The 57671-nt window shown below is 43.2% G+C and carries 49 protein-coding genes and 1 tRNA gene (1 of these 50 running past the window's edge); 26 read left to right on the forward strand and 24 right to left on the reverse strand.

Features of this window, described 5'->3' with window-relative positions; all coding sequences use genetic code 11:
* The first annotated feature begins 833 nt into the window (after positions 1-833).
* The 4 genes from thrS to rnr all read left to right on the forward strand — a co-directional run bounded on the left by thrS (position 834) and on the right by rnr (position 7356).
* On the forward strand, positions 834-2768 hold the full coding sequence (gene thrS, locus I3254_RS09370) for a threonine--tRNA ligase (protein ID WP_238052676.1): 1935 nt from the start codon (positions 834-836) through the stop codon (positions 2766-2768).
* Between the two features lie 23 nt (positions 2769-2791).
* Complete coding sequence (gene infC / locus I3254_RS09375; protein WP_057762155.1) at positions 2792-3295, forward strand: translation initiation factor IF-3; 504 nt, start codon at positions 2792-2794, stop codon at positions 3293-3295.
* A 400-nt stretch (positions 3296-3695) separates the two neighbouring features.
* Positions 3696-4940 carry a toxic anion resistance protein gene (locus I3254_RS09380; protein ID WP_238052677.1) on the forward strand — a complete coding sequence of 415 codons (1245 nt, stop codon included), beginning with the start codon at positions 3696-3698 and terminating at the stop codon, positions 4938-4940.
* A 139-nt stretch (positions 4941-5079) separates the two neighbouring features.
* A complete protein-coding gene (gene rnr, locus I3254_RS09385; protein ID WP_238052678.1) occupies positions 5080-7356 on the forward strand; it encodes a ribonuclease R in 2277 nt (758 codons plus the stop codon).
* A 117-nt stretch (positions 7357-7473) separates the two neighbouring features.
* On the opposite strand, the gene I3254_RS09390 is transcribed toward rnr, so the two are convergent.
* The 3 genes from I3254_RS09390 to hisA form a co-directional block, all read right to left on the reverse strand.
* Positions 7474-7755 (reverse strand): hypothetical protein, encoded by a 282-nt coding sequence (locus tag I3254_RS09390; RefSeq protein WP_238052679.1) that lies wholly within the window; start codon positions 7753-7755, stop codon positions 7474-7476.
* Positions 7756-7836: 81 nt separating this feature from the next.
* Entirely contained in the window at positions 7837-9510 is a 1674-nt protein-coding gene (locus I3254_RS09395) for a mechanosensitive ion channel domain-containing protein (RefSeq protein WP_238052680.1), read from the reverse strand.
* An 89-nt stretch (positions 9511-9599) separates the two neighbouring features.
* A complete protein-coding gene (hisA, locus tag I3254_RS09400; protein WP_102094878.1) occupies positions 9600-10337 on the reverse strand; it encodes a 1-(5-phosphoribosyl)-5-[(5-phosphoribosylamino)methylideneamino]imidazole-4-carboxamide isomerase in 738 nt (245 codons plus the stop codon).
* Positions 10338-11433: 1096 nt separating this feature from the next.
* Here hisA and I3254_RS09405 point away from each other — a divergent pair.
* The 14 genes from I3254_RS09405 to I3254_RS09470 all read left to right on the forward strand — a co-directional run bounded on the left by I3254_RS09405 (position 11434) and on the right by I3254_RS09470 (position 27876).
* The gene (locus tag I3254_RS09405) at positions 11434-12786 is read left to right on the forward strand and encodes a Na(+)-translocating NADH-quinone reductase subunit A (RefSeq protein WP_238052681.1); all 1353 of its coding nucleotides are present in this window, start codon (positions 11434-11436) and stop codon (positions 12784-12786) included.
* Positions 12787-12791: 5 nt separating this feature from the next.
* Positions 12792-14027 carry an NADH:ubiquinone reductase (Na(+)-transporting) subunit B gene (locus tag I3254_RS09410; RefSeq protein ID WP_057762164.1) on the forward strand — a complete coding sequence of 412 codons (1236 nt, stop codon included), beginning with the start codon at positions 12792-12794 and terminating at the stop codon, positions 14025-14027.
* Positions 14008-14910, forward strand: coding sequence for a Na(+)-translocating NADH-quinone reductase subunit C (locus tag I3254_RS09415; RefSeq protein ID WP_057762167.1), 903 nt, complete (start codon positions 14008-14010; stop codon positions 14908-14910). The genes I3254_RS09410 and I3254_RS09415 overlap by 20 nt, the downstream gene beginning before the upstream one ends.
* Position 14911: 1 nt before the next feature.
* The gene (locus I3254_RS09420) at positions 14912-15583 is read left to right on the forward strand and encodes an NADH:ubiquinone reductase (Na(+)-transporting) subunit D (RefSeq protein ID WP_057762168.1); all 672 of its coding nucleotides are present in this window, start codon (positions 14912-14914) and stop codon (positions 15581-15583) included.
* Positions 15583-16191, forward strand: a complete 609-nt coding sequence (gene nqrE, locus I3254_RS09425; protein ID WP_011281361.1) for an NADH:ubiquinone reductase (Na(+)-transporting) subunit E — start codon at positions 15583-15585, stop codon at positions 16189-16191. The genes I3254_RS09420 and nqrE overlap by 1 nt, the downstream gene beginning before the upstream one ends.
* Before the next feature lie 122 nt (positions 16192-16313).
* Positions 16314-17549, forward strand: coding sequence for an NADH:ubiquinone reductase (Na(+)-transporting) subunit F (gene nqrF, locus I3254_RS09430; protein ID WP_102078341.1), 1236 nt, complete (start codon positions 16314-16316; stop codon positions 17547-17549).
* Between the two features lie 177 nt (positions 17550-17726).
* Positions 17727-18527: an SDR family NAD(P)-dependent oxidoreductase gene (locus tag I3254_RS09435; RefSeq protein ID WP_238052682.1), complete on the forward strand. Its 801-nt coding sequence runs from the start codon at positions 17727-17729 to the stop codon at positions 18525-18527.
* 123 nt (positions 18528-18650) lie between these two features.
* Positions 18651-19805, forward strand: coding sequence for an FAD:protein FMN transferase (locus I3254_RS09440; RefSeq protein ID WP_238052683.1), 1155 nt, complete (start codon positions 18651-18653; stop codon positions 19803-19805).
* Positions 19806-20005: 200 nt separating this feature from the next.
* Positions 20006-20251: a (Na+)-NQR maturation NqrM gene (nqrM, locus tag I3254_RS09445; protein ID WP_102091068.1), complete on the forward strand. Its 246-nt coding sequence runs from the start codon at positions 20006-20008 to the stop codon at positions 20249-20251.
* A gap of 395 nt (positions 20252-20646) precedes the next feature.
* Positions 20647-21879, forward strand: coding sequence for an MFS transporter (locus I3254_RS09450; RefSeq protein ID WP_238052684.1), 1233 nt, complete (start codon positions 20647-20649; stop codon positions 21877-21879).
* A 311-nt stretch (positions 21880-22190) separates the two neighbouring features.
* Positions 22191-23045 (forward strand): arylesterase, encoded by an 855-nt coding sequence (locus I3254_RS09455; protein ID WP_238052685.1) that lies wholly within the window; start codon positions 22191-22193, stop codon positions 23043-23045.
* A 12-nt stretch (positions 23046-23057) separates the two neighbouring features.
* Complete coding sequence (locus I3254_RS09460; RefSeq protein WP_238052686.1) at positions 23058-23777, forward strand: ABC transporter ATP-binding protein; 720 nt, start codon at positions 23058-23060, stop codon at positions 23775-23777.
* 19 nt (positions 23778-23796) lie between these two features.
* On the forward strand, positions 23797-26439 hold the full coding sequence (locus tag I3254_RS09465; protein WP_238052687.1) for an FtsX-like permease family protein: 2643 nt from the start codon (positions 23797-23799) through the stop codon (positions 26437-26439).
* 114 nt (positions 26440-26553) lie between these two features.
* Positions 26554-27876, forward strand: coding sequence for a valine--pyruvate transaminase (locus I3254_RS09470; protein WP_238052688.1), 1323 nt, complete (start codon positions 26554-26556; stop codon positions 27874-27876).
* A gap of 52 nt (positions 27877-27928) precedes the next feature.
* Here I3254_RS09470 and I3254_RS09475 read toward each other — a convergent pair whose 3' ends face one another.
* The 3 genes from I3254_RS09475 to hisB form a co-directional block, all read right to left on the reverse strand.
* Positions 27929-28297 carry a hypothetical protein gene (locus I3254_RS09475; protein ID WP_218870062.1) on the reverse strand — a complete coding sequence of 123 codons (369 nt, stop codon included), beginning with the start codon at positions 28295-28297 and terminating at the stop codon, positions 27929-27931.
* A 204-nt stretch (positions 28298-28501) separates the two neighbouring features.
* On the reverse strand, positions 28502-29146 hold the full coding sequence (gene hisH, locus I3254_RS09480; protein WP_238052689.1) for an imidazole glycerol phosphate synthase subunit HisH: 645 nt from the start codon (positions 29144-29146) through the stop codon (positions 28502-28504).
* Entirely contained in the window at positions 29146-29811 is a 666-nt protein-coding gene (gene hisB, locus I3254_RS09485; protein ID WP_220455963.1) for an imidazoleglycerol-phosphate dehydratase HisB, read from the reverse strand. The genes hisH and hisB overlap by 1 nt, the downstream gene beginning before the upstream one ends.
* Positions 29812-30198: 387 nt before the next feature.
* Here hisB and I3254_RS09490 point away from each other — a divergent pair, with 387 nt between their 5' ends.
* Together I3254_RS09490 and I3254_RS09495 are read left to right on the forward strand one after the other, a co-directional pair.
* Positions 30199-30621 (forward strand): hypothetical protein, encoded by a 423-nt coding sequence (locus tag I3254_RS09490; RefSeq protein WP_102091078.1) that lies wholly within the window; start codon positions 30199-30201, stop codon positions 30619-30621.
* Between the two features lie 122 nt (positions 30622-30743).
* Positions 30744-30819: transfer RNA gene (locus tag I3254_RS09495), tRNA-Phe, on the forward strand.
* Between the two features lie 122 nt (positions 30820-30941).
* On the opposite strand, the gene I3254_RS09500 is transcribed toward I3254_RS09495, so the two are convergent.
* Complete coding sequence (locus tag I3254_RS09500; RefSeq protein ID WP_238052690.1) at positions 30942-31298, reverse strand: hypothetical protein; 357 nt, start codon at positions 31296-31298, stop codon at positions 30942-30944.
* A 206-nt stretch (positions 31299-31504) separates the two neighbouring features.
* On the opposite strand from I3254_RS09500, the gene I3254_RS09505 reads away from it, so the two are divergent.
* Together I3254_RS09505 and I3254_RS09510 are read left to right on the forward strand one after the other, a co-directional pair.
* A complete protein-coding gene (locus I3254_RS09505) occupies positions 31505-32005 on the forward strand; it encodes a DUF4385 domain-containing protein (RefSeq protein WP_238052691.1) in 501 nt (166 codons plus the stop codon).
* A 62-nt stretch (positions 32006-32067) separates the two neighbouring features.
* The gene (locus I3254_RS09510) at positions 32068-32751 is read left to right on the forward strand and encodes a phosphoglycolate phosphatase (RefSeq protein WP_238052692.1); all 684 of its coding nucleotides are present in this window, start codon (positions 32068-32070) and stop codon (positions 32749-32751) included.
* A gap of 49 nt (positions 32752-32800) precedes the next feature.
* Here the strand turns inward: I3254_RS09510 and I3254_RS09515 are convergent, their stop codons facing one another.
* Positions 32801-34390 (reverse strand): YifB family Mg chelatase-like AAA ATPase, encoded by a 1590-nt coding sequence (locus I3254_RS09515; protein WP_238052693.1) that lies wholly within the window; start codon positions 34388-34390, stop codon positions 32801-32803.
* Positions 34391-34743: 353 nt separating this feature from the next.
* Here I3254_RS09515 and hemN point away from each other — a divergent pair, with 353 nt between their 5' ends.
* Positions 34744-36300 carry an oxygen-independent coproporphyrinogen III oxidase gene (gene hemN, locus I3254_RS09520; RefSeq protein WP_238052694.1) on the forward strand — a complete coding sequence of 519 codons (1557 nt, stop codon included), beginning with the start codon at positions 34744-34746 and terminating at the stop codon, positions 36298-36300.
* A gap of 78 nt (positions 36301-36378) precedes the next feature.
* Here hemN and I3254_RS09525 read toward each other — a convergent pair whose 3' ends face one another.
* The 4 genes from I3254_RS09525 to I3254_RS09540 all read right to left on the reverse strand — a co-directional run bounded on the left by I3254_RS09525 (position 36379) and on the right by I3254_RS09540 (position 39259).
* Complete coding sequence (locus tag I3254_RS09525; RefSeq protein WP_057762202.1) at positions 36379-37239, reverse strand: SPFH domain-containing protein; 861 nt, start codon at positions 37237-37239, stop codon at positions 36379-36381.
* 16 nt (positions 37240-37255) lie between these two features.
* Positions 37256-37735 carry an NfeD family protein gene (locus tag I3254_RS09530; protein WP_057762204.1) on the reverse strand — a complete coding sequence of 160 codons (480 nt, stop codon included), beginning with the start codon at positions 37733-37735 and terminating at the stop codon, positions 37256-37258.
* 212 nt (positions 37736-37947) lie between these two features.
* Positions 37948-38499: a porin family protein gene (locus I3254_RS09535; RefSeq protein ID WP_102083169.1), complete on the reverse strand. Its 552-nt coding sequence runs from the start codon at positions 38497-38499 to the stop codon at positions 37948-37950.
* Between the two features lie 220 nt (positions 38500-38719).
* The gene (locus tag I3254_RS09540) at positions 38720-39259 is read right to left on the reverse strand and encodes a porin family protein (RefSeq protein WP_102078619.1); all 540 of its coding nucleotides are present in this window, start codon (positions 39257-39259) and stop codon (positions 38720-38722) included.
* Positions 39260-39563: 304 nt separating this feature from the next.
* Between I3254_RS09540 and I3254_RS09545 the strand changes: the two genes are divergently transcribed.
* Positions 39564-40796 carry an 8-amino-7-oxononanoate synthase gene (locus I3254_RS09545; protein ID WP_238052695.1) on the forward strand — a complete coding sequence of 411 codons (1233 nt, stop codon included), beginning with the start codon at positions 39564-39566 and terminating at the stop codon, positions 40794-40796.
* Between the two features lie 71 nt (positions 40797-40867).
* A complete protein-coding gene (locus I3254_RS09550; RefSeq protein ID WP_238052696.1) occupies positions 40868-41677 on the forward strand; it encodes a methyltransferase domain-containing protein in 810 nt (269 codons plus the stop codon).
* Between the two features lie 117 nt (positions 41678-41794).
* On the opposite strand, the gene dnaK is transcribed toward I3254_RS09550, so the two are convergent.
* Positions 41795-43735, reverse strand: coding sequence for a molecular chaperone DnaK (dnaK, locus tag I3254_RS09555; protein ID WP_238052697.1), 1941 nt, complete (start codon positions 43733-43735; stop codon positions 41795-41797).
* Between the two features lie 183 nt (positions 43736-43918).
* Positions 43919-44518, reverse strand: coding sequence for a nucleotide exchange factor GrpE (gene grpE, locus I3254_RS09560; protein WP_057762215.1), 600 nt, complete (start codon positions 44516-44518; stop codon positions 43919-43921).
* Positions 44519-44951: 433 nt separating this feature from the next.
* On the opposite strand from grpE, the gene I3254_RS09565 reads away from it, so the two are divergent.
* The gene (locus I3254_RS09565; protein ID WP_238052698.1) at positions 44952-46364 is read left to right on the forward strand and encodes an alpha/beta hydrolase; all 1413 of its coding nucleotides are present in this window, start codon (positions 44952-44954) and stop codon (positions 46362-46364) included.
* A 48-nt stretch (positions 46365-46412) separates the two neighbouring features.
* Here the strand turns inward: I3254_RS09565 and I3254_RS09570 are convergent, their stop codons facing one another.
* The 10 genes from I3254_RS09570 to fmt form a co-directional block, all read right to left on the reverse strand.
* Positions 46413-47546, reverse strand: coding sequence for a metallophosphoesterase (locus I3254_RS09570; protein ID WP_238052699.1), 1134 nt, complete (start codon positions 47544-47546; stop codon positions 46413-46415).
* 86 nt (positions 47547-47632) lie between these two features.
* Positions 47633-48643, reverse strand: coding sequence for a TIGR01777 family oxidoreductase (locus tag I3254_RS09575; protein WP_238052700.1), 1011 nt, complete (start codon positions 48641-48643; stop codon positions 47633-47635).
* A 259-nt stretch (positions 48644-48902) separates the two neighbouring features.
* Positions 48903-49208 (reverse strand): hypothetical protein, encoded by a 306-nt coding sequence (locus I3254_RS09580; RefSeq protein ID WP_238052701.1) that lies wholly within the window; start codon positions 49206-49208, stop codon positions 48903-48905.
* Between the two features lie 241 nt (positions 49209-49449).
* Positions 49450-49911, reverse strand: a complete 462-nt coding sequence (locus tag I3254_RS09585; protein ID WP_102091091.1) for a hypothetical protein — start codon at positions 49909-49911, stop codon at positions 49450-49452.
* A gap of 151 nt (positions 49912-50062) precedes the next feature.
* The gene (locus I3254_RS09590) at positions 50063-50692 is read right to left on the reverse strand and encodes an L-threonylcarbamoyladenylate synthase (protein WP_238052702.1); all 630 of its coding nucleotides are present in this window, start codon (positions 50690-50692) and stop codon (positions 50063-50065) included.
* A gap of 117 nt (positions 50693-50809) precedes the next feature.
* A complete protein-coding gene (gene dprA / locus I3254_RS09595) occupies positions 50810-52075 on the reverse strand; it encodes a DNA-processing protein DprA (protein WP_238052768.1) in 1266 nt (421 codons plus the stop codon).
* A gap of 75 nt (positions 52076-52150) precedes the next feature.
* Entirely contained in the window at positions 52151-53248 is a 1098-nt protein-coding gene (locus tag I3254_RS09600) for a LysM peptidoglycan-binding domain-containing protein (RefSeq protein WP_238052703.1), read from the reverse strand.
* Positions 53249-53573: 325 nt separating this feature from the next.
* Entirely contained in the window at positions 53574-54995 is a 1422-nt protein-coding gene (gene thrC / locus I3254_RS09605; RefSeq protein ID WP_238052704.1) for a threonine synthase, read from the reverse strand.
* Between the two features lie 46 nt (positions 54996-55041).
* On the reverse strand, positions 55042-56616 hold the full coding sequence (locus I3254_RS09610; protein WP_238052705.1) for a transcription antitermination factor NusB: 1575 nt from the start codon (positions 56614-56616) through the stop codon (positions 55042-55044).
* A 65-nt stretch (positions 56617-56681) separates the two neighbouring features.
* A protein-coding gene (gene fmt / locus I3254_RS09615; protein WP_238052706.1) for a methionyl-tRNA formyltransferase crosses the window boundary here: on the reverse strand, positions 56682-57671 show its 3' portion. 81 nt of this gene lie beyond the right edge of the window; the window shows 990 of its 1071 coding nt (coding positions 82-1071); the start codon falls outside the window, past its right edge; the stop codon is at positions 56682-56684.

A 57671-nucleotide genomic window follows, 5' to 3' on the forward strand; every position in this document is an offset into this window, starting at 1 on the left:
TTTAGCGAGCTGACCATCATATCATGTTTTAATAGTCTGTCAACTTCTTTTTTTAATTTGTTTCAACAAGTTAACTGGGTTATTAATGTGTAATCTACACACTAGCTACTTCCAGCTCGTCTTGATGAGGTGCGTATTATAGACGGTTTATCTTTTGTGTCAACCCGTTTTATTAATGTTTTTAATCTTATTTTAGCAGATGGATAAATCTGTATTTTTTTCAATGGGTTATAGAATTGAGGTTCTCTATTTTTTAAATACTAGTGTGCAATATGTTTTAATCCACCAATTTTCATTGAAAACAAGCTTTATCTAATATTCACAACTGGGCTTATTCGTCCTGATATTCTTACATATCTCTTCTAAGTAAATTGTCTCTCATATTTTTCAATGTTGATATTCATATAATCAGCACTATATATAAGCTAAGTTATTCAGGCTTATATGACGCTTTCAATATACTGTCCTATATAGTGCAGTATTTGATACTACCTTTATCATAAGATATGGCTCTCATATTAGTCGCCACGCAATCCCTTGATATCTAGTGTTGAGAGACGGTTTTTGCTATAATAGGTATTTTGCTGCATTACTTATATATGTTGGCTGTTATATTACTTCTATAGCGAAATGCATTTTGCTGCAATGCTATTGATTGACTGGCTTCGAGCCTTATATCAGTTCTAGCATATATAGTCATATTAAGACTCTAGGTAATGCGTCTCTCTCACAACATATCACAATGATTAGATATAATTGACGTGGTCTCACGGTTATATGATTGATGGTTGCAATCATCACTGCCAACGGACCCAATAATAGGCGAATAGATTATGGTAGCGATTACTTTACCCGATGGTAGTGTAAAAGACTTTGAAGGTCATACAACAGTCATGGAAGTGGCGCAAAGTATTGGGACAGGACTCGCTAAAGCGACAGTTGCTGGACGTGTAAATGGTCATCTGGTAGATGCACATGATCCTATCGTCGCTGATGCCAATGTTGAAATCGTAACGCCAAAAGACGACGACGGTGTTGATATTATTCGTCACTCATGCGCTCACCTGTTAGGTCATGCTGTTAAACAGCTCTACCCTGATGTGAAAATGGTCATTGGTCCTGTTATTGATGATGGTTTTTATTACGATATCTTTAGTGAAACGCCATTTACGCCTGAGCATATGGAAGCGATTGAAAAACGCATGATGGAGCTGATCAAGCAAGATTATGACGTTATCAAAAAAATGACGCCACGTGCTGAAGCGATTGAGATATTTGAATCACGTAACGAAGACTATAAGTTAAAGCTTATTAATGATATGCCAGGTGAAGAAGCCTTTGGTCTATATCATCATCAAGAATATGTCGATATGTGCCGTGGTCCGCATGTGCCAAACACGCGCTTTTTGAAAGTATTTAAACTGACTAAAATGTCAGGTGCTTACTGGCGCGGCGATGCGAAAAATGAGCAGTTACAACGTATCTATGGTACTGCGTGGGCTGATAAGAAACAGCTAAAAGCTTATATCCAGCGTATTGAAGAAGCAGAAAAACGTGACCATCGTAAAATCGGTAAAGCGCTGAACCTATTTCATATGCAAGAGCAAGCGCCAGGTATGGTGTTCTGGCATGCTAATGGTTGGACGATTTATCAAGTACTTGAGCAATATATGCGCAAAGTACAATACGATAACGGCTACGAAGAGATTAAAACCCCTCAAATCGTTGATCGCAGCTTGTGGGAGCGTTCAGGACATTGGGGCAACTATGCAACCAATATGTTCACGACTTCTAGCGAAAACCGTGATTATGCAGTAAAACCGATGAACTGCCCTTGTCATGTGCAAGTGTTTAATCAAGGTTTAAAGTCTTATCGTGACTTACCACTGCGTATGGCTGAATTTGGTTCTTGTCATCGTAATGAGCCATCAGGTTCATTGCATGGTTTGATGCGTGTACGTGGTTTTACTCAAGATGATGCGCATATCTTCTGTACGCAGGCACAGATTCAACAAGAAGTTGCTGACTTTATTAAGCTAACGCTTGCCGTCTATGAAGATTTTGGCTTTGATAATATTATCATGAAGCTCTCTACCCGCCCTGAAAAACGTGTTGGTAGTGATGAGTCTTGGGATTTTGCAGAAAAAGCGCTAGCAGATGCGCTTGATAGCTCAGGGCTAGACTGGGATTATCTACCTGGTGAAGGTGCATTCTACGGTCCAAAGATTGAGTTCAGTCTAAAGGATTCATTAGGACGTATTTGGCAGTGCGGTACTATTCAGGTTGATCCAAACATGCCTGAGCGCCTAGATGCTGAATTTGTTAATGAGCAAAACGATCGTGAAGTACCTATTATGTTGCACCGTGCAATCTTAGGTTCGTTTGAGCGTTTCATCGGTATTTTGATCGAAAACTATGCCGGTTGGATGCCAGTATGGCTAGCACCGCAGCAAGTTGTGGTCATGAACATCACTGATAAACAGGCTGATGCATGCAAAAACGTAGTTAGCGAGCTCAAAAATGCAGGTTTGCGCGCTATTAGCGACTTGCGTAACGAAAAGATTGGATTTAAGATACGAGAGAAAACATTAGAACGTATTCCCTATATGCTAGTATTAGGGGATAAAGAAGTCGAATCGGGCAGTGTCAACGTCCGAACTCGCGAAGGTGAGAACCTTGGCGTGATGAGTGTTTCTGAATTTATTACATTAGTACAGACCGCTGTCAGTAAAAAAGGCCGACAGACCCCAAAAACAGATGAGGAGTAATACCTATTAAACAGTCCAACCGTTTGAACATCAACGAAGATATCAATGTCAAAGAAGTCCGTCTCGTTAAAGAAGATGGCGAGCAAATGGGCGTGGTTGATATCGCAACCGCGATGAAAGCGGCACGTGATGAAAATCTAGATTTGGTCGAATTAGTTCCTGAAGCTAAGCCGCCAGTATGTAAGATCATGGATTATAAGCATTTCCTCTATGATCAAAAGCAAAAGGCTAAAGAAGCTAAGAAAAACCAAAAGCAGACTCAGCTTAAAGAGATGAAGCTACGTCCTAGTACCGAAGAGGCCGATTATCAGGTTAAACTGAGAAAAATCGTGAGCTTCTTGGAAGATCAAGACAAAGTTAAAATTAGCATCCGTTTCCGCGGACGTGAAATGGCGCACCAAGATATTGGTCGCAAACAACTTGATCGTATCATTGAAGATACTGCTGATATCTCAAACGTCGAACAGTACCCTAAGATGGAAGGTCGTCAGATGGGTATGCTGCTTGGACCCACTAAGAAAAAGTAATCTGTTTATTGGATTGCTTTGAGTGGTGGCTGTTAGTCTATATAGCTATTTATAACTCTAACCATCAATATGCTGCGGGATATTGATGGTTTTTTATTATTTGGACTCAAAAACGGCAGTAATGAACGCAGCTATATTGAACATAAATAGCCTAGCATCATTGATTGACGCTATTTTACAAAACCCACCTTCTCAACTTTCTGATTACACGGTAATCTAAAGGTCTAGTTATATTTACTAGTTAGTATTTAGCAGTAACTAATGATCATTTGATAAAAATTAGTACGAGCTAAAAACATTAATGTATAAAAGCTAAGTGTATAAATAAAAACAATGTATATCACGACTGTCAGAGTCGTTGAAAAAAACACTTCCCTTCTCCGATATCAGAGGATATTTCATGCAAGAATTGACGCCACCAGAAAACGCTACAACTCCCAGTATCTCTCTAACAGCACCTGAACCTGTCAAAGAAATACAGAAAAGTGAAGCAGATCAGATGGTCAAATTGGATGAAAGCCAAATTCCTGAGCTCGATGCCAAGGTTGATGCTTTTGTTGATCATGTGCTGACCAACTCTGTGCATAGCGATGAATTTCGACAGAACGTGCAGTCTATTCATAATTTAGGTACCAAAGAGATTCGTGAATCTGCACAAGTATCTAACCGAATGTTAGATTTGCCCGCAAAAAGTCTGAATGACAGTTTATTCGACAACTCTCCTATCGCCAAATCGCTAACGGAACTACGCGGGATTGTCGAAGACTTAGATCCAAGCAAAAAGGAGCTAACCAGCTCACGCAAGCTGTTCGGTCTGATACCATTCGGCAATAAGGTGCAAGATTATTTCCGTCAGTATGAATCAGCACAATCACATATCAATGCCGTTGTGACCAGTCTCTATAATGGTAAAGATGAATTGCTCAAAGACAATGCGATGATTGAGCAAGAAAAAGTCAATATGTGGGAGCTGATGCAGTCTATTCGCCAGTATGTCTATGTTGGCAAAAAGATTGATGAGCAGCTTGAGCATAAGGTCTATGCCATAGAAGCAACAGATCCAGAAAAAGCGCGCATCATTAAAGAAGAGATGTTGTTTTATGTCCGTCAAAAAAATACTGACTTTTTAACTCAGTTAGCAGTGAATGTACAAGGCTATTTAGCGCTTGATACCATTCGCCGTAATAACTTAGAGCTGATCAAAGGTGTCGATCGCGCAACCACGACCACGGTGTCTGCATTACGCACGGCTGTTGTTGTTGCCCAAGCAATGACCAATCAAAAATTGGTATTGGATCAAATCACTGCATTGAACAAAACCACCAGTAGTTTGATTGAATCAACTTCAGCGATGCTCAAACGTCAGTCAGGTGAAATCCATGAGCAGGCGACCAGCAGTAGCATTGAGCTTGATAAACTGCAAAACGCCTTCAATAATGTCTATGACACCATGGATATGATTAGCAATTACAAAATTGAAGCGCTAGAGAATATGAAGCAAACGGTCAATACACTGACCACGGAAGTAGATAAAGCACAAAAATACTTGGATAAATCAAATCAGACTACGGTACTAGAAGTCTCAAAAGAGTTGGATAGTAAAAAAATCACTAATCAATCGAGCAATGTCGATATCGATATTTGATTTATCCCTATAGCGGTCGCCAGAAAACTGACCGCTTCCTGCTACCGAATACACATAAGACAATTGACGCAAGATATTGCGACGTCGTTCGTGTTAAGATAGCCACTATTAATAATTTTAAAAATAGATACGGTAATTTATGAGTTGGAATGATCCAAACGCCTCAAGTGAGGCAAAAAAATATGACAACCCGATTCCTAGTCGTGAGCTGATACTCAGCACGATTAATGAACATGGGGAAGTCACGCATCAACAGTTGGCAAAAGCCTTTAACATTGATGATCCTGATCAGTTTGATGCTTTGGGCAATCGCCTAAAAGCAATGGCGCGTGACGGCCAAGTGAATCGTGATGGTCGTCCTTATCGCTATCGCACGGTGACTAAGCAAGATATCGTCTCAGGTACAGTTTCTGCACATCCAAAAGGTTTTGGATTTGTGGTGCTAAGTGATATGCCAGATTTGTTTTTGCATGAAAAACAAATGCGCTGGGTATTCAATGGCGACACGGTAGCAGCCGTCGGCACTTCGACAGACAATCGTGGACGTACCGAAGGGCGTATCGTTGATGTTGTCGAACGTCGTCAAAACAACTTTATCGGTACACTTGCTCGTGATGAAGACGGCTATTGTGTTGAGCTTGGTAGCCCAAACAATCATCAACCGATTACGGTTACTGATGACAATGTTCAGGCGCTAAATATTAAGCAAGGCGCTCCTGTCAAAGTCGATATCATTGACTGGCCAAACCAGCATGAATTTGCCACTGGTAAAATCACTGAAGTGCTGTCTGATGACAATGACCGTGAATTGATTATTGAGACTACCCTGCTCAACTATGATATTCCATCAGATTTTAGCGAAGCTGCGCTTAAGCAAGCTGATGACTATCAAGAGCCAACTGAGAAAGACATAAAAGGTCGTACAGATATACGTCATCTACCGCTTGTCACTATCGATGGTGAAGATGCTCGTGACTTTGATGATGCTGTATTTGCTGAAAAGCGTTCTGGTGGTAATTACCGTGTTGTGGTTGCGATTGCGGACGTCAGCTATTATGTGACACCGAATTCACCACTTGACCAAGATGCTTATGAGCGTGGTACTTCAGTATACTTCCCGCATCGTGTGATTCCGATGTTGCCTGAAGTATTATCTAACGGTCTATGTTCATTGAACCCTAATCTAGATCGCTTATGTATGGTTGCTGATATCAAGATATCGCGCGCCGGTAAAGTGACTGGATATGAGTTCTATCCGTCCGTGATGCACTCACAAGCCCGTCTAACTTATAATCAAGTAAATGATTATCTTGTGAACCCGAATGATAAGAGATTACCTAAATCATTAACGGGTAATAAAGACGTTAAAAAATCTGTTGATACCTTACATCAATTGTATGAGCTACTACTTAAAAAGCGTGAAGAACGTCATGCAATGGAATTCGAAACAGTTGAAACGTATATCAAGTTTAACGAGAAAGGCGGAATCGAAGCGATTTTACCGCGCACTCGTGGCGACTCTCAGAAGCTAATCGAAGAGTGTATGCTGCTTGCCAATACTTGTGCGGCAAACTTCGCACTTAAGCATGAGCTGCCAGTTTTATATCGTAACCATGATAAGCCTGATAATGAGAAGTCGATGCGTATTCATGAATATGCGAAAAACTTTGGCTTACCATTCCCCGAAGAGAATCCAACGCAAGCGGATTATCAGCGGATTATCGAAGCGACCAAAGACAGACCAGATGCCATCAGTATTCATAGCATGCTGCTGCGTTCAATGATGCAAGCAAATTATGCACCTGACAATATTGGTCACTTTGGCTTAGCATATGATGAATATAGCCACTTTACCTCGCCAATTCGCCGTTATCCAGATTTGATGCTGCATCGTGCGATTAAGGCAAAAGTTACCAACAGCCCACAGCCTGTTATGGACTTTTCTCTTGAAGGTGCTGGTACACAAACGTCAGATACAGAACGCCGTGCAGAAAAAGCATCACGTTATGTAGAATCTTGGCTCAAGTGTCACTATATGACCGATCATGTCGGTGAAGAGTTTGAAGGCGTTGTGACTACGGTTACTAGCTTTGGTCTATTCGTCACATTGACTGACTTATATATCGACGGTTTGGTTCATATCTCAAACGTTGGCGATGACTTCTTCGTCTATGATGAGCAGCAGCAGCAGCTTATCGGTAAAGATAAAGGTACGCTATTTGGACTGGGCGATTCAGTTAAAGTGAAGGTTGCGGGTGTCAATATGGATCTGCTACAGATTGATTTTGATTTGAAAGCTAAATTGCAATCTAGTGCAATGAACCAAAGCAAAAAAGGTCAACCGAAGAAAGAGCAGCCTAAGAAAGCTCCAGCAAAAAGAAGCAGCAACCGCAGAGGCGCTGCTAAAAAAAGCTAAGCTTAGGCTGATACTTAGATACTGATGTTGTAATACAATAAAAAAGGCTAACGTAATCGTTAGCCTTTTTTATGCTGTGTATTTTTCAATCATCAACGATATAGCTATTTATTGTGCCTATTGCGCATCGTCCAATTGGTCTACACGGTCTTGTTCGGCTTGCTGCGCTTGGTCAATTTTGCTAGTAGCATTATCTACGATCGCTTTCGGCTGTTGACTAAGTGGCTGGCTAGTAATATCTGTATCAGAGGTAGCTACTGTAGAATCAGGCTGTTCAGTCGCTACACTACTGGTCGCAATCTCTCTATTTTGTTCACGACTATTGCCATTTATAATGTTAAAGCCAAGCAATGCCACAATACCAATAACTGCAAAGATAATAACGTGTTTCATTTCCATAAAAAGCCCCGTATTTGAATAACCACCAAATATAGATTCTGTTGCATTTTTTATGCCTAAACCTTCTTTAACGTCTAACATCTATTCTTGCGGGCTATTATTATTCAATAAATCCGTCTCATCTGAGCTTTGAGCAATCTCTTGCTCAACCTTTTCCATCAGCTTGTCGTCAGGACGGGCGTCGAGAACCTCATTAGCACTGCGACCTTGCAAAATGGTTTTGGCTCGAGCCTTGGCTTGTTTTTTATCTTGGTCATCCGTATGACTCTCGCTGACCTGATTTGTTTCAGCAGGCTTAGGGATAGTCGGCGTAATCGTCATATCAGATTGAATATTATTAGCATTGCTGACACTGCTTTGCATGTGCTCAAAGGCTTTTTCTAACTTATTGTTGAAGCGCAGACGATAGATAGGCTCAGGTAAGCTAAAGCCTTTATCTTCTAGTGCATGCTTGGTCTCACGAATGGCGATACTGCGTGCTTTGGCAAAGTCAGTCTCTGATTGATCTACCCAAACCTGAAATTCCAAAACAATATTAGAATCACCCACATTGGTAATGACCGCAATTGCCTTAGGCTCATCCAAAACGAATGCCAGTGTATGTATCGCATCCAATCCGACTTTAATTGCTGCTAAAGGATCATCATTGGCATCAACGCCCAATTCAAAAGTAAATCGACGCTCAGGGTTTTTGGTGTAGTTTAGAATGGTACCTTTAAAGACTTCAGCATTAGGAATGCGCAACTGATTACCATCTAATGTCATCAGTATCGTCGCACGCGAGGTCAAACGAACCACGATGCCCTCTTGCCCATTAATTACGATATGGTCACGGGCACGAAAAGGTTGGCGAATGCTCAGCATTAGTGAAGCGATATAATTTTCAATGGTATCTTTGACTGCGAAACCAACCGCAATACCAATGACACCTGCTCCACCAAGCAATGTACCTAAAATAGTCTCTGCACCTATCAGACTTAGCCCTAGAATCAGACCAAAGATAATAAAGATGACTTTGACCGTTTGTGACAGCAGCTCAGCGACAAATGGATTGGGTGTTAGACGTTGCCACATCTTTTTGCGATTAGATAACCAACTGCCAAACCATGCTACCAAGGCAAATATAACGATGCCAACTAATAGTAGTGGTAGCGCCTTCACTAGATTGGTCACCTGTGCCTTTAGACCTTGATAGACCGTTGATACATTCTCTTGAACATCTAGTGTGCGGTTAATCCTGTCTTCTACAGTGACGACATCTGTTAGTCGGTTGGTTAAGTTAATCGCTTGCTGTGCTTTTTTTTCGTTGGCTGTCTCTCCCGTTAGGGTAACGACCCCTTGGGTGACACTAACATTGACGGCTTGTAAGCCTTCGATTTCAGAGAAAATACCGCTGATACGTTGACGAATATCGTTGTCTTTTTGCGGTGTGGGCGTGGTCTCGATTTGAGCATTGTTAGTGCTTTCGCCACTGATTACTGGCGGTGGATCAGGTGTTGGCAATGAGCTGGCGGGTTCTGTGGTATCACCTGTTGATGTCTCATTTTCTGATGTGGCAGAATTATCGTTAGATACGCTTTCCTCTATTATATCTACACCTTCAGTGGTCTCTATATCTAACGCCGTTGCGACACCAGAAATTTCTTCACTGGCAGCATGCGCTGAGAACGCAAAAAGGATGCTTAGTAGCAACACCATTTGACCCCACGCTTTTATAGAACTGCGTATTATTGGACGGTCAATGTAAGTGGCCATAAGCATCCTTTATTTTTTACGGATTTTTCTCGCTTAGCTGATTGCTAATAATTAGCTGCCTGATTTTAGCCGACTAATTTTGGCAGTCTTTAGCTATCTAAGTAAAGCTGTGCTTCGCTTAAGTTCAACGTGCCTTCATAGATAGCGCGACCGGTAATGATACCTTCGATACAATCACCATAAGGCTTCAACAGCTCGATATCTTTCATGTCAGTAACGCCGCCTGATGCAATCACAGGTAGTCCGCCTTCACGCGCCAAATTAACAGTTTGTTCGACGTTAACGCCTTGCATCATGCCATCGCGGGCAATATCAGTATAAACGATTGAAGACACGCCGACATCTGCAAAGCGCTTAGCAAGCTCGGTCGCTTTGGTATCTGTCACGTTTGCCCAGCCATGAGTGGCTACCATACCGTCTTTGGCATCGATACCGACGATGATATGTCCTGCAAATTCGCGGCAAGCTTCCGCGACGAAATTAGGATCCTCAACGGCTTTTGTACCGATGATGATATACGTCAAACCTGCGGTAATATACTGCTCGATGGTATTCATGTTGCGTACACCGCCACCCAATTGAATAGGCAGGTTCGGATAGGCTTTGGTGATATCATTGACCACTTGTCTATGTACTGGCACGCCATCAAAAGCACCATTCAAATCGACCAAATGTAAGCGACGCGCGCCTTCATCTACCCAACGCGCTGCCATGGCAACTGGGTCATCAGAGAACACCGTATCATCTTCCATACGGCCTTGTTTTAAACGTACACACTTACCATCTTTTAAATCAATAGCCGGGATAATGACAGGCACAGCACACATATAACATTCCTTATAAAGCACAAGATTGGCAATAAATTTAGTAAATTAAAATTTTGAGAATGAAACGTTATCGAAGCGTCAAATAACGAGAGAAAACGCTGCTTAAAAGTAGCATAAATTATGGACAGATCGAAAACTACGACATCGCTAAGTTAGCAATCTGTTTGAATACAAATAAGAAAGACAGAAACTAGACAATCATAACCATAAGTTTTAATACGTAGAATCACTACCAACAATCGTTAAATTCTATTACTGACTGGCAATTTTAGGTCAATTTAGCGTATAATCCTAGGTAAATTTTTATTTGTTTCTATGTGATAGTAACCATGTGTTACGCTTTTTGTTGAGTTGTTACAACTCACTAATACAGCATGGTGATCAGGATGGATCGAGCAATCATTCAATACGCCAATAAAATATTGGCTAAGAAATTGCTAAAAAGGACTATCTGAAAAAATCTCAACCAATAGTCTCTAAACCATCGATTCTGCGGTATTTAACCTTAATTAGATGTCTTGCAAGTCCCTATCACTAGCTAACTATATTAAAACCGTTACGATTAAAACTATAGCAGCTTATAATAAGTGAGGTTTGCTTATCAGTTGCTTAGCTAGTTTGTCTTTTAACCAGTATATCATCTACCTTAATAGATCGTTATTTGGCTACACTCTTATTCTATCGAATATCTTTAGACGATATTAGTGAACGAGAGATGGTCAAACATACTGGTGTTACAAGTTTTAAATTTCAATGAAACGTATGATAAAGCCATTTGTATTTAAATCAGTCTCTTTTAGCCATGCGCTGTAGCGATTGATTTCGATGAAACGGTTTTAGCATACACCTTGGTAGCCAGTCGCCACTTTGGTAATTCGAATAAGACATTAACGTGTTGTTAAGGAGTCTAAGGTCAGCGTTAATACTCTTACTAGTAGTTATGATCATGTATTGTCTTCACAGAGCTTTCATCCCTATTTCACTATAAAGGAAATAGACGATTGAAGGCTTTATTGAGTGATACAAATGTTCATGCTACCGATATACCAAACAGGACGTCTGGTATCGTTTTAGACTATGGACTAAGTTTTCGCTTATGATTACCATCAAAAAAGGTTTGGATTTGCCCATCACTGGTGAACCCTCCCGCGAGATATCTGAGCACCAACCGACACATGTAGCACTTGTTGGCTATGATTATGTGGGTATGAAGCCCACTATGAATGTCAAAGAAGGTGACATTGTAGCCAAAGGTCAGCCCGTTTATGAAGACAAAAAACGTGTTGGCGTGATCTACACTGCCCCTGCTGCCGGTAAGGTCGTCGCTGTTAAACGTGGCGAACGTCGAGTGTTTGAGAGTCTTGTGATTGCGGTCGACCCAAATGGTGAAGAAGTAGACTTTGAGCGCTATGACTCACAGCAGCTTGCTGACCTAGACTCTGAAGTCGTTGAAACCCAACTGATTGCCTCTGGCGAATGGACGGCGTTCCGTACGCGTCCTTATAGCCGCGCACCCGAAATCGGCGCTCGTCCACATGCTATCTTTGTCACAGCAATGGATACCAATCCACTTGCCTTTGACCCGATGCTTGTGATCAATGAGCAGCTACAAGCGTTCAATGATGGACTTGCTGTATTATCTACGCTTAGTCCAAAGACCTTTGTCTGCCATCGTGGCGATACCCAACTGACGCCAGTTACAAAAACTGCAGCAAATAACGTCACTGAGTATCATGGTTTTGCTGGTAAGCATCCAGCTGGTCTTGCTGGTACGCACATTCACTTTTTGCATCCTATCAGCCGCGGTGTGACCGTATGGACGATTGGTTATCAAGACGTGATTGCCATCGGTAAATTGTTCACGACAGGCCGTCTATATACGCGCCGCATGGTGAGTTTAGCAGGTCCTGCGGTCACTAACCCGCAGTTGGTTATGACTGAACGCGGTGCTGATATTACTGCATTGACCAAAGGTAAGCTGGCTGCTGGCGAGAACCGTATCATTTCAGGTTCAGTATTGTCTGGTCGCAAAGTGTTTGAAAACATCGCCTATCTGGGTCGTTTTCACAATCAGATCAGCGTATTGACTGAAGGCCGTGAGCGTCCTGCGTTCCATTTCTTTACTCCAGGTAAAAACCGCTTCTCAAAACTGCCTATCTATATTTCGCAGTTCTTTGGTGGCAAAAAGTACGACTTTACTACGACAAGTAACGGCTCACCACGAGCGATGGTACCAATCGGTGTCTACGAAGAAGTCATGCCACAAGATTACCTACCAACTCAGTTACTACGTGCATTGATTGTCGAAGACATCATTAGTGCCGTAGATTTGGGTGTACTTGAACTGGACGAAGAAGATTTGGCACTATGCACCTTTGTATCTCCTGGCAAATATGAATTCGGTGATATTTTGCGTGATAACTTAACGCGCATTGAGCTGGAGGGCTAACCACGATGAAATTTTTACACAATATGTTCGATCGTATGGAGCCATCTTTCACCAAAGGCGGCAAACACGAAAAGTACTACGCTATTTTTGAGATGTTTGATACGTTCTTACGTCAACCAAGCTCAACCACTTATGCATCATCACATGTACGTGACGGGATTGACCTAAAGCGTATTATGATTACCGTATGGCTATGCACCTTCCCAGCGATGTTTTGGGGTATGTACAACATTGGTCATCAAGCACTAACCGCTATCGCTCAGCTTGGCTTGCAGCCTGAAGGCTGGCGTACTGTGATCACTAGCATGGCAGGCTATAACCCAGATAGTATCTGGGCAAGCTTCGTCTATGGTGCGATGCAGTTTTTGCCTATTTATATCGTGACGTTTGCGGTAGGTATTCTCTGTGAGATTATCTTTGCTGTCGTCCGTGGACACGAAGTTAACGAAGGTTTCTTTGTGACTTCAGTTCTATTTGCATTATGTCTACCACCTGATATTCCTTTATGGCAAGTCGCCCTAGGTATTATCTTCGGTGTGGTTGTCGCAAAAGAAGTGTTCGGTGGTACTGGTAAAAACTTCCTTAACCCTGCCCTATCGGGTCGTGCATTCTTATACTTTGCTTATCCAGCCTATATGTCTGGTGACTCAGTATGGACAGCAGTAGATGGTTTCTCAGGTGCAACCCCTCTTGGCCTTGCAGCCCTTGGTGTGGTTCCTCAGGACTTCGTCGATGTCTATGGTAATGCCATCACGTGGAGTGATGCATTCTTAGGTAATATGCAAGGCAGTATCGGTGAAGTATCGACGCTGGCTATCCTGATGGGTGCTGCAGTGTTGCTATGGACGCGTATTGCTTCTTGGCGCATTATGGCAGGTTGTGTGGTCGGTCTGATTGCGACGTCTCTTGTGTTCAACATGATTGGCTCTGAAGACAACATGATGATGAGCTTACCGTTCTACTGGCACTTAGTTATCGGTGGCTTTGCTTTCGGTGCTGTATTTATGGCAACCGATCCAGTATCAGCTGCGCATACAAATAAAGGCCGCTGGGCTTACGGTATCTTGATTGGTTTTATGACCGTATTGATTCGCGTCATCAACCCTGCTTTCCCAGAAGGCATCATGCTGGCCATTCTATTCGCCAACTTATTTGCTCCATTGTTTGACTACTTTGTGACTCAAGCAAATATCAAACGCCAAACCGCTCGGAGGGTTCGCTATGTCCAAGCCCAAAAGTAATAACGCGAAAACCATCAGTGTGGCTTTGACGCTATGCTTGGTGTGTTCAGTGTTGGTCTCAGCAGTGGCTGTTGGTCTAAAGCCTGCGCAAGTCGAAAACGCACGTTTAGATCGCAACAAAAACATCTTAGTCGCGGCTGACATGTATGACGCTGAGTCTGATACAGCAGATGATGTTGCCGAACGTTTTAAAGATTTTGAAGTAAAAATCATTGATTTAAACGAAGGTACTTATCTCGATGATGATGCGCTAAAAACTGCTGGCATCCCTGATCGTAATGCTTATGACGCCAGTCAAGCGACAAAAAACCAAGCTTTAAGTGAAGACTTGGGTGACAACGATCCTGCTGGTATTGGTCGTAAGCCAAAATATGCCAAAGTCTATGTCAAAAATGATGACGCAGGTCAGCCAGAAACGGTTGTATTGCCAATTCAAGGCTACGGTCTATGGGGCACTATCTATGGTTTCTTAACGCTCGAAAGTGATATGAATACCATCAAAGGTATCAGTTTCTACGAGCATAAAGAAACCCCAGGCCTTGGCGCTCGTATCGAAGAGCCAGAGTGGCGTGCAAAGTGGAGCGGTATCGAGTCTTATGACGAGAATGGTAACGTTGCCACTGGTGTAACCAAAGCTGGTAACCCAAAAGAGAACTGGGTTGATGGCATCAGCGGTGCGACATTGACTAGCCGCGGCGTCAGCAACATGATTCAGTTTTGGTTAGGCGAGCAAGGTTATAAACCTTATCTAGATACGCTACGCGAAAAGAGCGGCCAAACGGTTGAAGGTGCAGACACGCAAGCAAATCAATCAAAGCCGGCAGCTCAACCTAAAACCGAATTGGCAGCCAAGCTACCAGTAGCAAACGGCAAGGAGGCATAACATGGCTGACACTAAAAGCATTTTAACCACGCCTATCTTTGATAATAACCCTATTGCCCTACAGATCCTTGGTATCTGTTCGGCATTGGCTGTCACCACCAGCATGGCTAACGCTATGGTCATGTGTGTGGCATTGACCTTGGTAACAGCATTTTCAAGCTTCTTTATCTCGATTATCCGTAAGCAGATTCCATCAAGCATTCGTATCATCGTACAGATGACGATTATTGCTTCGTTGGTTATCTTGGTTGATCAGGTACTAAAAGCGGTTGCTTATGACGTCAGTAAAGGTCTATCTGTCTTTGTTGGTTTGATTATCACTAACTGTATCGTTATGGGCCGTGCTGAAGCATTTGCTATGAGCAACCCACCAATCCCAAGCTTTTTAGATGGTATTGGTAACGGTCTTGGTTACTCAGCAGTACTACTATTTGTCGCAACTATCCGTGAGCTATTGGGTGCTGGTACTTGGTTCGGTATTACGATTCTACAGCCAGTTACTGATGGCGGTTGGTACATACCAAACGGTCTATTACTGTTACCACCATCAGCGTTCTTTATCATCGGTTTGTTCATCGCTGTGGTCCGTATCTGGAAACCAGAACAAGTTGAAGAAGCTGAGTTTGTAATGAAGCCGCAGTCTAAAGGCATGGCACATGGAGGCGGTCACTAATGGGACATTATGTTAGTTTATTTATAACCTCAGTCTTTATTGAGAACATGGCGCTTGCCTACTTCTTAGGCATGTGTACTTTTTTGGCCGTATCCAAAAAAGTCTCTACAGCGATTGGTCTAGGTGTTGCTGTTGTTGTCGTGATGGCAATTACCGTTCCACTAAACAATTTACTATTCCAGTTCATCCTAAAAGATGGTGCGCTGGCATGGGCAGGGTTCCCTGATATCGACTTGAGCTTCTTAGGATTGCTAAGTTATATCGGTTTGATTGCAGCTACCGTACAGATCCTAGAGATGTTCTTGGACAAGTTTGTACCGAGTCTATATAACGCACTTGGGGTATTCTTACCACTAATCACCGTAAACTGTGCCATCTTGGGTGGTGTACTATTTATGGTTGAGCGTGACTATAACTTTGGTGAATCTGTTGTCTATGGTGTGGGTGCAGGCTTCGGTTGGGCACTTGCTATTACAGCATTGGCGGGTATCCGTGAAAAGCTAAAATACTCAGATATTCCAGCACCGCTGCGTGGTCTTGGTATTACTTTTATCACGGTTGGTCTTATGTCGCTCGGCTTTATGTCGTTCGGTGGTATGTCCATCTAAACCGCTAAGCTCAAAGCTTTCATTAGCTATTTGACTTATTTAATTCATTTATTCGGTAGAGGTTTGGGTACAGCATAGATTATGCCCCCACACCCCTACCCCATAGATTAAGGATACCTACCATGGATTACGCTACGGCGATTGGTGGCGTTGCTATGTTTACCTTGATCATCATGGGCCTCGTCGCTATTATTTTGGCGGCACGCTCAAGACTGGTCAGTTCAGGCGATGTCACTATCCATATTAATGATAATCCCGATAATGATGTGGTGACACCAGCTGGCGGCAAACTACTACAAACGCTAGCGGGCGAAGGTATATTTTTATCTTCAGCTTGTGGTGGTGGTGGTACTTGTGCGCAGTGTCGTTGCCGCGTTATTGAAGGTGGTGGTTCTATTTTGCCCACCGAAGAAGGCTATTTTACTCAAGGTGAAATCCGCAATCACATGCGCTTAGCTTGTCAGGTAGCTGTTAAGCAAGACATGAAAATTGAGATTGATCCTGAGTTCTTTGATGTACAGAAATGGGAATGTGAAGTTATTTCTAACGATAACGTTGCCACTTTCATTAAAGAGCTGGTACTAAAAATTCCAGAAGGCGAAGAAGTAAACTTCCGCGCTGGTGGTTATGTACAGTTGGAAGCGCCACCGCATGAAGTGCACTACAAAGACTTTGTGGTTGATGAAGAATATAGAGAAGACTGGGAAAAATTCGGTATCTTCAACTATGTCTCAAAAGTTGATGAGCCTGTTATCCGTGCTTACTCGATGGCTAACTATCCTGAAGAGAAAGGCCTCATCAAATTTAATATCCGTATCGCAAGTCCACCGCCACGTGGTCCTGACGGTATTCCACCAGGCAAAATGTCTTCGTGGGTATTTAGCTTAGTACCTGGTGACAAAGTGACGGTTTCAGGTCCTTATGGTGAGTTCTTTGCCAAGAAGACCGAAGCTGAAATGATCTTTGTTGGTGGTGGTGCTGGTATGGCCCCAATGCGCTCACATATCTTTGATCAGCTTAAACGTTTGAATACTGATCGTAAGATTAGCTTCTGGTACGGAGCTCGTTCTATTCGTGAGATGTTCTACGTTGAAGACTATGATCAGCTAGAAGAAGAGTTCGATAACTTTGAGTGGCATGTTGCACTGTCTGACCCATTACCAGAAGATAACTGGGAAGGTCCAACAGGCTTTATCCATAACGTATTGCTCGAAAACTATCTGAAAGATCATCCAAACCCAGAAGACTGTGAATACTACATGTGTGGGCCACCGATGATGAACGCTGCCGTAATCGACATGCTACACAGCATGGGCGTGGAAGACGAAAACATCATGCTTGATGATTTCGGTGGTTAAGTTAGATAATTAATCTAGCAAAGTAAGGTTTAAGAATATAAAAAGAGTCTCAATTGAGGCTCTTTTTTTTGCGCGATTTTTACACATAGTAATGCCGTTGCAGACTACAAATCTAGCTAGTAGAGTCGCTTTATTATCCTATATTATGGACTATCTAAACATTGAGAAAGGACTCTTATGAAAACGAAATACAAAGATTTGACCATTTGGATTACCGGTGCTTCTAGCGGTATTGGGCAAGCATTAGCCGTTGCCTTCGCCAAACGCGGAGCTAGGATTATTCTAAGTGGACGTGACAGTGATAAGCTAGAGGTGGTCAAAAGCAGCTGCAAACGTGCTAACAAACATATTGTCGTTCCTTTTGATATCAGTGATGCCAACCAAACCAAAAAAGCTTATGCTACTGCTAAAGCTCAGGCGGGAAAAATCGACTGGCTCATCAATAACGCTGGTATCAGTCAGCGTTCGCTCATCATGGACACGGCTGAAGAAGTTGAACGCCAAATCATGGAAATAGATTACTTTGCTCAGACGCGTCTTACCAGACTTGCGTTGCCGGACATGATTGCACAAGGCGGCGGCAAAGTAGTAATGGTCTCGAGTGTGGCAGGTTTGCTGGGTACACAATATCGCGGCGCTTATGGAGCAGCCAAAGCAGCGCTGCATATGTGGGCAAACAGTTTGCGTGCTGAGCTACATGACCAAGGCATAGAAGTAGCCACGATATTCCCAGGGTTTATCCAGACCAATATCTCTATCAATGCGTTGACTGGCGACGGTAGCGCACAAGGTACGATGGATGAAGCAACTAATAACGGTCTAACTGCGCCTGAGTTTGCTAAACAAGTTGTGAAAGCGCTCACCAAGGGAGAGGAATATATCATCGTCGCTGGTCGTAAAGAAAAACTGGCCACACGGGTCAACCGCGTTTCTCCGCCAAAACTCTATAAGCTCATACGTGAGTCACAAGTAAAATAATTCGATCAACCGAACGAATTGTCGCTGAATGGTGCCTTCATTAGTATTTTTGGGTTCAAGGGGTGTAAAATAAGCGTGGCTTGTTTTACACCCTACTCATTTCTACGCCATACCGAAAATATTATGAAAAATACTATATCCAGCTTATCTTCCAAAAAATCTCTGCACCTTACCTTAGTAAGCGTCGTCAGCCTTGCTAGTACTTTAGGTCTCAGTGCTTGCCAGCAAACCCCAGACTATAACTATCTGATCGGTGAGACGATGGGAACGAGCTATCATATTAGCTATCAGTTGCCTGATGATGCGGACGAAGCTGCCATACAAGCTGCGGTAGACGAGCGCCTAAAACAAATTAACGATAGTATGTCTACTTATCAAAATAACTCAACGATATCTACATTCAATCGTTTGGGTAAAGACAAACCTATCACCATCGATGCTGATTTTAGTCGTGTGCTAGATGTCTCGCAAATTGTCTATCAGCAGTCTGGCGGTGCTTTTGACCCTACTGTTATGCCACTCGTAAACACGTGGGGCTTTGGAAGTACCATGACGGTCGAGCGCCTACAAAGTCCGCCAACCGCCATTGAGATTGCTCAAGCAAAAGCATTGGTCGATTTTGAGAGTATCATAAAAAAAGACGACACCATCTATAAGACCAAAGACGGCGTTGGTTTAGACTTTTCTGCCGTTGCTAAAGGTTATGGCGTCGATGTCATCGCTGATGTGTTGAGAGAGGATTATCAAATTCGTAATTACATGGTTGAGATTGGCGGTGAAATAGCCACCTCTGGTGTGAATAACCAGCAGCAGCCATGGCAAATTGCGATTGACGCCCCTATTGAAGGTAGTACTGTCAGCGAACGTCAGACCATATCTGCTATTCGCCAACCAAAAAATACGGCTAGCCAAATGCATCTAGCGACCTCTGGTAACTATCGTAACTCTGTCATATTCGATGGCAAACGCTATAGCCATACTATCGATCCGACAACGGGTAACCCTATTGCAGGCGGCGCACCTTCAGTCACTGTCGCAGCTGATTCGGTTGCACTGGCGGATGCGTGGGCAACTGCCCTTACCGCGATGCCTTATCACAAGGCACTAGATGTCGCTAAAACACAAAATCTGGCGGCCATGTTTGTGGTGCTAGCTGATGATGTAAAAGCAAAAGGTTCTGACGATATGTCTAACGAAGCTGCTGACGATGACATTGACGACTGGCAGGTGGTACAGACCCCAGAGATGAAAGCGTTACGTGCTGATAAAAAGCTCTAAACGTTCTCTAAGCTCTAGACGGTATACTCTACAAGCCACTGGTAAGTGATAGATGTGAAACAAGAGAATACGTTAACGCACAACGAGCTGCACTAAAATTTGCTATACTATTATACAGTTGTTATTAACGGTGCTTAGCTGTCATGAACTTAGACAGCACTACTAATAACTGCCCTATTTTTTAAAATGAGGTTTCCTCTATGCTTAGCCAACTGCTTCCTATGCTTGCCATTACTTTCACCGTATTTGTCCTATTCTTCATTTTTATGGGCATCGGTTATATGGTCAAAAAAAAGCCGCTTAGAGGATCTTGTGGCGGTGTTGCTAAATTGATGGGCGACGAAAATTGCTCGTTTTGTGGTAATGATCCCAATAAGTGCGATTCATTAATCGCTGAACAGCAAGAGAATGCATTAAGAGCTGCTCAATTGGGTAAATCGGTTTAATAGCCTATTGGTTACCATACGCTGGTAGCGTTTACCTGACATATGTTCTTATAATAGCGTCAAGTCATTCAAAAGTGACTTGACGCTATTTTTATTGTGCGATAAGACTATTTATTTAAGATTACTTATTATCGCCATCTCTTATTATCACTGTTCTATAGCCGTAACTCGAAGTAACCACACATATATTTTGACTAAGCTGCCTGCCAATTTAGCAAAGTCAGTTAAGCGAATGTATGTCTTACGCGCTACATATATTTTTCGGTCGCATTTAAGATATCGATTACCGTTTAGGTACGTGTCTGGGTAAATGCTCTCTGGTGTTATTTTATAAGCGGCGATTTCTTGGCGCTGTCTAATAACGTGTTCTTTTTCGCTGTCATCGTTGTGCTGCTATGTCTACCTCGTCCAATCTATCTGCTTCATCTAGCCTGCCATCCTCGCGCTTTACCTTTTGGTTGGTGCTGTGTGCCATGGTTCTGCTAGCCACCAATATGCGTGCGCCTATCGTCGCACTAGGTTCTATCGCCCCAGTGGTAAAAGACGCGCTTGATATCTCTGAGTTTCAGATAGGCTGGCTAGGGGCAGTACCTATGCTGAGCTTTGCCGTTGGTGCGCTGATTTCCCCAACCATTGGCAAGCGATTCGGACTAGAAAACACACTGATTGCTATGATTGGGCTATTGACGGTAGGAATGGTTATCCGTACTGCTATCCCGACGTGGAGTGGGTTTTTAATTGGTACTTTACTACTTACCCTCGCCATCGGCTTCGCTAATACTTTGGCAGCACCTGTCATTAAGCAGCGTACCCCGCAACATATTCCGCTAATTACTGGTCTGTTTAGTCTAACGATGACCACAGCAGCAGGTATCGTCGCAGGCGTCGTACTACCGTTATCGGAGCAAGTTGGTTGGCAGTGGGCATTAGGTGGTTGGACGATACTGGGTGTTTTTGCTTTCGTGGTTTGGTTGTTCTTACGTGTGCGTTTGGGTTCATCCAACCATCAAGCGGTTATTCCTGCGGCGTTAGGTTCTTCTGATATCTCCATGTGGCGAACCACCTTTGCGTGGCAGATTGCTATTTTTATGGGTTTGCAGTCATTATTGTTTTATACCGTCGCCAGTTTTTTACCATCGATTTGGGTGAGTAAGGGACTATCTGCCGTCAGTGCTGGACAGATGGGCTCCGTATTTCAGTTTATGGCACCAGTCTCTATCTTAAGCCTAACTTGGCTAGTCAATCGTGGCCGCCCTATTCAAGCGTTGGCGGTATTTGCTGCTGTGCTAAATGTTATGGGTATATTGGGTGTCAGTTACCTATCGACTGATTTGGCATGGCTATGGTCAGGCATGATGGGCATGGGCTGTTCGGCGATCTTTACCTTGAGCATGATGCTGTTCTCTATGCGTACTTATACGACCAATCAGGCAAGTGAGCTGTCTGGTATGGCTCAAGCAGTTGGTTATGTCATTGCGTTTTTTGGCCCATTGGGTACAGGTTGGTTGCATGAAATGACTGGTAGTTGGAGTATGCCGCTTTTTATTATGCTGATACTGATGATTGTCAACGTCGTGATTGCTTGGCTTGTTAGTCGTCCAGTGATGGTCGATGGCAAATATATTTGATTACTATCAGCTTTCATTTCTATCAGTTTTTGTGGTCTACAAGGCCATGATTGCTAACGCGCAATAAAGCGGCCTTAAATTAACCTTAGGCCAATATAGGTCACTGTCTTATTTTGCTATAGTCAGTTCAATATAACTTGGATACTTAATATAATCTGGATACTCAATATAATCCGGATACAAGGAAGGTGAGTGAAAGTACTACCAATAGTAGACTGAACGATCCTGACGATTTATCCGACTGATACTGTATCTGGTTTAGATAGGATTTGACTAGACACTGGTTTGATTGCATATAGGACATAACACCCATGATGAAACTTCCCTCTCGTTTTGCTCAGCGTTTGCCTGCTATCGCTATGCTCGCAGCTGTAATGGCTATCAGTGGCTGTCAGAAAGATGCTGAAACGACATCTGCTACTGACACGCAGAGTACCAGTACTGAAGCGACCAACAGTCAAGCCAGCACTACTCCAGTAGCAACTGAAAACGCAGCATCAACTGATCAACAGGTCAAATCCTCATCACTGACTATTTTAGCGCTTGGTGACTCACTGACAGAAGGTTTGGGAGTGGACAAAGATGACAACTACCCTGCTCAGTTAGAAGATCGTCTACAAGAGATGGGCTATGCTAACGCCAAAGTTATCAACTCAGGTCTAAGCGGTGAAACCAGTACGGGATTGGTCAATCGATTGGACTGGGTGTCGCAAACCAAACCCGACATCACCATATTGACTATCGGTGCTAACGATGCGATACGTGGTATCGATGTAGCAACCATTGAAGCCAATATTCGCACTGCGGTTAAGCACCTGCAAGACAATGGTAGTGTCGTTATCTTAGGCGGTATGTCGATCTATGACAATCTAGGCAGTGAATACGTCGCGGCATTCTCAGACATTTATCCTCGTATTGCGAAAGACATGAACCTGACGCTTATTCCGTTCTTCTTAGAAGGCGTCGGCGGTGACCGAGAGCTTAACCAAGCGGATGCGATTCACCCGACTAAAGAAGGCTACGAGATTATCGTTAATAACAATATCTTGCCTATTCTAGAGCCTAAATTAAATGAACTAGAAGAGCTAAAAACAACCGATACCGATAACACAGCTGCAACGGCTCAAGACAATACGACAAAAAATAAGACAAACGAGACTATTTAACGAGATACTGTAATGACATTATCACCTTCGACTGTCACAGCAACGCCACAAGCAGATGCTAAGACACAAGCACTACTGACCGCTTCACAATTAAACAAAACCGTGCAAGTCGGTGAGCAAAAGTTGTCCATCATCAAAGACGTGGATATCTATGTCAACGCTGGCGAGTTTGTGGTCATCATGGGCAAATCAGGCTCAGGCAAATCTACTTTGTTAGGTTTACTCGCAGCATTAGACTATCCCGATAGCGGTACGGTATCGCTGGCAGGTCAAATGCTTAGCAGTCTTGACGAAGATGCGCTAGCCGTCATTCGTCAGCAAGATATGGGCTTTGTCTTTCAGTCATTTCATCTACTGCCCACACTGACCGTCGCTGAAAATATCGCCTTTCCACTTGATATTGCCAGACGTCCAAGCCTAGCACGCGTAGACGAGCTGATAGATGCGGTCGACTTAGGGCATAGACGTAACAGCTTACCCAATCAGTTGTCAGGTGGTGAGCAGCAGCGTACAGCAGTAGCACGAGCACTGGTATCGCATCCAAAGATTGTTTTTGCGGATGAGCCAACGGGCAACTTAGACGAGCAAAATGCCGATCAAGTCATGCAGCTGCTATTGGATTTACGCCAACAGGTTGGCTCGGCACTGGTGGTCGTGACTCATGACCCTGCACTTGCCGAGATGGCAGATCGCGTCATCACCATGCATGACGGCCGCATTGTACCTACATGAATAACTGGATTGTATCTTAATGAATAGTAAACCCACAGACAACAAATCGCCTGATACAGAAAAGACTGTTACCAGTATGCATCAAGAGTCCAGTTATCCTAGCGGCATTCTTAGTCAACTATTTACCCGTACCCTAGGTTTTCAAACACTAGGCTCGCAAGCACTCAGCCGTAGCTGGTGGCAGCGTTGGGTATATCCCGTGTTGTTCCTACTGACGTTGACCTTGTCGCTTGCAACCTATCTGACCCTCGACTCTGTGCAGCAGTCTGTCGATAGCTATATCAATGACAATCAGCGCGCGCTCATTGGTGGGGATCTAATCCTAAACAGTAAACAAGACTGGCCAAGCGAAGTATTGTCACAGGTAGAAACTATCCCTAATACACAGACGGTGTATGACTATCAATTTAGCGCCATGCTGGTCAATGATGAGCAAACCTTGCTTGCCAGCGTCAAAGCCGTCTCTCCGTCTTATCCCTTATATGGCACAGCGGAGCTTGCCTCGGGGCAGCCGCTGTGGGATCAGCTAACATCTGACAGTGTGATCGTCGCACCAGAAGTGCTTAGTAGTCTACAGGCCGATGTCGGCGACCGTATCACCATTGGCGATGCGCAATTTACGATCAGTGATGTACTGACCAAAGAGCCTGACCGTCCACTGACCACGTTTGGTTTTGGTGGACGTGTGTTGATGAAACAAGATGCACTTCCATCAACCAACCTGTTGGGGCAACGTAGCCGCATAAACTATCGTATCGAGATGGCAGGCGATCCAGAGCTGATAACCACGCAGCGTGAACAGCTTACAGATATCCTGACCAATTATCCTGATATCGAGCTCTCTGATGCCGAGTCCGCAGACACTTCTGTCTCGCGCATCTCTGATAATGTGCTGATGTTCTTAAAGCTACTAGTCATCGCGGTGTTGCTACTATCTGCGGTCGCCATGTACGGCGTCATTAGCGCCTTTGTCAGTAAGCAGCAGTCCAATAATGCTATTCGATTGGCGCTCGGCGAACCGCTTGGCTCACTCAAACGCAGCTATTATCAGCTGCTTATCGTTACGACTATCATTGCTTGTATCGCAGCGGTTGCCCTTAGTCTGGGCTTGCTCAAAATCGGTCAGCCGTATCTGGTCGCTATCTTGCCTGCCGACGTTGGTCTAGCCATCAACCCAATCAGTGCTATTAAAACCATTGTGATTGCCTTAGCCCTGACGCTACTGATTGCGCAGCGTGGTCTAAGCGCACTTAACACGACTAAACCCGCTACCCTACTCAATCAAGGGGCGAGTACGCAAACACAAAACCTGCCGTGGTATCGACGCACGCCATTACTGTGGTATGGCATCGTGCTGGCAGGGTTGTATACTTTCTTTGCTTATGAAGTTGGCTCACTGTCCTTAGGTGCGCAGCTATTGGGCGGTTTGATTGGCTTTGTGGCGATATTTTGGTTATTGGCGCGTGGGTGGCTATGGCTACTTAACAAGTTGGCAAGCAATACCAAGGTCAGCTGGATGCAGCGTATCGCCATTCATAACCTTGCGCGTAAAGGCAACCAATCAGCGTTGTTCTTTGTCACCTTATCACTATCGGTGGCGGTGCTGACGCTCATTACCACACTCAATCACAGTATCAATGCGCAGTTTATCAATGCCTATCCTGAAGACGCACCCAATCTGTTTTTGCTCGATGTGCAGAGCGATCAACATGACGATATTGATGCGATCATTGAGGCGCCTGTCACTTATTATCCCGTCATTCGTGCGCGTGTAGAGACGGCTAATGATGTGGCGGCAAAAGATATCGAGCCTGCTGATGGGTTTGATGATCCCACACGTGTCTTTAACTTGAGCTACGCAGATACGGTCATGGAGACCGAATACATCACTGAATCACTCACAGACGACGCGCTATACTCCTCTATCGATGCGACAAATGAACAAATCAAACCTTTGTCTATCTTGGACACTGCCGCAGGTATGCTCAATGTCGGTATGGGCGATCAGGTACGTTTTAACATTCAAGGTATCGAAATCATCGGGCAGATTACCAGTATTCGTACGCGCTATGAGCGTGGCCCAAGCCCGTATTTTTACTTCTTGTTTGAACCGTCCGTACTGTCCGCTGCCCCGCAGATTCAGTTTGCTACTGCCCACGTATCAGAAGACGCCATTCCAGAATTACAAGGCAAACTGGTACGTGAGTTCCCTGCTGTCACTACCATTGATGGGACTGCGATTGCGAAACAAATTCAAGAGCTGGTGGTACAAATGAGCCGCTTGGTCTATGTGTTTACCTTGCTTGCTCTACTCACTGGCGTTATGGTGCTGATCAGCTCGCTGCTGTCTACTTCGCAAGATCGCATGAAAGACAGCGCGTCATTTAGACTGCTCGGTATGCAAAAGCGCGATCTGTATATGCTAAATATCCTAGAGTTGGGCGTGCTTGGGATTAGCGCGGCGATATTTGCCGTTGTGATCGCCAGCGTTGGCGCATGGGCAGCAATCACGCAATGGTTTAATCTACAATTTAGTGTGCCGTGGACGAGCTTGGCTATTGGCGGTGCGGCGTTAATCGTCTTACTGTTTGCCATTGCCATTATTTATGTGAGATTGGTGATTGGCCGTGGAATTATGGCTAGGGTAAGAGCGATGATTTAGCAATAGTTTATTTTACGATTCCAACTCGTTTAAAACTGACTATTTGCTATACTAGCCCAACTTTATCGGTTAAATACCAACTTATAACACCTTCCCAAACAGCATGGTAGCCTTATGAAATTCTCAAAGTTCGGTCAAAAATTTACCCAACCCACTGGCATCTCACAATTGATGGATGATCTGGGCGATGCGCTAAAAAGCGATCAACCTGTCAACATGTTGGGCGGTGGTAACCCTGCCAAAATTGATGCCGTTAATGAGTTGTTCTTGGAGACCTATAAGGCGCTGGGTGTTGATAATGATGCAGGCGTGCCCAATAGTAGCGCGATTATCAGCATGGCGAACTACTCTAATCCGCAAGGGGATGCCGCTTTTATCGACGCCTTAGTTGGCTTCTTTAACCGTCATTACGATTGGAACCTCACTTCAGAAAACATCGCCTTGACCAATGGCTCACAGAATGCGTTTTTCTATCTGTTTAATCTGTTTGGCGGCGCGTTCACAGATGAGAAGAACGAATCTATCGACAAGTCCATTCTACTGCCATTGACCCCTGAGTATATTGGCTATAGTGATGTGCATGTCGAAGGTCAGCATTTCACCGCCGTATTACCGCATATCGATGAAGTGACGCATGATGGTGAGGAAGGCTTCTTTAAATATCGTGTTGATTTTGACGCGTTAGAGAACTTACCAGCGTTAAAGGAAGGTCGTATTGGAGCGATTTGCTGCTCACGTCCGACCAATCCGACTGGCAACGTGCTGACCGATGATGAAATGGCGCATTTGGCCGAGATTGCCAAACGCTATGACATACCGCTGATTATCGATAACGCCTACGGTATGCCCTTCCCCAATATCATCTACTCTGACGCGCATCTGAATTGGGATAACAATACGATTCTGTGCTTTAGCCTGTCGAAGATTGGTTTGCCTGGTATGCGTACGGGTATTATCGTGGCTGATGCCAAAGTAATCGAAGCGGTCAGCGCGATGAATGCAGTGGTCAATCTAGCGCCGACACGCTTTGGTGCAGCGATTGCCACGCCGTTGGTAGAGAATGACCGTATCAAGCAGTTAGCCGATAATGAGATTAAGCCGTTTTATCAAAAGCAGGCGACCCTTGCCGTGAAGCTGTTAAAAGAAGCCTTGGGCGATTATCCTTTGGTCATTCATAAGCCTGAAGGCGCGATATTTTTATGGTTATGGTTTAAAGATTTGCCGATTAGCACGCTGGATCTATACGAGCGCCTAAAAGAAAAAGGCACGCTTATTGTGCCAAGTGAGTACTTCTTCCCCGGTGTCGATGTCAGCGATTATCAGCATGCGCATGAGTGTATTCGTATGAGTATCGCGGCTGACGAGCAGACACTGACTGATGGTATTCAAGCCATTGGTGAAGTCGTACGTGAGCTGTATGATGAAGCCAAAAAATAAGATGAGCTGCTAGAATTATAAATTCAAATAGCAAAATGAAAAAACGGACTAATTAATAGTCCGTTTTTTTATGGCGTTTGGTCAGTGAAGTCGATTTATTGGTTGGTCGAAAGATAGTCGTCCACTTATTCAGCGCAAAGAGTACATACGGCAGCATACAAGTATTAATCAAATCACGGATACTCGCGAGTATCTGATCACGGCTCAAGCCAGTTAAGCCAAGCGATTCAATTGTATCTCGATTGTCCAGATACTCACCCAACAGCGCAATGCAAGTTACGACGATCAGAGCGATAAATGATCGAATACCTTGGCTTTTGATAATAGGTCGCAGCGCAACCAGACACAGCAGATAAACACCGACACCGACATAGATATGTAAGGCATCTTTGGCAAGGCCCGTTGTTTCCACAACATTCATTTTAAAGGCAGTAAAATCCACTGAGATATTCCAAATATAAGCGCGTAGAAAATAACTGAGCGTATCACTAAACCATGATGGCTAAACTATAATAGCTAAAGAATATCAGCTACAAAGTGATGGCTGAGCATAAAAAAGGTAGATTATACAATTGATAATCTACCTTCTACTAAATTAAATATTCACTTCACGTTTATCAACTACTTACACATTCCACTCTACAAAGTTCTTGAGCAATTGCAAGCCAGCAGTATGGCTCTTTTCTGGATGGAACTGGGTAGCAAATAGATTGTCTTGGATCACACTGGCACAGAACGGTTGACCATAATCACATACCGCCGCCACTTGTGAGCTATCAGCAGGATCACAGTAGTAACTATGCACAAAGTAAAAATGCGCGTTGTCTTCGATACCGTGCCAAAGCGGATGGTCAAAATCCATACCGTTAATGGTATTCCAGCCCATATGCGGTACTTTTATCGTCGCACCCTGCTTGTCTTTCCACGTAGGGTCAAACGCTTCTACAGTGCCGTTTAAGATGCCTAGGCAGTCCGTACCACCATTTTCAGCTGACTGCTCGAACAATGCCTGCATGCCCACACAGATGGCCATAACAGGCTTGTTAAACACTGCATGGCGTATGACGTCATCAATGCCTGCATCACACATGCCAGCGATACAGTCGCGCATCGCACCCACACCAGGGAAGACGATCTTGTCTGCCGCCGCGACGACTTTTGGATCATTGGTGATAGAGACTTCTGCTCCGACTACCGATAAGGCTTTGCTAGCAGAGTGCAGGTTGCCCATACCATAATCTAATAGTGCTACTTTAGTGACTTTAGCCATTAAAAAGCCTCTTTGGTAGATGGCAAGGTGTTTAGCGCACGCTCATCATATTCACAAGCCATACGTAACGCACGAGCAAAGGCTTTAAAGGTTGATTCGATTTGGTGATGGCTGTTTTTGCCTTTGAGGTTATCCAAATGCACCGTCATCCACGAGTGATTGACGAATCCGTAAAAGAACTCACTGAATAAATCCACATCGAAACGGCCGACGTGCGAACGTGTAAAAGGAATGTCCATATGCAAACCAGGACGCCCTGACAGATCGACGACAGCACGGGTCAATGACTCATCTAGCGGCGCATAGAAATGCCCATAACGACGAATGCCTTTCTTGTCACCCAATGCTTTATTGAACGCTTGGCCAAGGGTAATACCAGTGTCTTCAACGCTATGATGGTCATCAATAAACGTATCACCGGTACATTTGATATCTAAGTCAAACAAACCGTGACGCTTAATTTGATCAATCATATGATCCAAAAATGGCACACCAGTGTCTACCGTGCCTTTACCTGTACCATCTAAATTAACGGTACAGGTGATTTGCGTTTCGGCAGTGATACGCTCAACGGTCGCGATACGTTCAGGGCGACCATATAGATTTACGTTTTTTGACTCAGTTTGCTCAGGTGTGGCAGCAGTCGTCGTTGCATTGGCTGTCATGGCTACTCTCTATCAGTTTTTTATCAGTGAAAAGCGGTCAATAAATAAGGCAAAAACCTGCCCAAAATATTTTACTAGTGTCTGGGTCAGACCTTAGCAGAAAATGTATTAGAAAATGATATATACAAAAGATATCAACATATTAGGGTTTATACATACTAAATATTATATAGCCTCATCATAGCAAACCCTAACATTTACTGCCACGACCAAGCGGTAAACCACGCACAAAATCACGTCATTCTGCTAAAATAGTGTGTTCAGTATTATCAATCATGACTCGCGCTGACTTTGCAGACCCTTACTTACGGCACTACACGCTATGACATCGTGCTGTCTCATATTGCTAATTTATACTATAGAAACCCTCTATTTATAGGAACTGCTATGCCTTTAGAAGCGATCGCCATTAATAGTTTGGATGCGCCACTTATCAAAAAACCTGCTCGCGACAACGAGCTAGCAGAGCGCTTGCAAGCGTTGTACGATAGTGATGATGCACAGCCTGACGGTCTTGAGGTATTGAATATCGTTGAGCAAGGGTTTAAACGTGGACAGTACCTGTATGTTGGGATGTTCAATGATAAGCCTATCGCCGCTGTCGCCTGCTTTGATGACGGGCAAACCAATGCTAAGCGCCTGCAATATCTCACTGTCCATCCGGAGAATCGTAAACGTGCTATCGATGCCAAGTTTATTAAACTGGTCTATGATTGCGAAGTTAGAAAAGGCGTACGTGAATTTGTCCCCGCGGACGCCGATATTCACCGTATCATGAGCGAGTACGAACTATTGCGTGTGAAAGACTAAACTGAGCGCTAAAACGGTGAATTTTACCAATATCTAATTATTTATCGTCTTTTATTCGATAAAGTGCAAAAATTGCTTGACAGCTGAGCCTATATTTAGTTTAATAGCGCCTCAACGAAGACGGCTCGATAGCTCAGTAGGTAGAGCAACGGATTGAAAATCCGTGTGTCGGCAGTTCGATCCTGCCTCGAGCCACCATTCGTTAATAGAATTCTAAAAACCCTGAACAGCAATGTTCGGGGCTTTTTTATGTTTAAATTTTACCGTACTCTTTAGCGTTCGTTCTATTCATATGTTGCTCTTATTCGTATAGCCGACTACTATTCGTAAAAACGACCACGTAATAGTAAATTACAGCGCTCACGCGAATCCAAGTCGTATATAGTTGCGCGGTAATCAATACCGTGACGCCCCTCAAAGAATATCACTCGGTCGCCTACTGCCAAAAAACAAGACGTGCGCGCATCATAGATAAAGCCATCTATCACGAATGCTAAATCGCGATCTATCTCGCGTACCGTATACGTCTCACCTTGCGGAATCAAACGTTCAAACCACGCGCTGTGGGCAGCCGTAGTAGCTAGTATGCTTGTCGTTAGCAATAGCCACGCTACCAGTATGTTTTTTGGTAATCGCAAACGGCTGAGCTCATTTACACTTATTTTATTTCTCAACATAGTATCTCTTGTGGCATTGCATTCATCATATTTGTAGCCTTCATACGTCTCACAGTTGACTTTACCATAACCATTTTAACTCACCGCTTTTGATGCTAAATACCTACTGTCACGGTTGCATAACATTTTTGTGCTTTTTTCTAAACAGCTTGGCTAAGTATACTCAATAACCATATACGAGTAGATAAAAATAATAGGTCATAGATATGAGAGAGTTTGATTACGACTTGGATTATAAGAGTTTGGATTTGCGCGCTCAGCCTGAGTTGTACCGTGTTGGTCGCGGTGAACAAGGCGTATTACTGGTAGAACCTTATAAGTCTGAGATTTTACCTCATTGGCGTTTTGCGACTCCCGATATCGCCCGCGAAAGCAGTGAGGCTATCTATCAGATGTTTTTAGATTACTTGGCTGACGATGACTTCGTCGGCGCAGATATGGCGCGCAAGTTTATCCAAATGGGCTATACCCGTGCTCGTCGCTATGCCAATCACAAAGGTGGCAAAAAATATAAAGGTGCAGTACCTGATGATAAAAAAGGTCAAAGCGGCGCTCATGGTCGCGAAGAATTGCCACGACAAGAGGAAGACCCAGTCAAGGCGGAGTCCGCACGGATCTTTAAAGTTAAATGGGATGAATGCCGTGAGAACGAAGAGTATTTAAGAATGAAGAAAGAGCATCGTGAACGCTATAAAGATGTCGAATAGTTGCTACTGTGCTAAGGTATGGCCAATATAATAAATATAACGATTTCCAATAGTGAGGAACAATGAATAAGCAGCTTTTAATTTTTGATTTTGATGGAACACTCATTGATAGCGTACCCGATTTGGCCGACGCAACCAACGCCATGCTAACCACATTAGGCAAAGACACCTACCCTATCGAGACGATACGCAATTGGATAGGAAATGGCTCACGCCTGCTCGTAGAGCGCGCTTTGGTTGGTAAAGTGGAAGTAGCAGATGGCGAGCTAACGGTCGGAGAAGCTGATCACGCAGAGCAAATATTTTTTGAGGCTTATAGGAATCTTAGTGGTAGTAAAACCGTTGCCTATCCAGATGTCGATGACGGACTCAAAAAACTGCACGCAGCTGGCTATACACTTGCTTTAGTCACCAACAAGCCCATTCGATTTGTACCGAAAATACTACAGTCGTTTGGCTGGCAAGACTTATTTAGTGAAGTGATGGGCGGTGACAGTTTACCTGTCAAAAAACCAGACCCAACGCCCCTACTGCATGTCTGTGAGACTCTCAATTTTAGTGTCGAGCAAGCAGTGATGATTGGTGACTCTAGAAACGATATGTTGGCTGGACAGAACGCCAATATGGACACGCTCGGCCTGTCTTATGGCTACAACTATGGGCAAGATATTCGCGAATTAAATCCAACCGAAGCCTTTGATCACTTTGCTGACTTGGTTGCTTGGATTATGAAAGATAAAGCCTAGTGTATATGGAATCTAACAATTATCACGGTGTAACTTTCTCAAACAGAGATTACGCTTTATTGCGATAGCTCAGCGCCTCAGATACGTGGGCGCTGTTAATATCGGTACTGTTAGCCAGATCAGCGATTGTACGCGCCACCCGTAATACTCGGTGGTAGCCACGCGCTGATAGATTCAAGCGCTGCTGAGCAAGTTGCAATAACTGCTTTTCATTGTCGCCTAGCTGGATGTATTCATCGATTTCGCTAGGGCTAAGCTCATTATTAACCTTTTGCTGGCGCTGCATTTGATGCTGATGCGCTATTACTACGCGAGCCCGTACTTGCTTAGAGGTTTCACCTACCTGACTATTTTGCAAATCGGCAATCGGTAACGCAGGCACGGTGATATGCAAATCAATACGATCTAAGAGAGGCCCAGATAATTTGTCTTGATAGCGTTTTATCTGCTCAGGTCGACAGCGACAACGTCCTGATGTATCGCCATCATAGCCACATGGGCAAGGGTTCATCGCAGCGACCAGTTGAAAATTCGCCGGAAAAGTCATTTGAGAGTTAGCGCGACTAATAGTGATTTGTTTGGCTTCTAGCGGCTGACGCAATACTTCCAGCACACTCCGATCAAACTCTGGTAACTCATCTAGGAATAAAACGCCTTTATTAGCTAGCGTAATCTCACCTGGTTTGGGACGTGAGCCACCACCGACTAGTGCTACTGCTGATATCGTATGGTGTACTTGTCTAAATGGCCGCGTCCCATAGTCATAGTCGCTGTCTGCCACCGAATACGTACTAGCCACTTCTAGCGCATCCTCATCACTCAAGTCTGGCAATATCGTTGGCAATCGTGATGCCATGAGCGTCTTGCCAGAACCTGGTGGCCCTGTAAATAACAATGAATGACCGCCCGCAGCGGCAATCTCTAACGCGCGCCGAGCATGGTGCTGTCCTTTGACATCAGCTAAATCCACTTGATAGCCAACATGCTGCTGAGCAGGACTAGGCTGTACCACTGCTAAACTCTCATAGTTTGCACTTGGGTCAACGAGCGACTGTAGATGGTCGCAAACTGCTTTTAGACTCTGAGCAGCTAGTATCGTTACGCCATCAACGCGGCTGGCCTCACGACCATTATCAATCGGTACGATCAGTTGCGGTGTCATCGGCGGCGAGTTATTTGAGATCTCTGAATTATTTTGCTCTTGCTCATTCGCTACTACTTGCGACAATGCTAATGCTAACTTCTCAGCTTTAATCGCCCGTGCGACTGCCAAACTACCAGTTACTTGTCGCAATTGACCATTGAGCGCTAACTCGCCGATAAACTCAAATCCTGATAGCACCTCTGGCTCAAGCTGTCCGCTTGCTGCCAGTATACCAATAGCAATTGGTAAGTCTAAACGCGCGCCATCTTTAGGTAGATCAGCAGGGGCTAAATTGATTGTGAGACGGCGATTAGGAAACTGGAAACCTGAATTGAGAATGGCGGAGCGCACCCTGTCTTTACTCTCACGCACGGCGGCCTCAGGTAGCCCAACGATGGTCAATGCAGGCAGTCCTTGCGATAGATGCACCTCAATGATGACCTTGGGAGCATGCAGACCAACCACCGAACGGGTATAGACTTGGGCAAACGACATCAGCATCTTCCTAATACAGAGTGTCATTGATAATAAAGTATTATTTATCAACGCGCAAACGTCGTGTTTTATTGCTGGTGTAGAGAGAACCACCAAAACCTCAGCGTCGTTCTGAGGTTTTTTATGTGTAAATGATAGCTCTATTCTAATATTTAAGAATACTCTCCGACCACCCCACTGCTAACAAGGATTTGTTATACTACCTACTATACATTTAGCGATACATACTGCTGCCGATGACGTATTCAAAATTTATTATCAATCAGTCATAAAACTGAAAAATAAATACCAAATCCGAAAACCTTGATAATATAAAAACCAGCAGTATCTAGAGTAAAAACGAGGAATATCGCATGACAGACTATTTAGAACAGAACACTCAGCAGCCCTACAACCGTGCGGACGAGCCGCCCACGACTGTGCGCCCTGTTATGCAACCTGACAACCCTTATGCCAGTACACGCGGCAGCATTACTAGCAAGCAGCTACCAGCATTTGATGAGGCAATCATCAATAAGTACAATCGCTCAGGGCCACGTTATACCTCTTATCCGACTGCTTTAGAATTTACTCCAATACCGGATAGCTTTGAGGCTATCGGTCTTGAGACAAAAATCCTGCAGAGTCGCGAAGCGCGTGCTCCTTTATCGCTATATTTTCATATACCGTTCTGTCGCCACCTTTGCTACTACTGTGCTTGCAATAAGATTATTACCAAAAAAAATAGCGACTCTGGCGATTACTTGCAGTATTTAATCGCTGAAATTACGCATAAGTGCCGCCTGTTATCTACGCCAGAAGGCAGCGACAAACCATTGGTCAAACAGCTACATTTAGGCGGTGGTACGCCAACGTTTTTACGTGACGAAGAGATGGTGCAATTATGGGAGTTTTTACAGACTCAGTTTGAGTTTTTGCCAGAAGACGAAGGTGACTACTCTATCGAAATTGATCCTCGTGAGCTGAGTGAAAACACTCTGAAAATATTGCGTAATCTCGGTTTCAACCGTATCAGCTTAGGTGTGCAAGATTTAGATGAAACTGTGCAAATTGCCGTTAATCGTGTGCATTCCGCAGAGCTTATTGAAAGCGTGCTAACAGAAGCACGTGAGCTTGGTTTTCGCTCTATCAATATTGATTTGATTTATGGTTTACCGCATCAAACGCCTGATACTTTGGACAAAACCGTAAATCGTATCATCGAGATGTCGCCAGATCGCCTGTCGGTCTTTAACTATGCGCATTTGCCTGAGCGATTTAAAGCTCAGCGTCAGATAAAAGATGAAGACTTGCCAAGCCCAGCTACCAAACTGACGATGCTCGGCAGTACTGTCAATACATTGACCGAAGCCGGCTATCAATATATCGGTATCGATCATTTTGCCAAACCTGATGACGAGTTGGCTATCGCCCAGCGCGAAGGTAAATTACATCGTAACTTTCAGGGTTACACCATCATGGGTGATTGTGACTTATTAGGCTTTGGTGTCTCATCAATCAGTCAGATTTCTAATGCCAATACGCGCTATATTTTGCAGAACGATACTGATCTACAGAACTATCAAGCCAAGATTGATATGACGAAAATCAATCCGACTGTCATGCCTGCGGTCAAGTATATAAAAACCTCTATCAAAGACCGCTTGCGTGAATATGTCATCATGAACTTACTATGTCATGACTATCTCGATTTTAAAGATGTGAATCAAAAATTTGGTATCGATGCCATCACCTATTTTATTAGTGAGATTCAGCAGTTGGGCGCTATGCAAGACGACAGATTGATAGATATGGATGCAGCAGGTATTCGCGTCTTACCCAGAGGTCGCTTGCTTGGCCGTAACGTCGCTATGGTATTTGATGAATACTTGGACAAGAAACATCAAAACCGCTTTTCGAAAGTTATCTAAGTTAGCGAGTCATTAGTCCAATTATTAAACATAAAAAAGACCTCAAACGAGGTCTTTTTTTAATAGTGCTATGATTTCTTACACTTTTAATTTATCACCGACCATACCTTTTACAGTGCTTAAGATATCTGCTGGTAATACCACCATTTTGGAGTTATCAGATTCAGCCAACTCTCGTATCGCTTTGATATACTGTTCACCCAGCAAGTATACGATCGGCATCTCTTCCTCGCCCATCGCACTAGTAATCAAACGAATCGACTCTTCAGAACCTCTGGCTAGTACCACCTGCGCTTCAGCATCACGGCGTGAAGCCTCCAAGCGACCATCCGCTTCTAAAATAGCAGCTTGCTTTTGACCATCAGCACGGGTCACGGTTGCACGGCGCAAACGCTCTGCCGCTGCTTGCTCTTCCATAGACGCTTGCATGGTCTGCGAAGGATTAATATCTTGAATTTCCACTGTCTTAAGGGTAATACCCCAATCGGCGATATCTTCTGAAATCGCATGTTTTAGCTTGGTTTTAATCTCGTCACGACTAGACAATGCACTATCAAGATCCATCTCACCAATGATCGAACGTAGCGATGTTTGCACCAGATTACGGATACCGTATTCATAATCTTCAATACCATAGACCGCCTTGTCAGGACGCACGATATTAATATAAGCGACAGCGTTTGCAATAATAACGACGTTGTCACGAGTAATGACTTCTTGTGACGGAATATCAAGTACGATGTCCTTGGTCGTTACTTTATAAGCCACATCATCTACATAAGGGATGATGAGGTTGAGTCCAGGCTCTAGCGTTTGGCTATATTTGCCCAGTCGCTGTACTACCCATTTATAACCTTGCGGTACAATACGTACGCCTTTAAACACGGTGAATACCACCAGTGCAATCAATACCACCATGACAATACTAAAGCTTTCCATAACTCATCCCTTATTATTATACCTGCATACTTTTATGCATCGCTGCCTGCGCTTTTGTACTGCTCACAATCAGCTCATTACCCACGATATCCGTCACTACCACTCTATCGCCGATTGCCACCTGCTCCCCTCTCGTACGGCACATCCATTCAGCCGCACCAACGATAGGAACACTAAATCTAACCGTGCCAGCTTTATCTAGCTGCGGTGACACGATAATCATTCCGACTTCACCAACTATGACACTACCGCCTAGCCCAGCTTTGGTACGATCTACTGACAACGGTTTGATAAACTTAAACCAAGCCAGCAAAAACACAGCAGAGAGCACTAACCAGACGATAATCTGAACAGAGACAGAAATAGGCAACAGCCATGATAGCGCTGCAACGATGATGGCAGCGGCACCAAACCACAGACTGGCAAACGTCGGTACAAACATCTCAACGATTAGTAATAAGAAGCCTAATACTAACCAATGCCAAGGTTCAATCATCCAAAGTATCTCCATTCTTGCCACCATTCCTATCTTTATCATTCCAGTTTTTAATGTAGCACATTTTTAAGGATAACAACGCTTTAACGGTAATGATATATTACTTATTAGGTGCTTATATCTTGCTAACTTAAAGGCCACAATATAAATTTTAAGCAAAAAAAACGACCACTTAAAGTGATCGTTTTTTAGTCATCCACACAAATTAAAGCTTAGAATTTGTAATGTGCACCAAGAGTTAATAGCGTAAGGTCTTCAGCAACATAGTCATATTCAGCTTCAACACTCATATTAGGATTGAAGTTATAACCCAAGCCAATACCGCCAGCTACACCACTGTCGCTATCGCTGTCACTTCCAGAGTTTCCAAGAAAGTCCTCAGCAGAAACTTCAATCTCAGCTTTAGCAAAGCCTAGTTTACCTTTTGCATATAAGCCAGTATTTGGGAATGCATAACGGTAAGTACCATAAGCACCATAAGTTTTTAGATCAAATTCAGCGTCAATGCCACTGTTACCTGTATCAACATCAGCGTCATTAGAACCTATATACTCAATCTCAGCACCAAAGTTAGGATCGAAGTTATAACCAGCATAAACGCCATATGCGGTTGGATCATCTAAATCATCAGCATCTACCATGAATTGACCAGCTTTAATACCAACGTATGATTGGCCAGCACCATAAGAGATGGCTGCTTGTGCGCTCATGGTCATTACTGAGCCAGCGATTACTGCGATTAAAGCTTTTTGTAGATTTTTCATATACTTTTCTCAACTTTGGATTCAATAAACAAATAGTTTGTTTAATATCAAATGATACTCAACTATTTTCTACTTGTTATTAGTAGTGGAGGTATCATACCAACTTATTTACCAAAGTAAACATGTGTTGCAAAAGTATTTTACAGGCATAAAAAAACGACCACTTAAAGTGATCGTTTCTTTATTATAGCTGTTTGCTAAAAGCTTGTTTTCTAAATAATTAGAACTTTAAGTTAGCACCAACAGTAAGCAGCTTAGTATCTGCATCACTATCCATCATGGCATATTCTGTTTCAACATTGAAGTTAGGATTCACCGCATAGCCAAGACCGATGCCACCAGCAATACCAGTATCACTCACTGAATCACTGCTACCGTCGTTAAAATCAGCTTCTAGCTCTGTTTTAGCGATACCAAGCTTACCTTTGGCATACAGTGCAGTATTTGGGAACGTGTAACGATAAGTACCGTACGCACCATAAGTTTTCGTATCATAATCGCCAGCATTATTGTCTAGATCAGCATCATCTGAACCAACATATTCAACTTCCATACCAAAATTAGGATCGAAGTTATAACCAGCATACACACCATACGCAGTTGGATCGTCGCCGCTTACATCATTATCGAACTGACCAATCTTAGCACCAACATACGGTTGACCTGTATAGCCGTTACCATAATTAACGGCAGCTTGTGCACCTACAGTAAGTAAAGAACCAGTTGCTAGTGCAAGTATAGTTTTTTGTAGAGTTTTCATTATTAGCTCCTTCAAGTAAATTTGGACAAACAAGTTATTTAGTTGTATTGACCATTTGGCCGTATCGCCTTGTTTGCTAACGATGGGTACATAGTAACAAACTATTTCAGACACTCTGTCAGTGTTTAATGGTATGAGAGTTAAGATTTGAAAGCATTTGTCAGTGCTCGGGTTACAAAGGCCTAGATATGAAACCTTTTGTTACATCCATCCAGTTTATGCAATAATCCGTACTCATTTCACAGTTTTCTTGCTGGACAAATCGGCTAAACATGGCTGATATAACAATAATTAGAGAGAAGAAATGCAAAATTCTATCACTGAGCGTTTGCAAAGCGCACTTGCAGACTTAAAAGCAAAGCAGCAGTACCGTCAATTGCCAAACCTACAGCACGATGGCCGATACGTCGTTAGTGCAGGTAAAGCTTTACTTAATATCGCGAGTAATGATTATCTTGGCTTGGGCGGTGATATCGAGCTACAAACTGAGTTTCTCAATCAAATAGAACAGCTATCTACTACGCACACTCCTAAAATGAGTGCCACTTCCTCACGCCTACTGACAGGCAACGATATACAGTTAGAAGCATTAGAGTCTGAATTGCAAAGCTGGTATCAAAGCGCAATGGAAAAACAAGACCTGTCCAATACAAAGTCGGTGCTGGTATTGAATAGTGGCTATCACGCCAATCTAGGTATCTTGCCAGCATTAACAACTTTGCCCGTCAAGACGCTCATTTTGGCTGACAAGCTAGTACATGCCAGCATTATCGATGGGATGCGCCTGAGCCAAAGTAAACTTGTCACCTATCGTCGTTACCGTCATAACGATTACGAACATTTAGCCAAGTTTATTGAACAAGCAGACGAGACAGTTGAACGTATCATTATTGTCACCGAGAGTATATTTAGTATGGATGGTGACCGTGCTGACTTGCCTGAATTAGTACAATTAAAATCCAGAGATGCTCGTATTGAGCTGTATGTCGATGAAGCACATGCTATCGGGATATTAGGCGATACAGGTTTAGGATTGGCAGAGGAGACGCATACGTTGGCTGATATTGACTATTTGGTGGGTACATTTGGCAAAGCGTTTGCTTCAGTTGGTGCTTATATAATGTGTGATGATATTTTCAAACAATGGCTGATTAACGCTATGCGCCCACTAATTTTTAGCACCGCCTTACCCCCTATCAATCATGCGTGGACACGATTTATTTTAGCAAGAATGCCAAAACTCACTGACCAACGTGCGCATCTAGCACAGTTGTCTACCACGCTTAGCCAAGCCATTGACCCACGGCACCGTGTATCGCCAACTGTAGAAGATATGGATTATCAATCTCCTATCGTTCCTTATATATTAGGCGATAACGCAAGCACCCTTGCCAAAGCACAACAGCTACAAACCGCTGGATTTTACGCGTTGCCTATCAGGCCACCTACTGTGCCTACAAACACTGCTCGCATTCGTTTAGTTATGAATGCCAAACTGACTAACGAAGACTGCGAGCGACTGATACAGCAGTTGTAACCTTATCGTTTGACACAGGATTTACTCCTACTATTGATAGATAACTGGCGCATTTGGACATAATAAAGCCTATGACAACATTCGACACAGCTGACGACCTCAGTGTTAGAAAACAAACCATCGCTCGCCACTTTGCTAATGCAAGCGATTATGACCAGCATGCCAGTATCCAGCAAACCGTTTGTCATTATTTATTAGACAGTATTGCTCATACCAAACAAAGTAGTGTGTTGGAAGTGGGTGCAGGCACAGGTCAGATGACGCGCCTACTCGCTAATCATATACAAAGCGAGCACTGGCTCATTAATGAGTTATGTACTGAGCAGAGTGCTACATTGCAATCAATACTACCTGCTGCTGACGTAATGATTGGTGATGCTGAAACGATAGATTTAGCAGAAAATCATAGCTTGATAGTCAGTGCCAATGCCGTGCAATGGTTTGATAGTCCGTTGAGTTTCATCACACAATCAGCGCAGCGGTTAAAATCAGGAGGTCAGCTGCTCTTTAGCACATTTACGCCAAATAACTTTTTGCAAATTAAAACTCTTACTGGCCAAGGACTTCACTACCCAGATATTGACGAATGGCAATTGGCATTAGATAGTGATGGCTTTGAGAATATCAAACTCTCAACTCAGCGCTTTGATTTACCATTTCCAACCCCCTACGCTATCCTAAAGCATATGAAACTCACTGGTGTATCGACCAATCAAACGCAAGCTAAATCAGAAGATACTCAAACCTTTATATGGACAAAATCCCGTCTACAGCAATTTGAGTCAGACTATTGGCAGCAATTCTCAAAAAAGAATGACATAGGACAGCTCGTGGTTAATTTAACCTATGAAGTGCTCATAGTGAGCGCGTTTAAACTATAAGAACACGTCTTATTCATAAAAAAATAGCTAGCAGAAATAGTAAACGATAGAAAAAACAGCCATAAAAAAACGCACCCCGAAGGATGCGTTTTTTAATTTAACTAGTTAATAGCCGTATTATTTTTTGTCTTCGTCTACTTCAGTGAACTCAGCATCAACGACGTCGTCATCAGCTTTGTTGCTACCAGCATCGTCTGCACCTTGTTGGAACTGGCTAGGATCCATACCTTCTGCACCAGCGCCGCTATCAGCATAGATTTTTTGGCTGATTGGCAAGAATGCATTGTCTAATGCTTCAAGCTTAGCTTTGATTTCGTCATGATCGTCTTCTTTCGCCGCCGCTTCAAGCTCAGTGATGGCAGATTCTACTGTTGATTTTTCTTCATCAGTCACTTTATCTTCTGCTTCTTTCAGCGCTTTTTGTACCGCATGGATACGACCATCTGCTTCGTTACGAACTTGCGCTAGGTTAGCGAACTTCTCATCTTCAGCAGCATTAGCTTCTGCATCACGAACCATTTGTTCGACTTCTTCGTCCGACAAGCCAGAATCCGCTTTGATCTGGATGCTTTGTGCTTTACCAGTACCTTTATCGGTTGCTGAGATATTCATGATACCATCAGCATTGATGTCAAAAGACACTTCGATTTGTGGTAAGCCACGTGGTGCTGGTGGAATATCCGTCAAGTCAAAACGACCAAGCATTTTGTTTTGGTTAGCAATTTTACGCTCACCTTGATATACCTGAATCGTTACAGCTGGCTGATTGTCTTCAGCCGTTGAGAATACCTGTGATTTCTTAGTAGGAATCATGGTGTTTTTCTCGATAACTGGCGTCATGACACCGCCCATCGTTTCGATACCTAGAGTCAATGGCGTTACATCAAGTAGCAATACGTCAGTTTTGTCACCAGACAATACGGCACCTTGAATCGCTGCACCAGCTGCAACTGCTTCATCAGGGTTCACGTCTTTACGTGGCTCTTGACCGAAGAAGTCTTGTACTTTTTGCTGTACTAGTGGCATACGAGTCTGACCACCGACCAAGATTACATCGTTGATGTCGCCAATTTTTAGGCCAGCATCTTCAAGTGCAGTCTTACAAGGACCCATTGTACGTTGTACCAATTCTTCAGTTAGGCTCTCTAGTTTCGAGCGACTGATAGTAACGACTAAATGCTTAGGACCACTGCTATCAGCAGTGATGTATGGCAAGTTTACTTCAGTACTTTGGGCACTTGATAGCTCAATTTTTGCTTTTTCTGCGGCTTCTTTTAGACGCTGCATCGCAAGAGAGTCACCTTTTAGGTTCACGTCTTGCTCTTTTTTGAATTCAGCAACTAAGAAATCAATCAATGCTGAGTCAAAGTCTTCACCACCTAGGAAAGTATCACCGTTGGTCGCTAGTACTTCGAACTGTTGCTCGCCGTCTACGTCTGCAATTTCGATGATTGAGATATCGAAAGTACCACCACCTAAGTCATATACAGCAACGGTGCTATCGCCTTGCTTTTTATCCATACCATAAGCAAGCGCTGCAGCGGTTGGCTCGTTGATGATACGTTTTACATCTAGACCAGCGATTTTACCCGCATCTTTAGTTGCTTGACGCTGTGAGTCATTGAAGTAAGCAGGTACAGTTACAACTGCTTCAGTCACGCTCTCGCCAAGATAGTCTTCTGCTGTTTTTTTCATTTTTTTCAAGATTTCAGCAGAAACCTGTGGTGGCGCTAGTTTTTTACCGTTGATTTCTACCCATGCGTCACCGTTATCTGCTTTGGCGATTTTATAAGGCACCATACCGATGTCTTTTTGCACGACTTTGTCATCAAAACGACGACCAATCAAACGCTTGATTGCAAACAATGTGTTGTTTGGGTTGGTGACTGCCTGACGCTTGGCTGACTGACCAACAAGCGTTTCGTCATCTTTATAAGCGACGATCGATGGTGTTGTACGAGTACCTTCAGCATTTTCGATGACTTTAACTTTGTCACCTTCCATTACTGCTACACACGAGTTAGTAGTACCTAAATCAATACCAATTACTTTACCCATAATCAATTGCTCCTAATTTGTTTTTAACTATAAATACTTATTTATCCAGACCGTAGTCGGTCACTTGTTGCTATATATCGGTTTACCCGTCGTATTTTTCAAGGCGATAATCACGCAAAAACTGTGTTTCATGTCATTTTTTGTGAAAAACCTTCATATTAGTAGGGTTTAGCCCTAAAAATATTACTGACCAACACGAACCATGGCCGGACGCAATAGACGACCGTTTAGGCTATAGCCTTTTTGTAAGACCGTACCCACTGTATCTGCCGCTGCTTCTGGGTCAATACCCACTGCTTCATGGAAGTCAGCGTTGAATTTTTCGCCTTGTGGATCGACCACTTCTACGCCGTTTTTGGTCAATACCGCAACCAATGCTTTGTGCGTTAATTGCACACCCTCAGCGACTGGATCATTGGCATCGGCATTTTCGATAGCGCGCTCTAAATTGTCAACGATGTCTAACAATTCTTTAGCAAATTTCTGTAGTGCGAACTTTTTGCTTTTATCCGCTTCTTGCTCCATGCGTTTTTGCGCATTGTAAGCTTCAGCATTAGCGCGTGCAGTACCTTCTTTGGCTTGTTTTACTTCGCCTTCTAGCTCAGCAATACGCGCTTTGAAAGTATCAAGGTTGATTTCGTTTTCGATAGTCGTTTCTTCACCTGAATTATTCTGTGGATCAAACTCTTTCATGGTTTCTTCTAAGATACTGTCATTGTGATCAATATTCTCATGTGCCACATTTTGGTCAAGATTTTCGTGGTTCGGGTTTTGCTCGCTCATGATAGCTCCTTGGAATTTCAATAATGAAGATTAAGAGACAGCACAGTAGACCGAATAATTATTGATCCTACTATGCCATTATTAAATACTCGATGTTTCTAACTCATTGTTTTTTTAATACGCTTCAATAGCTGCTTGATAAAGGTGATAAGGACAAATTTCAAGCCTAGAGCAAAGGAATTTTTACCATTTATGACAAATATTCAAGAAGTCTGATTAAAGAGATGCATCTAACGTTTTTACTCCATGTCAATAAATCTCAATATTTGCTCACAAAAAGAACAAAAAACCACTATTTATTCCCATTGCTTTACGCTTATTAATCAAGCTATTACCAAACGATACGCTATTATTCTGCTAGCTATTTTATCATTGCTATAAATATTATCGCCCACACTCAAATGCACGCTAAAAATCATTTATGAGAGCTGTTATGTCTAATTCAAAAAATTTATCTATCAATACTTTGCTCAATAAAGCATTGATGACATTGCACTTAGCGTCAAAAGAACATCTAGCGTCAAAAGAATCATCAAATCAAGATGCACAAACGTATGACTCTTTAGAAAAACGTCAAAGCGTTAAAGAAAAAATACTTGCTTATAACCCTGTAGCAAACTACCAGCCGCATACATTGCATTACGCAATGAAAAGTCTCGGCTACTTACCAGACCCTATTTTAGAAGGTGCAATTGGTTACCTTAAAGGTCCCAACTCAAAACAATATATGCATGCAAACGCTCATCTGCGTCTCATCCTTGCAGTAAATAGCTACCTCAAAACACCGTTAGAACTAACCCCAATGCCCGAATTGCGTGAGAGATTTACTGCTGATGCAGTAGCCATGCAATCACCTAGAGTATGGCAGCAAGCCAGTACTACTATGCTAAGCAATATAAAGCCCTTCACTAAAAAAAATGATTCGCCTGTTAGCTGGAAAGATGAAACGATTACCAATGCAGATGATGGCGACATGACTGTCCGTTGTTATAAAGCGGGCGGCAAAAAATCTGGTTTTAGAAGAAAACGTATTCATAATCCTGATGAAACAGTCATGCTGTTTTTTCATGGTGGTGGGTTCTGCATTGGTGATGTCGATACACATCATGAGTTCTGTCATGCAGTCTGTGAGCAGACTGGCTGGTCTGTGGTTAGTGTAGATTATCGCTTAGCGCCTGAATGCCCTGCTCCAGCAGCATTAAAAGACTGTATCACTGCGTATGATTGGTTGGTTGAGCACTGTCACACATTGGGTGCGTTACCCTCTCGTATTGTATTGGCTGGTGATAGCGCAGGTGGTGGTCTATCAACTTTAATTGCGCAGCAACTGACCGCACCGAGCAAAAGCGCATGGGCAGACTTAGGGATAGATGGACAGAAAATGTTTAATCTATTAGAAAAACTACCCGAACCTCTAGCGCAGATGCCTTTGTACCCAGTCACTGATATTGAGACAGATTATCCTAGTTGGGAGCTATATGGTGAGGGTCTACTATTAGATCATGCTGATGTAGCAGTATTTGATGCTGCTTGTTTGGAAAATAGTCCGCTGCCTCGTCTACATATACTGAACTCACCTATGCTGGGTGATAATAGTAAAGTTTGCCCAACTTACATTGTAGCTTCTGAGCTCGATGTATTACGTGACGAGGCATTTGCTTATGCAAAGCAGCTGAGAGGTTATGGCGTTGCTGTAGAGACCTATACTGTGCTTGGAGCACCGCATGGCTTTATACACTTTATGAGTGTTCATCAAGGTCTTGGACAAGAGACAAGCAATATTATTCATGGCTTTAGCAGCTTTGTACGTGAAATCATCAATACACAATCCCAGTTAGCTGCATAAACCGTTAGTTATTTAGTTAGCCAGCTAATTAATGATTTGTATAACTGATTAATTGGTATTACCAGATAGCGTAATCAACCAAATCTCTGAGCGCGATCCCAATCGAAAGGGGATGCCCCAAAAACCATAGCCAGAGGACACGACAAAGTGTCCTTTACCAATCTGCTCATAGCCATAGCCTAATCTATTAATAGCATTGACGATGAAATTAGCGGGAAATACTTGACCGTTGTGGGTATGTCCCGAGACTTGTAAATCTATAGGTAATTGACTGTGATTATCTATATCACTCGGTCTATGGTCTAACAATATCAGTGGCTGCGACGTATCTACTTGCGTCAGCAGATCGGTAGTTGCTACACGTTGACGTTTATGATTATCAAAACGTCCAACTAACCATACTGGTTGACCCTCGTGCTCGATATAGAGCACCTCATCGTTCAACAGTTGTATACCTGCATTTTGCAGCGCTTCGCTAATGGGTCGTTCATGACCATACAAATCATGATTACCCAATGTCGCATAGACACCGCGTGGCAGAATGCTGCACAGTTCTGCTAAGTTTTGCTCCATATGATATGCATTAAAGGCATCTGTATTATCATCCATAATATCCCCTGGCATCAGCAGCATATCTGCACCAGAGCGAATCATAAGTTGATGCAATCTATCTATAGCTTTTACACCAAATAATCGCCCTATGTGCAAGTCACTAGCGACTGCAATGCGCAGTGGCTTGGCTAAAGGTTTATCTATATTAATAGAAAGCTCGCGTATAACAGGGGCATAGGCGCTATATAATGAATGAATAAATAGTCCTATAAATAGGAATAGCGCTAGTACTCTTAGCCCTATAGTCATCTCATTCGATTGGTGCAACGTACTGCCTGACAAAGCAATGACCAGCAGATACCCTCCGTAGAATAGACTCACTGCCAACGCCGTCAGTATCATAAAATGCATGACTAGCATCCAGCCGCTAACCCAGCGATAACTGTTAGCAAATGCTCTTTTTACGCTCAATACTAATAGGCCATTAGTAATAATAAATACACTGGCCCATATCGTTGTCTGTAATGTTGGCGTTATCCAAGGCTGGAGCCACCACTGTATACTTAATACTGTACCTAAGCTAAATAACTGCAATAACAGAAAGATGGTGAAGAAAAATGCGTAACGCATGGACTGCCCTTAGACATAAATACGGTTCAGTAAGTGATTATCAGAAGATAGTTGTTAATGTTTCACATGAAACAACCACTATATAACTATTTCTGATTTTCCAATGCTTGCTGGAGTGTCGAGTGTTTGAACGAATAACCTGCATCCAATAGCGCTTGTGGCAGCACCTTTTGACCATCGATAAGTAACGTCGACATTTCGCCAAACATTAGCTTAAGCAAAAACTCTGGTAAAGTAAAAAACGTGGGGCGATGTAGCCACGAACCAAGTGCTTTGGTAAAAGTATGATTGGTCACAGGATTTGGAGCGGTAAGGTTATATACGACTGCATTTCTATTATTTGCCGTACCGCTTGCAGTCTTGCTAGTGCTGTCATTAATAGGTGCATTGTCTTGGGCTAAGCTTTCGATATAATTGACATCTGATTCGTTAGTAAATTCAAGCTGCTGCTCAATAATAAAGATGACTGCACTAACCCAATCTTCACGGCTGATCCAGCTCATGATTTGCTGTCCATCACCTAATTGCCCTCCGACACCAAATTTAAACGGTAGCAACAATTTTGCCACCATACCGCCCTCAGGATGAATAACCACACCTGTTCTGACAATAGCTACAGGAACATCATGATTGGTCGCTTTAAGTGCTAACTGCTCCCATTCATCACATAATGTATGGGCAAAGTCTGTCTCATAATCGCTATTTTCAGTCAGTGGCTTGTCGCCTTGCGTACCATACCAACCGATTGCTGAGCCGCTTACCAGTAACTTGGGTTTTGTGCTAGCACGTGCGATAAAATCCAATATCGACTGAGTAGGTTTGATACGGCTCGCCATCAACTCTTCTTTTCGCTCATCGCTCCAACGAGAGTCAGCAATCCCAGCGCCTGCTAAATTCAGTATGACATCAAAGCTCATATCAGACACCGCAAACTCGTCATAAGTCATCATATTGATATCATCGGGATGTGGTTGACCGCTATTACGAGTTAACCAAGTAATCGCCACGTCTTTATTCTGCGCGCGATATCGTGCCATTAGCTCTCGACTAAACGCACTTCCCAAAAACCCTGAACCGCCACTAATCAAAACATTCATACCCTACTCCCTATATGCCTCAAATATCACCACTATGACTTATCTTTGAGTTACTTATTACTGAAGTACTTATCGTTCAATAAAAACTAGACTGTTATAACCATCGTCTACTTTTTTGTGGTTTTTATCAAAACGACTTTTACATGCTTTTGGTAAAGGAAGGTGAGGAATGAAAGTTTTACGAGGTCAAACATTGCACTTTGATAATTACTGTCAAAAATAGAAGTTTTTTTATTAAAAAAGTATCCTAATTTTTTGGCTAATATTGCAGACTTTGTTTAGGTTTAGGTTTAGGTAATGCGGACATACCCACAATCAAAGCACTTATACCTCCTACTAAGCTAATAGCCAACCATGTACGAGCATCTTGACCAATAAAAAATGTGGCATTGATAGAAAAACCAACAAAAAAAACTCTTACCCACCATCTTTTAGACTTATATGTTTGTTTGGAAGCAAGCCATATACCGCACAATAATGTAGGCATTCCAATAAGAAATACACCTGCAATAAGGTAAAAAGGTATGGCTACAGCGTATGCCAGACCTACATCCTTATTCCACATTATCAGCGATACTAAAATAGGGAATAAGATCAACTGATATAGCGTACCTAAAGTTAAAAATAAAAATATCACCATTTTTTTGGATAGTGGCTGTTGTTATCTAACATTAGTTTTAACTCATAAGTTGGTCAATTTGTGAATGGAAATAATATAGCTGTTATAACCCGTTTCGAACTTTCTTGACCATCCAAACGCATCATAATATTTCAGAAATAGTTTGATCAGCTCTTTATTTAATGGCTCAGCCTACGTCTTCAACATTTTCTTTTAATACTGGCAAAGCTGACATACCTGCTAATACGGCACTTACTCCTCCAGTTAAACTGATAGAGAACCATATCACCAAACCAAATTTAGAAAATATAAACCAAACAAAAAATAAAGCATTAATAAGAACTCCCATAAAAAAAGTTCTTATCCACCACCCATCTTGTATGTATATTTCTTTATACGAATGCCACTTTCCCATCATTAATGTAGTTGGCATCGCAAACAAGCCACCTGCAATAAGATAAACTGGAAAAAACAGTATGAACAATAGACCTATGCTGTCATCTGGGCTAAGAAGTGTCGCTATCCATGGAAAGATAATGAGCTCATACAGCGCTCCTACGAATAAAAATAACTTAGTAACCTTCATTTTTGGATATTCAGCCAAACTTTCGTTCAAACTATGACTTGGCTGATTTAATTTATTTTTCATATGACTGCCTAAATCCTATTCAGGGCTACCGTCAGTGTGTGATAAACAGTATTTGTGCCAGCATTACTGTAAAAATGTAGCTCATACAATAGAAAACATGTTAAGTAAGGCAAACAGGTAGCAAAAAAAACGTCTACATCTTTCTTGTCCACTAACGAATAACCAAGCCTGTCGTTGCATCGCGAATCTGGCTAGGCAAGGTATAACCTAAAGTATCGCCCTGCAAATAACCAATTTGCTCATCAAAATAAGCATAGGCGGCTTCAAAAGTGCTAGCAGGCGTTTGCCCTGATGGGTTGCAGCTTGTAGACACCAATAGCCCAAATGGGTTCTCTTCACTGACCATCTGTTGACAAAGCTGACGAACTGTAGGATGCGAGATAACTCGAACAGCAATAGTCTGATGCTGACCGGTAATCCAAGTAGGTACAGTGCTCGCAAGCGGCTGAGGAATCGGTAATAACCAAGTATGTGCTTGGCGACTCTGCTGTTCGTCTCCGCTATCGCCTGTCTGCCAACTATCAATAACCTGCTGACGCTGAACATCATCTAAAGAGGCTAGTAAGGGGGCTAAGCGAGACACACTATCAGTAACGACTATCATGCCTTTGGCTTGTGGACGTTGTTTGATATCCAAGATACGCTGAACAGCTGCTTGGTCATAAGGGTCGCAACCAATACCCCAAACGCTTTCTGTAGGATACGCGAGCAGTTGCCCTTCTTTTAGCCACTTAGCAGCTTGGATAGCAGAATCAGTAATAAGAGGTGTAGGTTGGCTCATGACTTAAATGGTTCGTAGAAGTAAATTCTAATAATACCACAAGAGGGATATTGTCTAGGAGAGTCTATAACTAAGGGCTGTCTATGCCAGTGTCTAATAAGGAATATTTACGATACTTTAAATGCGCAAATATCGTCCACCTTGTTCGCTGATAAGACCTATTAGCTCAAGCTCCATTAGCTGACCAATCAACTGCGGCGGTGCAAGCTTGGTTGCACTAATAAGCGCATCTAAATCTTGCCCATGCCAGTCAAGCTGCTCATAGATTGCAGTTAAATGCTCAGGCACAACGACTGTGCTGCGCGCAGGCTTTATCTCAGAAGATGGTTGCTGGCTAGTAGATTTGATTGAATTTTTCTCTATCTCAAATGCATCGGAAGTCTGAGTAATATTAGAGTGATTGCTATTAGAGTGATTACTATTGAAAGTAGTAGCGTTTGCTGTTCTATAAGCGCCTTTATCGTAATCAAGCTGACCATTGACGTCTTCTAGTACTTGCTGCGGATGATAAATCAAGGTCGCACCTTCACGTATCAAATGATGGCAACCCTCTGCATTACTATTATCAATATGACTGGGAATAGCAAAGACCTGTTTACCTTGTTCAGACGTGAGACGTGCTGTTATAAGCGAGCCGCTTTTGATTGTCGCTTCCGTTACGATGGTCGCGAGACTCAGCCCAGCTACCAAACGATTGCGACGCGGAAAAGTATGTTTATGTGGCTGCGTATGCGGTAGTAGCTCACTAATAATGCAGCCACCTTGCTCAATAATTTGAGTAAATAACTGATCTCGATGATTGGGATAGTTTACATCGATCCCCGTACCCATTACACCAACTGTACGTCCCTGATAGTCAGAATCTGCCTGTGCTAGTGCACCTAAATGTGCGCGTTTATCTACACCCATAGCCAGACCGCTAGTAACGATATAACCTGCTTGCGCTAAGTACTGCGCCATATCAAACGTGATTTTTTGCGCATGCGCGGTGGGTTTTCGACTACCTACTATAGCGATTTGTGCTTGATGCAGGCGCGCGCTATTCCCACGATAAAACAATAATGGCGGCGGGTCGTATATTTGTGAGAGTTGGGCAGGATAATCGGCGTCATCAGCGAATAGCAAACCATAGCGCCCCTCTATCAATGCTTGCTGAATCTTATCGATATTGGCAAGTGTTTGCTCTGGCTGCTCATGACGTTTGAGATGGGTGTGGTGAATACCGAGCTGCTTCCATGCCTCTACTTTGGCTTGCCAAGCAAGCTGCGGATAACCGAAAGAAGTGATCAATTTGTGATAAGCAGATAATGATGCATTCACCTCGTACCACAGCGCTAGGATAGCGCGCTGATCGTCGGATAAAGAAGAGGTGACTGCCGTCATTGTCATCTGTCTCGTATAGGCAAGCTTAGATTAGTATTTGGTTTAATATATTGCTTAATAAAGCCTTATAGCTATTTATAAATAAGGAGGTGGTAATAACTGATCACCAATACTAAGTGGTAACTCAGAGTCAAGTACATAAGCATAGCTGATGTGATCAAAGGTATTAAAAACCATCACCATACCGCTAGGCTCATTTGGTAGACGTACAGGCGTGTCATTGTCTTTAGTATCACGTACCAAAGGCCCTTTTTGATAAACCGTCAGCACATCACCTGGTTTAGCACCTTGTAAGCTACCCAAATTGATGGCGACCACACTACCCTTCGCAGCTGAGCTGATAGAGTCCATCACACGTACGATCATACCGCCGCGACTGACACTTGCAGGCGTTGGATAAAAGACAGGAGGAATAGCGTTGTCTAACTCTACAAAGACGCGATCCCCTTCACGCACTTCTTTGCCATAGCTGTCGATAAGCTGCAAGCTAGTCACACCATTACTTTCTGTAGAAGTAACAAGACCAGTCGCTACCTGCGTAACTTCTAAACCGATCACTTCTTGCGTTTTGGGGTCTACATATAGCTCACCCTCACGGTAGACGCCGTAACGTTGGCCCACGATAAGCGGTACGCCTTTAGCATAGACCTTATCACCACGCGCAGTAATTAAGTTACGGTTTTTAGAAGCTAAAATATAAGGCGTGGTATTAAAGTCTTGGGGATTAACGATAAGCGTTTTATCAAGCCAATGCTGAATAGCCGACCACGGAATAGGAGGGATGCTATTGGCCGTCGAAGTAATCGCGACCGTGCTCGTACTTACATTTCCAGTAAGCTGCTTTTCAACGCCAGCACAACCTTCACCAGTATCAACGCCAATCAGTGTTTTTCCTTGAATCACACAAAGAATGAGAACGTCATTGGGGTAGATAAGGTTTGGATTTTTGATTTGCTTATTGGTTGCCCAAATTTCTTTCCAGCGCCATGGGCTGTCTAGGTAGCGACCTGAGATATCCCATAAGGTATCGCCTTTTTTAACGATATAACGATTGGGCGCATCAGCTTTGATAGTTGGCGGCGGATTGTTAGCTTGAGCCGTGCTCATCAACATGGCACTACTAAACGTCGTAATTAACAGTGCTTTTGCTATCTTTTTTAAGCTCATCTTCATCGTTATATCCACAATATGTACCACTGTGTTCGACACAAAGAACTATACTTGATTTATTACTGTAAAAATTTCTTAAACTAATAAAAAATAAAATTTATCAGTAACTTATAAATAGAATTCTCATGGAGATTATAGGGTAACTGTTCAGTGTAATTGGCTAGAATAATTCCTAAAAAAGCGTCTAGCACGATGATGACTTGCTGACGCCGTTTCTAATATTACAATTATATCTACCATAACACAATCATAAACACTTTATTACAATGGTGTAACTTTTACGCGGATATTTTTCCTTGCTGATGATAAGCCTAAAGACCGTTATTACTTAAGCAGAATTCGGCGTGACATGTTGGCGGATTTGTTCAGCAACCAGCTCAGCCTTATTATCCAGTACCACTACGTGCTGCGGTAAATCTTCTAACCCTTCAGTATGCGCTGGACGCTCAATGTCTATTTGACCTACTGCTTCCACAATAGTATCCGCAAATTTAACGGGTAATGCCGTCTCTGCACAAACGATGATTTCGCCATCTAGCTGTAGCTCTTTGGCAACCTTAATTCCGTCTGCGGTATGTGGATCAACCAATTCACCATGCTGCTCATAAAGCGCTTTGATAGTCTGCAAACGGTCGCTATGAGTAGATTTACCAGCAGCAAAACCATAACGCGTATTAACCGCTTCCATCAAGTCAGATAAGTCAAAGCCTCGACCTGATTTTACGCCGTTAAATAACTCATGAACGCGTACGCTGTCTTTTTCTAATAGCAAATAAACAAAACGCTCAAAGTTAGATGCTTTTGAAATATCCATTGATGGACTAGAGGTGACATAAGTTTTTTCAGTCGGACGCGGCTGATAAGCGCCTTGATTGAAGAAGTCATTTAAAACGTCGTTTTCATTGGTTGCGACAATTAGGCGGTCAATTGGCAGTCCCATTTCGCGAGCGATGTGACCAGCACAAATATTACCGAAGTTACCTGATGGTACGCTAAAGCTGACTTTTTCATCGTTGTTCGTCGTGACCGCAAAGTAAGCTTTAAAGTAATAAACAATCTGCGCTAGGATACGACCCCAGTTAATAGAGTTTACCGTGCCTAGGTTATAAGCCGCCTTAAACTCAGCATCTTGCTGTAGCGCTTTAACGATGTCTTGGCAATCATCAAACATCCCATCGATAGCAATGTTATGAATATTATCATCGGTCAAACTATACATCTGCGCACGTTGGAATTCACTCATTTTGCCATGCGGTGACAGCATAAAGACTTCGATGTTCTCTTTGCCGCGCAATGCATACTCTGCTGCACTACCCGTGTCACCACTTGTTGCACCGATGATCGTAATACGTGCGTCTTTTTTCTTAAGTACATACTCAAAGGCATTGCCTAAGAACTGCATGGCAACGTCTTTAAATGCCAATGTTGGACCGTTCGATAATCCTAGAATATATAAATTGTCTTCAAGTTTGCGGACAGGAACAATCTCGTCAGAGCCAAACACATCAGCAGTGTAAGTGCGCTCAATGATATCTTGCAAATCAGCCATAGGAATATCAGTGGCAAAACGCTGCATAATCGCCATCGCAAGCTGCGGATAGCTGAGCGTACGCCATTCATCAAGGGTTGCACTATCGATATTTGGATAATGCTCAGGCAACATCAAACCACCGTCTGGGGCAAGACCCATCAAAAGCACATCACTAAAATCCATTGGCGCTGTCTGACCACGGGTACTGATATATTTCATTAGATTGTCCTGTCTACAATAATGTTATTCAATGTTTAAAAACGGTTTATTCAGCAGTTTTTTGTAGCAACGCATAATAAAAACCATCGCCGCTTGCGCTATCAATTGGCAAGCACTGACGACCGATTGCTTGTTCGATACCCCAGTTGCAATCTTCGGTAAACTCAATCACTACTGCATCATTATGATGAGTGATAAAGTCCTGCATTTGCTCGACGTTTTCTTGTTTTAAGATGGAACATGTCACATACAACAGATAACCACCAGCTTTGAGTTGTGGCCATAAGTTATGCAAGATATCTGCTTGCAACAGTGCCGTTTGCTCGATGTCTTCTTCGGTACGCAAGATACTGATATCTGGATGACGGCGAATCACGCCAGTCGCAGTACAAGGAGAGTCCAATAATATTGCATCAAACACAGGTTCATTGGTAGCCGCTTTTTTGTTTTTTCCATGCTGCCATCTGGTCGCATCTGCACAGACGATATTAAGCGCGATACTTTTCTCTGCTTGCTTCAAGTCATGCTGACTCAGATTTAAGCGCTGTAAATTCTCACGAATACGCTCAATACGTGGTGCTTCATTATCAATAGCTGTTACTTTGATATCAGTAATCGCAGGTGACGTTTCAGATGACATCCCATTGTTATCTTGTTTCACGTGAAACAACGATGACTCGTCACTAGCGCTCATGAGCTCTAACCAATGAGCAAGCTTGCCACCAGGTGCCGCACAAGCATCTAGAATATGTATCTCATTATTCGTATCAGATTTTTCAGCACTAAGCTTAGCCATTAATGCTTTATTGATAATCGGTGCAGCTAACTGAGCATGCATATCTTGCACGCTAGCCGTTCCTAAAGCGAAATCAGGCAAAGCATTAACGGCAGTGCTTTGATGTAGTCTAAGACCTTTGGTTGATAGCGTAGCAGCGGCAGACTCTGATGAGTTCGCTACCTTAAAGCCAGTGGTTAGCTCAACGATATCTGCATCAATTTCTGCGCCATCCAATGCATGCTGATAATCTTCTACTGAAGTCACGGCCGAATTCACTCGTAAAAACATCGGGGCTGGTTGGCGCAAGCCTTGTGTCAGCTCATCATACTGTTCGCTCCAATCTTGTTTAAGCTGGTAAGCGAGCCAATTCGGTAGACTATGCTTTTTATCGCATTTCTTACGGAATTTGCTTGGATTCTTAGCGACTTTACGCAAAATAGCATTTACCAAACCAGTCGAATGAGCGAACTCAATTTCCTTGGCAGCTTCAACGGTTTCATGAATTGCAGCATGGTCAGCCACTTCTAAATATAGCAACTGTACTAAGCCGACTTGAATAGTGGTACGCACCTCAATCTCGTCGACAGGGTTGTCTGCTAAGCTATCAAGCAAACGTGCCAACGCATGCCACTGGCGCAATGTCGTGAGCAGCAATGCATGAGCAAAGCCTTTGTCACCATCGTGCAGACTATTCAATAATGGATCAAGGACGCTTGAGAGCGACTGACCGTTTTGAATAGCCAGTAAAGTACGAATCACACGCACGCGTACGCTGCCATTCATAATAAGATTGCTTGATGGTTTGAGCTTATTGTTTCTAGGCGCAGTACTGTTTTGTCTCATTAAATTTCATTTCCTTGACGTATGATCGATAGCATCTTGTGCAAGTAGGTTAGATATAAGTAACGTTATTTTGTTTCTGTCGTAAATTGATCGCCGTCATTTAATTGGTTGCCATGGCAAACTTGTTCAGCAGTCATCGGCTTACCACCCGCAAACTGTAAATGAGTAATGGTTAAAGTGGTGGCTGATGATTCAGCATCACTCTCTTTACCACAAGCGACTAAGATCGCTTTTCGTCCGACACTGATAACCGTTCCAGCAGGCTCATTGGTTTGCTGCGATGTATTTACAGGTAAGCTAGCCAGTATTTTAACGCGCTGCCCTGCTAGGAAAGTATAAGCACCTGGCCATGGTGTCAGCCCACGAATTTGGCGTTCAATAGCGGCAGCAGGCTGCGACCAATCAACCTCGCCTTCGGTTTTGACCAGTTTTTCAGCGTAGTTGGCTTGACTATCGTCTTGAGCAATAGCTTGAGCTTGATAAGCAGCTAAATCTTTTAACACCGTACTAATGGCTGTCGCACCAAGTGCAGCCATCTTATCATGTAGGCTAGCAGCGGTATCATCAGAGGCAATACTTTCGCTAACTTTATAAAGCATGTCACCTGTATCGAGACCTTTGTCCATCTGCATAATGGTAATTCCTGTCTCATCGTCTCCGGCCAAGAGTGCACGATGGATAGGTGCAGCACCGCGCCAGCGTGGTAACAGTGAAGCATGAATATTCAAACAACCATGAGTAGGCGTCTCTAATACACCGATAGGTAGGATCAACCCGTAAGCGGCGACAATCATCACATCTGGTTGATAGGTGCGCAGAGTTTGCCTAGCAGCTAGCCCTTCTGCACTAGACTTTTTAAAAGTGACTGGCTGCTCTACAGCGATATCATGTGTCAATGCAACTTCTTTTACCGCAGAGGCTGACAGCTTTTGACCACGACCTGCTTTACGATCAGGCTGGGTGTAAACAGCAACTATCTCTATATTCAGCGCTTCTTGCTGCTTAATTAACGACTCAAGGCTAATAGCAGCAAATTCAGGCGTACCCGCAAATAC

It is taken from the genome of Psychrobacter sp. Ps2 (genome assembly GCF_022129405.1).
Classification (GTDB): Bacteria; Pseudomonadota; Gammaproteobacteria; order Pseudomonadales; family Moraxellaceae; genus Psychrobacter.

What these genes read in the sequence shown, in the direction of transcription:
- thrS (WP_238052676.1), top strand. Translation starts at nt 834, where the DNA reads ATGGTAGCGATTACTTTACCCGATGGTAGTGTAAAAGACTTTGAAGGT.
- I3254_RS09380 (WP_238052677.1), top strand. Translation starts at nt 3,696, where the DNA reads ATGCAAGAATTGACGCCACCAGAAAACGCTACAACTCCCAGTATCTCT.
- rnr (WP_238052678.1), top strand. Translation starts at nt 5,080, where the DNA reads ATGAGTTGGAATGATCCAAACGCCTCAAGTGAGGCAAAAAAATATGAC.
- I3254_RS09390 (WP_238052679.1), bottom strand. Translation starts at nt 7,755, where the DNA reads ATGGAAATGAAACACGTTATTATCTTTGCAGTTATTGGTATTGTGGCA.
- I3254_RS09395 (WP_238052680.1), bottom strand. Translation starts at nt 9,510, where the DNA reads ATGGCCACTTACATTGACCGTCCAATAATACGCAGTTCTATAAAAGCG.
- hisA (WP_102094878.1), bottom strand. Translation starts at nt 10,337, where the DNA reads ATGTGTGCTGTGCCTGTCATTATCCCGGCTATTGATTTAAAAGATGGT.
- I3254_RS09405 (WP_238052681.1), top strand. Translation starts at nt 11,434, where the DNA reads ATGATTACCATCAAAAAAGGTTTGGATTTGCCCATCACTGGTGAACCC.
- I3254_RS09410 (WP_057762164.1), top strand. Translation starts at nt 12,792, where the DNA reads ATGAAATTTTTACACAATATGTTCGATCGTATGGAGCCATCTTTCACC.
- I3254_RS09415 (WP_057762167.1), top strand. Translation starts at nt 14,008, where the DNA reads ATGTCCAAGCCCAAAAGTAATAACGCGAAAACCATCAGTGTGGCTTTG.
- I3254_RS09420 (WP_057762168.1), top strand. Translation starts at nt 14,912, where the DNA reads ATGGCTGACACTAAAAGCATTTTAACCACGCCTATCTTTGATAATAAC.
- nqrE (WP_011281361.1), top strand. Translation starts at nt 15,583, where the DNA reads ATGGGACATTATGTTAGTTTATTTATAACCTCAGTCTTTATTGAGAAC.
- nqrF (WP_102078341.1), top strand. Translation starts at nt 16,314, where the DNA reads ATGGATTACGCTACGGCGATTGGTGGCGTTGCTATGTTTACCTTGATC.
- I3254_RS09435 (WP_238052682.1), top strand. Translation starts at nt 17,727, where the DNA reads ATGAAAACGAAATACAAAGATTTGACCATTTGGATTACCGGTGCTTCT.
- I3254_RS09440 (WP_238052683.1), top strand. Translation starts at nt 18,651, where the DNA reads ATGAAAAATACTATATCCAGCTTATCTTCCAAAAAATCTCTGCACCTT.
- nqrM (WP_102091068.1), top strand. Translation starts at nt 20,006, where the DNA reads ATGCTTAGCCAACTGCTTCCTATGCTTGCCATTACTTTCACCGTATTT.
- I3254_RS09450 (WP_238052684.1), top strand. Translation starts at nt 20,647, where the DNA reads ATGTCTACCTCGTCCAATCTATCTGCTTCATCTAGCCTGCCATCCTCG.
- I3254_RS09455 (WP_238052685.1), top strand. Translation starts at nt 22,191, where the DNA reads ATGATGAAACTTCCCTCTCGTTTTGCTCAGCGTTTGCCTGCTATCGCT.
- I3254_RS09460 (WP_238052686.1), top strand. Translation starts at nt 23,058, where the DNA reads ATGACATTATCACCTTCGACTGTCACAGCAACGCCACAAGCAGATGCT.
- I3254_RS09465 (WP_238052687.1), top strand. Translation starts at nt 23,797, where the DNA reads ATGAATAGTAAACCCACAGACAACAAATCGCCTGATACAGAAAAGACT.
- I3254_RS09470 (WP_238052688.1), top strand. Translation starts at nt 26,554, where the DNA reads ATGAAATTCTCAAAGTTCGGTCAAAAATTTACCCAACCCACTGGCATC.
- I3254_RS09475 (WP_218870062.1), bottom strand. Translation starts at nt 28,297, where the DNA reads ATGAATGTTGTGGAAACAACGGGCCTTGCCAAAGATGCCTTACATATC.
- hisH (WP_238052689.1), bottom strand. Translation starts at nt 29,146, where the DNA reads ATGGCTAAAGTCACTAAAGTAGCACTATTAGATTATGGTATGGGCAAC.
- hisB (WP_220455963.1), bottom strand. Translation starts at nt 29,811, where the DNA reads ATGACAGCCAATGCAACGACGACTGCTGCCACACCTGAGCAAACTGAG.
- I3254_RS09490 (WP_102091078.1), top strand. Translation starts at nt 30,199, where the DNA reads ATGCCTTTAGAAGCGATCGCCATTAATAGTTTGGATGCGCCACTTATC.
- I3254_RS09500 (WP_238052690.1), bottom strand. Translation starts at nt 31,298, where the DNA reads ATGTTGAGAAATAAAATAAGTGTAAATGAGCTCAGCCGTTTGCGATTA.
- I3254_RS09505 (WP_238052691.1), top strand. Translation starts at nt 31,505, where the DNA reads ATGAGAGAGTTTGATTACGACTTGGATTATAAGAGTTTGGATTTGCGC.
- I3254_RS09510 (WP_238052692.1), top strand. Translation starts at nt 32,068, where the DNA reads ATGAATAAGCAGCTTTTAATTTTTGATTTTGATGGAACACTCATTGAT.
- I3254_RS09515 (WP_238052693.1), bottom strand. Translation starts at nt 34,390, where the DNA reads ATGTCGTTTGCCCAAGTCTATACCCGTTCGGTGGTTGGTCTGCATGCT.
- hemN (WP_238052694.1), top strand. Translation starts at nt 34,744, where the DNA reads ATGACAGACTATTTAGAACAGAACACTCAGCAGCCCTACAACCGTGCG.
- I3254_RS09525 (WP_057762202.1), bottom strand. Translation starts at nt 37,239, where the DNA reads ATGGAAAGCTTTAGTATTGTCATGGTGGTATTGATTGCACTGGTGGTA.
- I3254_RS09530 (WP_057762204.1), bottom strand. Translation starts at nt 37,735, where the DNA reads ATGATTGAACCTTGGCATTGGTTAGTATTAGGCTTCTTATTACTAATC.
- I3254_RS09535 (WP_102083169.1), bottom strand. Translation starts at nt 38,499, where the DNA reads ATGAAAAATCTACAAAAAGCTTTAATCGCAGTAATCGCTGGCTCAGTA.
- I3254_RS09540 (WP_102078619.1), bottom strand. Translation starts at nt 39,259, where the DNA reads ATGAAAACTCTACAAAAAACTATACTTGCACTAGCAACTGGTTCTTTA.
- I3254_RS09545 (WP_238052695.1), top strand. Translation starts at nt 39,564, where the DNA reads ATGCAAAATTCTATCACTGAGCGTTTGCAAAGCGCACTTGCAGACTTA.
- I3254_RS09550 (WP_238052696.1), top strand. Translation starts at nt 40,868, where the DNA reads ATGACAACATTCGACACAGCTGACGACCTCAGTGTTAGAAAACAAACC.
- dnaK (WP_238052697.1), bottom strand. Translation starts at nt 43,735, where the DNA reads ATGGGTAAAGTAATTGGTATTGATTTAGGTACTACTAACTCGTGTGTA.
- grpE (WP_057762215.1), bottom strand. Translation starts at nt 44,518, where the DNA reads ATGAGCGAGCAAAACCCGAACCACGAAAATCTTGACCAAAATGTGGCA.
- I3254_RS09565 (WP_238052698.1), top strand. Translation starts at nt 44,952, where the DNA reads ATGTCTAATTCAAAAAATTTATCTATCAATACTTTGCTCAATAAAGCA.
- I3254_RS09570 (WP_238052699.1), bottom strand. Translation starts at nt 47,546, where the DNA reads ATGCGTTACGCATTTTTCTTCACCATCTTTCTGTTATTGCAGTTATTT.
- I3254_RS09575 (WP_238052700.1), bottom strand. Translation starts at nt 48,643, where the DNA reads ATGAATGTTTTGATTAGTGGCGGTTCAGGGTTTTTGGGAAGTGCGTTT.
- I3254_RS09580 (WP_238052701.1), bottom strand. Translation starts at nt 49,208, where the DNA reads ATGTGGAATAAGGATGTAGGTCTGGCATACGCTGTAGCCATACCTTTT.
- I3254_RS09585 (WP_102091091.1), bottom strand. Translation starts at nt 49,911, where the DNA reads ATGAAAAATAAATTAAATCAGCCAAGTCATAGTTTGAACGAAAGTTTG.
- I3254_RS09590 (WP_238052702.1), bottom strand. Translation starts at nt 50,692, where the DNA reads ATGAGCCAACCTACACCTCTTATTACTGATTCTGCTATCCAAGCTGCT.
- dprA (WP_238052768.1), bottom strand. Translation starts at nt 52,075, where the DNA reads ATGACGGCAGTCACCTCTTCTTTATCCGACGATCAGCGCGCTATCCTA.
- I3254_RS09600 (WP_238052703.1), bottom strand. Translation starts at nt 53,248, where the DNA reads ATGAAGATGAGCTTAAAAAAGATAGCAAAAGCACTGTTAATTACGACG.
- thrC (WP_238052704.1), bottom strand. Translation starts at nt 54,995, where the DNA reads ATGAAATATATCAGTACCCGTGGTCAGACAGCGCCAATGGATTTTAGT.
- I3254_RS09610 (WP_238052705.1), bottom strand. Translation starts at nt 56,616, where the DNA reads ATGAGACAAAACAGTACTGCGCCTAGAAACAATAAGCTCAAACCATCA.